Origin of the sequence: Dactylosporangium sp. NPDC051485 (assembly GCF_040682015.1) — a bacterium.
Lineage (GTDB): Bacteria > Actinomycetota > Actinomycetes > Mycobacteriales > Micromonosporaceae > Dactylosporangium.
Genome location: NZ_JBFAZW010000003.1, coordinates 114557 through 172227, shown reverse-complemented (window position 1 = coordinate 172227; position 57671 = coordinate 114557). Strand labels below are relative to the sequence as shown.

The window sequence follows — 57671 nt, the reverse complement described above, 5'->3', positions numbered from 1 at the left end:
GATGGTCGTGAGCGTTCGTGACGCCGAGCTGATCGGAGCTGACATCGCCGAGCACCGTGCGTGCCGATGCCGGATGGTTCACGGCTGGTCCGGCTCGCTGACGTGCAACACGGTGAAGAGCGTGACGTCATGCGGCACCGTTGCCAGATCGGGTCCGGCGACCGTCGTGAACTCGATGGCCTGCCAGGTCGTCGGATCGATGCCGGCGAACGCGAGGTGCGTGCCCGGATGTTCGGCTCGGGCGCCCACTGCGGCCTGCAGCGCCTCCGCCGCCGCAACGAGATCGGCGTCCCGGTCGATCGGCGTGGTGCGCAACAATGCATGGGTGACGTCCGACTTTGCGCACCCGCCGGCACCGAGTGCGGCCGGCACCCAGGTGTGCACCTGCGGCCGGCCGAAGGAGCGCACGATGCCGTCGAAACCTTGGCCACCCCACAGGAACTCGGCGGCGGCGCCGCTGTCCGCCCACAGGTAGAAGGGTGCGTATTCGTTCACCCGCGACCCGTCGACGCCGGCCTCGCGGATGCAGTACGCCTTGCACCGAAGGCCTCGGCGATTGTCGAGCGCGCTGCCTCTCGTTCGCACCCGGGTCCGAATGATCCCCATGTCGTAGTCGGCTGGCAGCGCGATCGGGTACTGCATCAGCAGCTGTCCGTGCTTCACCGCTGCACCGCCAACGGGTAGCCGTCGACGGGCTCCAGCCAGCGCACGGAGTCGCGGCCGGGCGCCTCGGTCTGGACGGCGACGTGGGTCATCGTGGACTGTGCGGCGGCCCCGTGCCAGTGCTCCTCGCCCGGGTCCGTCCACGCCGACACGCCGGGACGCAGCTCGATGACGTGGCCGTCGCGGGTGCCGACGTAGCCGGAGCCGTCGGTGCAGATCAGCAGCTGGCCACGCTCGTGCGCGTGCCATGCGGTGCGCCCGCCGGCGTCGAAGCGCACGACGTAGGCGTGCAACTGCGGGTCCTCCGGGGGCGCGAGGTGCAGCCCGGAGACCGAGCCGGTGAAGCGTTGGTCGTTCGCAAGCTCGGTCAGCGCGGCGTCGATCCGCCTCATGGGGTTCCTTTCTCGGGGCGGCCGAATGCGTCGTCGTGCACCGTCGCCGATGACGGCCAGTGCGTGTACATACTAGTAGGTACAACAACGCGCGGGCAAACCTCGTTTCCCCTGCGATCGTCATGAGGACGAAGCCGGGGCGGCTCGGCTGGTAAACGATTCGGCCGCGGTGGCAACAGAAGTGTGTGATCCCATCCAACCCGTGGTCCGCGCGGATGAGCCGGCGCCGGTTCGTCGGTGGCGCGGCAGTCGCTGGCATGGCGCTCGCCGCCGGCTGCGCGCATGAAGATGACGACGCATTCGGCGCCGGTGTGCTCGCGGGCGGACCGGCGGAGCAGTTCACGCCGCCGACGGCCAAGCTGTCCGGGGCGCTGCGGATCCTCGCCTGGAGTCATTTCGTGCCGACGTACGACCGCTGGTTCGACGGCTTCGCCGGCCGCTGGGCCGATCGGGTCGGCGTCGACGTCGCCGTGGACCATGTCGATCTGGGACAGATCACGACCCGGGTGGCGGCCGAGATCTACGCCGGCCGCGGGCATGACCTCATCCAGGCGGTGGCGCCGTTGCCGCAGTTCGAGCCGGCGGTGCTGGACCTGACCGACCTCGTCCACGAGGCCAACCGGCGGTGGGGTTCGCAGCTGGAGCTGTGCCGGCGCTCGAGCTTCAACCCGGCGACGAACCGGTACTTCGCCTACGCGCCGGGCTGGGTTCCGGATCCCGGGAACTTCCGGCGTTCGATGTGGTCGAAGATCGGCCTGCCCGGCGGCCCGTCGAGCTGGGACGAGCTGTTGCACGGCGGGACCGAGATCCGCCGCGCCACCGGTGTCCAGCTCGGGCTCGGCATGTCGCAGGAGCTCGACTCGAACATGGTCGGCCGATCCCTGCTGTGGTCGTTCGGATCATCCATTCAGGACGGCGAGGGCCGGGTCACGCTCGACGCGCCCGAGGCCGTCGACGCGGTGGAGTTCATGACCCGGCTGTACCGCCAGGCCATGACCGACGAGGTCTTCTCGTGGATCCCCAGCTCCAACAATCAGGGGCTGGTCGCCGGGCGGCTCTCCTACATCAGCAACTCGATCTCCGCCTGGCGTACCGCGCAACGCTCCACCCCCGCGGTCGCGGCGGACATCGAGTTCGTGCCGGCGTTGGCCGGACCGGCGGGTGCCATGGCCGCGCACCACCTCGTGCACAACTGGGTCATCCCGAAGTACGCCACCGGGGCCGCCGCCGGACAGGAGTTCCTGTTGCACTACACCGCGAACTTCGCAGCCGCCACCTACTCGTCGATGCTGTACGACCTTTGCGCCTGGCCGGGTCGTACCCCGGAGCTCACGGCCTGGCTGCGGCGCGACCCGTTTCGCGCCGACCCGCCCGCCAAACTGGCACTGCTCGTCGACGCGGCCCGGTGGAGTGCGGACCTCGGCCACCCCGGCACGGCCAACGCCGCCATCGGGGAGGTGGCCGGCAGCTTCATCATCCCCGACATGTTCGCCCGCGCGGCACGCGGCGAGGTCAGCGCCGCGGTCGCGGTTGCCGACGCCGCGGCGCGGGTCCGGTCCATCTACGCCAAATGGCAGGCCCGCGGGCTGGTGGCCTGATGGGACAGCACGCATTGGCGCCGCGTGGGCGCCGCGTCCGGGATCGTGATCGCGCGCTGGCATTACTGTTCGTCGTGCCGACCGTGGGTTACATCGCCGTCCTGATCGTCGGGCCGGTCGTGCTGGCCGTCGCGTACGCCGTGTCGGACGTGACCGTCGCCGACCCGGCCTTCGACTGGGCCGGACTGGCCAACATCGAGGCTGTGCTGGCCGATCCCGTGTTCTGGCGCTCGCTGCTCAATACCTGCGTCATCACCGTGGCGACCACGTCGCTGGCCGTGGCCGGTGGCAACGTGGTGGCCCGGCTGATGCTGGCCCCGGTGCACGGCCGCTGGCTGGTGCGGCTGTGCGTGCTCATGCCGTGGGTCACCCCGGTCACGATGTCCTCCGTCGCGTGGCTGTGGATGCTCGATTCGATCTACTCGCCGCTGGACTGGGCCGGTCGGCAGTTCGGCCTGCTCGGCGACGGGCAGAGCGTCAACTGGCTCGGCCGGCCCTCGACGGCCATGGCCTCGGTGGTGGCCGTGCAGGCGTGGCGGCTCACCCCGCTCACTGCCGTCATCATCATGGCCGGGCTCGTGGCGATACCCCGCAACATCTACGAGGCCGCCCGCATCGACGGCGCCGGGCGCTGGCTGCGGACCCGCTTCATGACGGTGCCGCTGACCGCCCCGATCGTCGCGGTCGCGGCGCTGTTCTGCGCGGTCTTCACGTTCGGCGACATGGCGGTGGTGCGGGTGCTGACCAACGGCGGCCCGACCCATGCCACGGAGGTGCTGGCCACGCTGGCGTTCCGCAGGGGCATCGACGGCGGCGACGTCGGCCAGGGTGCCGCCGTGGCCCTGTTCCTGCTGCCCGTACTGCTGGCCGCGACGCTGACGATCCTCGGCCTGGTGCGCCGGATGGTGCTGCGGTGATGCCCCCACGGCCCGCCGGGCGCGCGCGGCGGAGGCAACGACTGGGCGGTGTGGCCGTGCACGCGGCGGCCTATGCGGTCGCGTTGCTGGGCGCGGGGCCGTTCCTGTGGAGCGTGATCACCGCGGTCAAGCTCAACCGGGACCTGTACGACCCGGCGCACAACCCGTTGTGGTTCAACGCCCCGCCGACCGCCGACCACCTCGTGTACCTGTGGCGGCATACGGCCTTCGCGACGTTCGCGTGGAACACGCTCTGGATCGGTGCGGCGGTGGTCGCGGTGACCCTGCTGCTCGCCACACCGACCGGCTACGCGCTGGCGCGGCTGCGGCGGCCGTGGGCCGGCCATCTCGGCATGGCGATCTTCCTGTGCTACCTCGTCCCGCCGAGCGTGCTGTTCCTGCCGCTGTCGCGGCTCGTCGCCGCCGCCGGTCTGCAGGACTCGGACTGGGCCCTGGTGCTGGTCTATCCGACGCTGACCGTCCCGGTGTCGGTCTGGCTGATGATGGGGTTCTTCGGCGCGATCCCGGCGCAGGTCGAAGAGCAGGCGTTGGTCGACGGCTGCACCCGGTTCGCCGCCTTCCGCCGGGTCGCGCTGCCGCTGGCGGTGCCCGGGCTGGCCGCGGTCGTCGTGCTGAGCTTCGTCCTGTGCGCGAGCGAGTACCTCTACGCGATCGCGTTCATTTCCCCCACCGCCGGGAAGGTCGTCTCGACCGGGATCCCCACCGAGCTGATCAGCGGGGACCTGTTCTACTGGCAGTCCCTGCAGGGTGCCGTCGTGCTCGTCGCGGTGCCGATCGCGGTGGTCTTCAACCTGCTGCTCAAGCGGTTTATCGCGGGGTTCACCGCGGGCGCGGTGACCGTGGGCTGACGCACGGCGCAGCGCCGGCTACGGCGGCGGCCCGATGCCGCCCCTCGGCGCATCGGTGCTGCTGCCCGGCCGGTCATCGAAGATGATGTGGATATTGACGTCGGCGCGGCTGAGTGCCCACAGGCCGATGATGTCGGCGACCGCGAAGATCACCGCGGCGAGGATCGCCAGCACGATCCGCCGCCGGCGTTCCCGGCGCCTCCAGTCGGCCAGGGCGGCCGGGTAGCGGTCCGACGCGCCGTGGATCGAGGTCGCGAGCGCGTCGAACACGTCGCGGAGCTGCTCCTCGGCGACCCCTGGGCCCGCGGCCGAACCGGTCGCGGGTGCCTGACGCGGTCCCGGGCCGGATGGAACGTCACTCATCTCCGCTCCTCCAGTAACCGCGTGAGCGTGGCCATGCCCCGCGACGTGTGTGACTTGACCGCGCCGGCGGAGATGCCCATTGCTGCGGCTATTTCCGATTCTCGCAGATCCAGCCAGTACCGCAGCACCAGCGCTTCGCGCTGCCGGGCCGGCAGCCGCTTGATCGCCTCCACCAGGGCCCGCTGGTCGTCGCGCAGCAGCACCTCGGCCTCGGCCGACCCGACCGACTCGATCACCTGCTCCGCATGCCTGCGTGCCACCTGCAGCCGGCGCACCCGCATCCGCACGAGGTTGCACACGACGGCGCGCACGTAGCTCAGCGCGGCGTCGTGACTGCGTAACCGGTGCCAGCGCCGGTACAGCTCGTAGAACGCCTCCGAGACGATGTCCTCGGCCTCGCCTTCCGCACCGAGCAGCACCGCCAGGCGCAGCAGCGAGGTGTGGTTGGCGTCGAAGAGCCTGGCCAGAGCGGCCTCGCGCGCCAGGCCGGCGAGGTGCTCCCCAGCGGGGCCGAGCTCGGCCGGCGCCGGGTCGGCGGCCGGTGCGAGCGGGCGTGACGACACCTGTTGCGTCACGGGGTCACCGCCCCCGTGGCGGTACCGCTGCCGACTTCCCGGGCCACGCCGAGCCGGTCCAGCGCCGGGGTCAGCGCGGCGGCGACCGCGAGGTTGAGCACCAGCGCGGCGAGCGCGACGTACACGTGCACGCCGGCGAACGAGACGACCGAGGAGAAGCCGCCGGAGGCCACCAGCACGGTCCCCGCGACCATGCCGACGAGCCAGCCGGCGAGCAGCGCGCCGCGGTGCGGCCAACGGGTGAACAGCCCGAGCGCCACCGTGGGAAATGTCTGCAGGATCCACACCCCGCCGAGCAGCTGCAGGTTGATCGCGTCCTGGTCCGGCAGGCCGAAGGCGAACGCCAGCGCCCCGAACTTCGCCACCAGCGACACCGCGCGGGCGACCTGAGCCTGGTGCTTCGGCGTCGCCGACGGGTGGAAGTACTCGACGTAGACGTTGCGCACGAACAGCGTCGCAGCGCCGACCGACATCACCGCGGCGGGCACCAGCGCCCCCACCGCGAGCGCACCGAACACGAGCCCGGCGGCGGCCGGCGAGGCCAGCTCCCGCACCATCAGCGGCACGGCCGCCTCGGCGTTGCCGGGCCGGGCATGCACGCCCGCGGCGAGCGCCGCGACGCCGAGCAGCGCGAAGAGGCCCAGCACCGCGGTCCACGCCGGTAGCCCGATGATCGCCTTGCGGAGCCGGTCGCCGCTGGACGCGGCGAAGGACGCGGTCAGCACGTGCGGATACATGAGCAGCGCGAGCGCGGAGCCGAGTGCCAGCGTGGCGTAGGCGGCGTAGAGCGAGGGGGAGAGGGTCAAGGAGGTCTCCGGTCCGCCGCGCGCGGTGATGGCGTCCTCGGCCTTGCGGAACACCGCCTGCGGCCCGCCGAGCCGGTCGAGCACGAGCACGACGATGCCGACGACCGTGGTGGCGACCAGGATTCCCTTGGCCAGCGAAATGACGGCCGGCGCGCGCAGCCCGCTGCGGTACGTGGCGCCGGCCAGCACCGCGAACACCGCGACCAGCGTGAGGTCGCCCGCGATGCCGTCGGGGTAGAGGCCGCCGGCGAGCAGGACCGCGCGGATGCCGAGGAGTTGCAGGGCGATGTACGGCATGGTGGCGAGGATCCCGGTGAGCGCCACCGCGAGCGCGAGCAGCGGTGAGTCGTAGCGGGTTCGCACGTAGTCGGCCACCGTGGTGTGGCCGTTGTCCTTCGCCACCCGCCACAGCCTCGGCAGGAGCACGAAGGCCAGCGGGTAGACGATCACCGTGTACGCGAGCGCGAAGAACCCCAACGCCCCGACGCCGTACACCAGACCCGGTACCGCGGCGTACGTGTAGGCCGTGTAGATCGTGCCGCCGAGCAGGAACCAGGTGAGCACGGTGCCGAACTGCCGCCCCGCCAGCGCCCAGCCGTCGAGTGTGGGCAGCTCGTCGCGTACCCGGAAGCGCCGCGCGGCGAGCGCGAGCAGCGACGTGCCGGCGACGACCAGCGTGAAGGCGGCGGTGCTGGCGGAATCGACCATGGGCACCCTCTCAGTCCTCCGTATGTTGCGCAGGCTCCCGGATCGGTTGACACGAAACAAGAGGCAATCGGGCAGTAAACCGCGCGACCTGGGTGCGCAACATTCAGGCATCGTCGACGACTGTTCAGGAGGCTGGGATGGCGAGATTCCGCAAGGCAATCAGGGTCGCCGCCTACACCGGCCTGGCACTGCCGCTCGTGGCCATCCTCTGGGTCCCGTTGTACGCGCGGACCACGCCTCGGCTGGCAGGGCTGCCCTTCTTCTACTGGTTCCAGTTCGCCTGGATCTTCCTCAGCGTGGCGCTGATGGCGGCCAGCCATCTGCTGCTCAAGCGCACGGACCCCGGGGTCCGCGCGCCGGGGAGGGATCCGGGCGGACGCCCCCACCCTGGAGAACATGCATGAGCATCTTCACCCCGACGACCCGGGCCCGCCCGGGCGTGCGGTCCATCGCGACCTGGACGGCCGTGTCGCTTGTCGGCGCGGTCGCCTGGGGAGTCGTCGCCCTGGTCCGCGGCGAGCACATCTCGGCGATCTGGCTGGTGTTCGCGGCGCTGTGCTCGTACGCGATCGCGTACCGGTTCTATTCGCGGTTCATCGCCCGGCGCGTGCTCAAGGTCGACGACCGGCGAGCCACGCCCGCGGAGCGACTGGACAACGGCATCGATTACCACGTCACCGACCGCCGGGTACTGCTGGGCCACCACTTCGCCGCGATCGCCGGCGCAGGGCCGCTGGTCGGGCCGATCCTGGCCGCGCAGCTGGGTTACCTGCCCGGGACCATCTGGATCATCGTCGGCGTCGTCTTCGCCGGAGCCGTGCAGGACATGGTGGTCATGTTCCTGTCCATGCGCCGCGACGGGAAGAGCCTGGGCCAGATGGCTCGCGACGAGATCGGCCGGGTCGGCGGCACCGCGGCCCTCGTCGCGGTCTTCTCGATCATGATCATTCTGCTCGGCGTCCTCGCGCTCGTCGTGGTCAACGCGCTGGCGAAGTCGCCCTGGGGCACCTTCTCCATCGCCATGACCATCCCGATCGCCCTGTTCATGGGCTTCTACCTGCGGGTGCTGCGGCCGGGCCGCGTCGTGGAGACCAGCGTGATCGGCGTCGCCCTGCTGGTCCTCGCCATCGCCGCGGGCGGCTGGGTGCAGAACTCGAGCTGGGCGGGTGCGTTCACCCTCAAGCCCGAAACGCTGGTGTTCTGCCTCATCGGCTACGGCTTCATCGCCTCGATCCTGCCGGTGTGGATGCTGCTGACACCACGCGACTACCTGTCCACGTTCATGAAGATCGGCACGATCGCGCTGCTCGCGATCGGCGTGCTCGTGACCAACCCGTCCCTGCAGAACGAGGCGATCACCAAGTTCGCCTCGACCGGCGACGGCCCGGTCTTCGTCGGCGGGCTGTTCCCGTTCGCCTTCATCACGATCACCTGCGGGGCGCTGTCCGGCTTCCACGCGCTGATGTCCTCGGGCACCACGCCGAAGATGATCCAGAAGGAGTCCCAGGTCCGGCTCGTCGGCTACGGCGCCATGCTCATGGAGTCCTTCGTCGCGGTCATGGCCATCATCGCCGCGTCGCTGCTGGACCCGGGGCTGTACTACGCGATGAACTCGCCCGGTGGCGTGGTCGGCGCGACGTTCCAGAGCGCCGCGACCGCGGTGACCAACCTCGGGTTCACCATCACGCCCGACAGCCTGCAGGCCGCATCCGCGGCCGTCGGTGAACCGACGCTGGTGTCGCGTACCGGCGGCGCACCCACCCTCGCGGTGGGTATCTCCGAGATCTTCTCAGGATTCCTCGGCGGTACGGCGGTGAAGGCGTTCTGGTACCACTTCGCGATCATGTTCGAGGCGCTGTTCATCCTGACGACGGTCGACGCCGGAACCCGAGTCGGCCGGTTCATGCTCCAGGACACGCTGGGCAACATCTGGAAGCCGATCGGCCGGGTCAGCTGGCTGCCCGGCGTGTGGCTGAGCAGCGCGGCCGTGGTCGGCGCATGGGGCTACTTCCTCTACACCGGCGTCACCAACCCACTCGGCGGCATCAACCAGCTCTACCCGCTGTTCGGCATCGCCAACCAGCTGCTCGCCGCCGCGGCGCTGAGTGTTGTCACCGTCGTGCTGGTCAAGAGCGGCCGGCTCAAATGGGCCTGGGTCACCGCCATCCCGATGGCCTGGGTCGTGGCGGTGACGATGACCGCCAGCTACCAGAAGATCTTCTCCGCCGACCCGAAAATGGGCTTCTTCGCCCAGCGTCAGCGCTACGCCGACGCGATCGCACACGGCAAGGTCCTCGCACCCGCCAAGAACCTCGACCAGATGCGGCAGGTCGTCATCAACTCCACGGTGCAGGGCGTCCTGGCGGCGCTCCTCGCGGTCCTGATCATCGTCGTCATCGTGGACGGGGCCAGGGTGTGCCTGCAAGCGATCATCCGGGGCCGGGAACTGCCGACGACCGAGGTGCCGTACGTGGAATCGACGATCGTCGCGCCGTCCGGCCTCTTCGCCACGGCTGACGAGCGGCGGGAACTCGTCGGTGCGGCGACCGGCGACGGGATCGGCGAGCGATGAGTCTCCGGCACCTCCCGGCGCGACTGTGGTGGTATCTGCGCGAACTGGCCGGCGAGACCGGCTACGAGCACTACGTCGTGCACCACCGGGAACACCGCGTGGCGGGAGCCCCGCTGACCCGGCGGGAGTTCGAACGGCGCAAGAGCGGCACGGCCATGCGCTGCTGCTGAGTAGGTGACCGCGTCGCGGCCGGACCGGGTTTCCACCGCCCGGCCGGCCGCGACGGTGGCACCTTCAGCCTCCGCGCGGACGGCGCACAGCCGGCGGCGGTCGGATAGCCGACGTTCCTGGCATCCGCCGCCCGACCGCGCGGCCGCCCGTACACCGCCAGACTTGGCGACCATGACTGCGCCACACCAATCGCCCTACCAGGGCGCTCCATATACCACACCGCCGTACCCGCCGCCGGGTCCCGCGCGCAACCGCAGGAAGGTCCTCGGCCTCGTGCTCGGCCTCGTCGGCGGGATGTTCGCGCTCTGCCTCATCCTCGGCACGGTTCTCGTCCTCGCCGGCCGAAACGGCGACCGGCCGGGCGCCACCGACCCGGCCACCCAGGCGGCCACCCGTGCCGCGAACCCGGCCGCCGGCGGCTACAAGCAGCCCACTGACCCGTGCGCGCTCGCCGACCCGAGCCTGCTCGGCCCGCGCGTCGGCACCGGCGCGGGGGAGCCCGTCGAGGAGAAGACCAGGTTCACCCTCAACGGCTGCGAGTACTTCCTCGCCGCCGCCGACGGCGCCCAGGGGCTCAAGGCGTTCGCCAACGTCGACGGCGACACCGCGGCCCGCTACAACGAGTCCGCCGAGGTGTACCCGAAGATCTCCGGCTTCGACGACGAGAAGGTCACCGGCTGCGGCTCGCTGGGCTTCTACACCAGGCGGCTCAGCGCCGGCGACAAGCGCATCGAGGCGATCCTCGTGTGCGTCGACCAGAACCTGTACGTCGAGGTCCGTTTCACCGCCGGCGGCACCGAGCCCTGGGACTCCGACGCCATGAAGACGAACATGGCCGCCCTCGTCAACGGCATGATGACGAAGGTCCCGAAGGCATGACGGCGTGGGCCGGGCCGTCGCGGCCCGGTCCCTCGCTCGAGCGCCGGCTCGCCGCGGGCCACCCGGTCAGAAGCGGGCCGTGGCGCCGGAGAGGCATGACCCCCTGGCCGCCGGCGATCAGCCCATCACGCGGGCGGGCTGAATTCGGTGCGCGAGGGGTTTGCGGGGCGGCACCGGGGAAGTGCGCTCATGCGCCGCGGCGGCCCCGTGGCGTGGGTGAGCAGGGCCAGGAGTCAGCGCCAGGAGATCCGGTCCGAGGTGGGTCATGAGAGTGCGCACCGCCGTCACGGGTATGTCGCTCATCGTCGTCGTGGGGGTCTCGATCATCCTCGTGGGGCGACTGCACCATTGGCACGGGGCAGCACGGCACCACGGTGCGCCACGACCGAGCGGCGCAGCGCAACAGTCCGGGTTCCACGTGGCCAACGGGCGCCTCTACGACGCCAACAACCACGAGTTCGTCATGCGTGGCGTGGGTCAGAACCACGCCGTGTTTCCGGAGAAGACGCCCCGGATGTTCAGCGACGTCAAGGCGATGGGCGCCAACACCGTACGGGTCGAGTTGTCCACCGGCGTGGTCGGGAAACGCAACGACGCCGCCGACGTCGCGCACGTGATCGCCCTGTGCCGGCAGAACCGCCTCATCTGCGTCCTGGTGGTGAACGACACCACGGGCTGGGGTTACCGCCCGGAGGCCATCCCGCAGGCACGGGCGGTGGACTACTGGATCAGCATCCGCAAGGCGCTCATCGGCCAGGAGAAGTACGCCATCCTCGACGTCGCGAACGAGCCGTACGTCCTGGACAACTTCCGCACCTGGCCCGGCGACACGACGGACTCGATCCGCCGCCTGCGCCGGGCGGGCATCCGGCACACCCTCATGGTCGATGCGCCCGACTGGGGCCAGGACCTGTCGTTCACCATGCGCGACCACGCCGCCGAGGTCTTCGCCGGCGACCCGGAGCACAACACCGTCTTCTCCATCCACATCTACGGCGCTTTCAGCCGGGCCACGAACATCCACGACTACGTCGGGCGGTACCTGAAGGCGAAGCTCCCCATCGCGGTGACCGAGTTCGCGTACACCCACCAGGACGGCGACGTCGACGAGGACGCGATCATGTCCGAGGCGCAGGCGCAGGGCATCGGCTACCTCGCCTGGTCCTGGAGCGGCAACAGCGGCGACGTCAGCAACCTCGACATGGCGAACCAGTTCAACGCCAAGTCGCTCACCTGGTGGGGCCGGCGAGTGTTCGACGGCCCCAACGGCATCCGGCAGACCTCCCGTGAGGCGACCGTCTTCACGCCGTAGTGAACAAACCTTGACATTCGGGTGGGGAACTATTCTCATCGATGTATGCGTAGGTGGAGAGGTCTGGCGATCGGCGCCGGGTGCGTGGCGGCCACCGTGGTGGCGATCTCCGCGATGGTGCCGCCGGCCAGCGCCGGCGCGAACCCTGTCGGCGATCCGGGGTTCGAGTCCGGCCTGTCCGGGTGGTCGTGCAGCGGCACGGCGAGCGCCGCGACGGGCACCGTCCATTCCGGGGCGTACGCGCTGAAGGCGACGCCCAGCGCCAGTGACACGGCCCAGTGCACCCAATCCGTGCCGGTCTCGCCGAACACGACGTACACGCTGACGGCGTGGGTGAACGGCAGTTACGTGTACGTCGGGGCCTCCGGCGCGAGCATCTGGACCCCGTCCACCGGTGGGGCGTTCCAGCAGCTCACGACGTCCTTCACGACCTCGTCCACGACCACGAGCGTGACGGTGTTCGTGCACGGGTGGTACGGGCAGCCGACGTACTACGCCGACGACTTCGTCCTGGCGGCCGGCTCGGGCGGCGGCGGCACGACGGCGCCGCCCACTCCCACTCCCACGACGCCGCCGCCGACCTCCGCTTCGGCCAGCCCGACGCCGGCCAAGAGTCCGTCGCCGTCGCCGACCGGTGGCACGGGTCCCGGTGCGAGCCTCGCGGCCTGCCCGTTCTGGTCGACCGTCACCCCACCGGCCCGGGTCGTCGGGCCGAGCCACAACGCGACGAGCCAGGGACCGCTGATCAGCCTGAGCGGCCGGCTTCCCGCGCCGTCCACGGTGACCGGTGCGCTCAGCGGCTCGAGCGTGACGATCACGTTCAGCCGGGTGCCGGGCGCCGCGGCGTACCGGGTGTGGCGCAACAGCCAGTCGATCGGCTGGGTCGACGACTGGGGCCAGGCGACGCTGTCCGTGACCGACAGCGCACCGTGCCGCAGCGCGCACTACACGTTCGCGGCGCTGCGCTCCGACGGCAGCGACGCCTCCACCGGCGCGCTGTCCGAGCCGTACATCCTCGCCGACAGCGGGGCCGTCCAGCCGTACGCCATTGCCGCCGGGACCCAGTTCGAGTACGAGATCACGTCGTACAACGACCTCGGCCAGACGGCGAGCGGCATCAACACCGCGCTGGGTATCTGCGCGGTCGACACGCGGTACATCCCGTGGGGAACCCGCTTCAAGGTGGACGGGTACGGGTACTGCTACGCGGCCGACATCGGCACCTGGATCCAGGGGCAGATCGTGGACGTGTGGCTCCCCGGCGCCGAGGCCGACAACTGGGGCGTGCAGCGGCGAACGATCACCATCCAGTGAAGTGCCCGGTGTGGTTTCGCCGCCTGGACCTTCCGGCGGTGGCCGGCCGGGCCGGCACCGCGGCCGGAGTCACCCGGCCGGCAGCGCAGGGTCACGGCTGCCGACCGGTTGCGTAACACCGGAACGGCAGGCCCATGGGCTGATCGCGGGAGGGGTCATCGGCCGATGGGACGGAAGCGGGGGCCGCTAATACGCGACTCGAAAAAAGGCCTTACCATCGGCTGATGAAGAACACGGCGAGCAGCGCGCCGACGGCGCCGCGGCGGGCGGCGCCGCGTGGACCCGGTCGGGCAGGCGGTGGCGCGGTGCTTGCCGTCGCCGATCAGGCCGTCCACATAGGAGGCTCCGGCGCCTCGAGCCTGGGTGACGGTGATGATGTGCGGGGTGGTGCTGATGGTGCGATTACCGGCCGCGGTTGAGCTGTGCCCACACGTGGTTGCCCGGCCACACGTCAGGTGATCAGGTTGGGACCTACCTGCTCCAGCTTCGTGGACGTGATCAACCAGTGACCGCGTTCGTCGCGGCGGTAGGTCTCGTAGCAGTAGCCTCGCTGGACGAACGGGTCGCCCTGCTTGACCTGGATCACATTCTCCGCCGACCAGACGGCCGATGCGGTCCCGGGGCCAGTAAACTCGATCTCTGAAGTGTGGCAGTAGTGGGCCGAGCGGCCCCCGTCGAGCAGGGCCTTGATCCGCCCCACAAAGTCGTCGGGCGAACGGACGTCACGCATGCTGGTCGAGCCGAACTGGCAGTCGTCGGCGAACAAGGCCCGAAACGCCGCCCAGTCCTGCTGGTCGGCGTAACGGCAGTACCTCGCCCGCACCTGACGCACACGCTCAAGTTCCACAAGGTCATCGTGTTGCACGATACTCCCAGGCGTCGATGAAATAATTCCCGGATACTGTATGCCATGATAAGCTAAGACGAGATAGAGATGGAGTGCGTGAACGTGATCCCCGCTACCGCAAGAAGCGGCCTGGCCGTAGGCCGGAGCGAGGCCGTGCCACGAGTCACCAACGTTCGCCTTGGCACGCAGATCGCCGAACTCGTCCGTGACGACATCCTCTTCGGTCGTTTACCGGCCGGCGCCGCAATCAGTCAGACAATCCTGTGTGAACGTTACGGGACCAGTCGAATGCCGGTGCGTGACGCGCTGCGTCAGCTCAGTCACGAAGGCTTCGTCTACGACGACGGCAAGGGTCACTCGATCGTCGCGGCAATCAGCCGCGAGGACATCCAGGACACCTATGTCATCGAGGGGATCCTGTGCGGGCTGGCCGCCCGACGGGTTGCTGACAACCATGATCCGGAGCAGATCCTGGAGCTCCGGGACTTCCACCGGCGCATGGTCGCCGCGATGGAAGGCGATGACGTCGACCTCATGACGGAACTCAACTGGCATTTCCACCGCCGGGTCAACCAGATGGCGGGCTCGCCGAAACTGCTTGCCGTGTTGCGTTCGCACACGTTGCGGCTGCCCCGTGCTTTCCTGCGCGAGAGCCCGACGTGGATGAAGCGCGCCAATCGGGAGCACGCGAGCATCGTCGCCGCCATTGCCAAGGGCGACAGTGCCAAGGCCGACATGCTGATGAGTGCCCACGTGGCGTCGGTCGGCACCCACATTGCCGATCATCTCAACAGCAGCCCCAGCTGATGCGGCACACCGTGAGCCGGTGCACGACGGCCGGCTCACCGTCATAGCAGTATGGTGTTGCGCGGCAGCATGCCGTGCATGTGTCCACCGTGGATGGTTGCTGGCTCCGGGGCGTAGAGCGGATCGAGCGGATGCGCCCCCCGGTGAGAGCTCGGCGTTGAACATGGCGTGCCGGTGTCCGGTTGATCTTCCCGGAAGGTCCGCCGTCATGTAGGCATGGTGATGGCCCGGCGCATGGCCGGGCTTCTTCCGGGTGCTGGCGCCGGTAGCGCAGCTGGCGCGCTCGCCGTCCCGGGAATCGTCGCTGATCTCGCGGCACGGCCGGATCCGAGATCGCTTCGCCGCCGCCGTCGGGCGAGCATCACCGCCTCGGCAGGCCGCCGAGCGGACCGAGGAACGCTGCCGGCGGATGGACGCGAGGTTCACTGCGAGACCTGCGGGGGCCGGAGAGTGAGACCCTCCGGCCGCCCGACACGACACTCGTTCCCTATTGACGCACCATGTGGGCGGCCCGAAATGCGGGGCCCAGGCCGGTCAGCGAAGCAGCCCGAGGGCGTCCTTGCCGCGAGCGGAGGACTCGAACCAGTCGACGGGTGGCAACGAGGCGTTGTACACCTGCGCGGCATTGCCCACGCAGATGTTGAAGACGTCCTCGACCGGCAGGTGCGCCAGCTGCGACTCGAGCACCTTCTGGGTGTCCGGCCAGGTGCTGTCGCCGTGCGGGTAGTCGCACTCGACGAGCACGTTCTGCGAGCCGATCGTGTCCAGGTTGCGGAACGCCGACGGGTCCTCGAGCGAGGCGAACCAGAAGTTGCGCAGCAGTACCTCCGCGGGGCTCGGCTCGCCCGCCTTCCACACCTCCGAGATCTCCAGCTGCCGGTGTGTGCGCGCCAGCCGCTCCAAGGACATCGGCACCCACGAGGCGCCACCCTCGGAAAGGACGATCTTGATGTTCGGGAACCGCACCGGAATCCTCGAATACACCCAGTCGACGCTGGCGACGATCGCATTCACCGGGAACAGTGCGATCAGCACCTCGACCGGGCTCTTGGGATCCGGAAGGGTCACCATGCCCGACGATCCGACGTGCAGGTTGATCGCCGTGCCGGTCTCCTCACACGCGGCGAAGAACGGGTCCCAACTTCTGTCGTGCAGGGAAGGGAACCCGGCCGTCAGCGGATTCTCCGAGAAGCTGACGGCCTTGAAGCCGCGCTCGGCGTTTCGCCGAATCTCCTGCGCGGCCACCTGCGGGTCGTTGAGCCACGGCAGCTGGCAGGGGATCAGCCGATCCGGGTCGGCGGCACACCACTCCTCGATCATCCAGTCGTTGTATGCCTTGATGCTGGCGAGGCCCACTTCCCGGTCGCGGATCTGGCTGAGCCTGCGGCCGGCGAAGCCCCAGATCACCGAGGGAAAGCAGACGGATCCCCACGCGCCGACGAGGTCCATCTCCTTCAGCCGCAGCCTCGAGTCGGAGACGCCCGCCCGGAAGTCGTCGAGGGTCTGCGCCGCGCCGTTCCACTCGGTCACCGGACGACCCACCGCGCCGTTGACCGTGCCGATCGGCAGCTGCTCGTCCTCGACCAACCAGTACGGGATCTCCGGATCGCCGTTGTAGCCGTATTCGACCCGCGGCGCGGCGTCCCGGAGGTGGCTCGGGAAGCGGTCGCGGAAGGTCGTCACCGGCTCCAGTACGTGGTCGTCCACCGAGATGAACGGGAACCAGACCTCCCTGGGTTCGGGGTCCGGTAGCAGCGTCACCGTGTCCCTGCGCGCGCTGCGACTGCGGGAGCGCGCCGACGTCGCCATGTCCGTCATACCGTTCACTCTGGACTCCATTCTCCACCGTGCCTCGTGTCGGCTGGATCACTAGACAGAGTATCCTGTATCCAGTTACTGTCAACCGATGTTTCAGTCCATCGATAGAACGACCTTGAGGCGGCCGGGCGCCGGCCGGGCGGCCAGGTCGAACGCCGACTGCGGGCCTTGGTCGTGACACGGCACGACCGCCGAGACGTAGGTGTCCAGCAGCCCGGAATGACGCTGGAGGTAGGCGCCCGCGTCGCGCAGCACCCGCTGCCGGTCCCGGGTCACGCCCGCGTCCAGGCGAAGGTTCTTGCGCAGGAAGGCCAGCATCGGGAACGGGTAGAAGGCGTCGTCCGGCATGCCGAAGTAGAAGACCGATCCGCCGAAACGAACGGCCTCCACCGCGTCCACGAGCGTCGAAACCTGATGGCCGATGGCCTCCACCACGATGTCCGGCCGCGCGTCGCCCAAGGACCGTCGCCACTGCGTCGTCGAGGCGTTGACCACCTCGTCGATGCCGTAGTGCCGGCCGAGCTGCGCCCGGTCCACCAGGTCCACCCCGACGACCCGGCGGGCGCCGCGCTGCTTGAGGACGTGACTGAACAGCAGACCAATCGGCCCGAGCCCGAGGACCGCGACGTCTGCTCCCGCCGGGTCCCGCATCCGCTCCACGGCGTAGAGCACGCAGGCCAGCGGCTGCAGCACCACCGCCTCGGCGGGCCGCAGGCCGGCGTCGAATCCCGCCACGCTGTCGCCGGCCGTCACGCAGTACTCGGCCAGGGCGTCGAAGCCGGTCGCCCAGCCCACCACCGTCGATCCCACTTCGTGATCCGGATGCCGCGAAGCCACCACCTCGCCGACCACCTCGTGCATCGGAAACCCGGCATCCGGCGTTGCATCGGCCTCGGTGCGGCCCATCGGCCATCCGTTGCGGAAGTGCGGCAGGTCGCTGCCGCAGACGCCGCCCGCCAGCATGCGCAGCAGCACGCTGCCCTCGGGCATGGCTTCGGCGTCCGGATCGGCGACCTCGACGCGTCGCAGCGTGGCCGGCGCGCACAACTGGTAAGCCCACATGTGTTTCCTCCGGAGGTTGTGAAATGAAGGCCTATGAAGCCCTGGCGGAGTCGTTGTTCCGGTGTGGCGTGCGGACGATGTTCGGCGTCCTCGGCGACGCGAACATGCAGTACGTGTCGGCCTTCACGGACCAGCAGTCCGCCCGGTTCGTGGGGGCCGTCGTGGAAGGCAGCGCGGTCGGGATGGCCGACGGCTTCCACCGGGCCACGCAGGAGCTCGGCGTGGTCAGCGTGACCCACGGGCCCGGGTTCACCAACGCGCTCACGGCGCTCACCGAGGCGGTCCGTGCGCGCAGCTCGCTGCTGCTGCTGACCGGCGCACCGGCGGTGCGGCGCCACCATCCGCAACAGCTCGACCTTCAGGCCGGGGCCAGGCTGGCCGGAGCCGACTACTGGCGGGTCCTCAAGGCCGAGCACCTGGCAGACGACCTCCACAACCTGGCCGGACGCGCGGTGCGCGACGGGCAGGCCATCGTGGTCGACGTCCCGTTCGAGTTGCTCGATGCCCAGGTGCCGGCGCCGACGCGCACCGCGCCGCGCGCCCGCCGGCCGGTGATTCCCGCCGACGAGGAGGCGTTGGACCAGGCGCTGGGCATCGCCTTCAGCGCGCGCAAGCCGGTGATCCTCGCCGGCCACGGCGCCGTGCTCGCCGATGCCGGCGACGAGCTGCGGGAGCTGGCGGCCGTGCTGCGTGCCCCGCTGTGCACCACCCTGCTGGCCCGTGATCTGTTCCGCGATGCCGAGTTCAACCTCGGCATCATGGGCACGCTGTCGACCGACGTGGCCAGTCAGGTGCTGGCCGACGCGGACTGTCTGCTCGTCTTCGGGGCCGGCCTCAACGGGTACACGACGCTCGAGGGCGAGCTGCTGGGGGACCGGGCCGTCGTGCGCTGCGATGCCGACCCACGGGCGCAGTTCCGCCGCGGCGACCACGGACACTTCGTGCTGGGCGACGCCAAGCTGGTCGCCCGATCCATGGTGGACGCGCTGTCCGGTGTGGACCGGCCGGCGACGGCGTCGCTGTGCACCGAGGCCCTCGCGAAGCAGCTCGCCTCGGCACACCCCCGCGACGACTTCGAAGACTCCTCGACGCCACGTCACCTCGACATGCGCACCGCCGTGATCGACCTCGACGAACTGCTGCCGCCGGACCGCTTCGTCGTCACGGACGCGGGCCGCTTCATCCAGGCGGCCTGGCGCTACCTGCACGTGGGGAAGCCGGGCCGCTTCACCCATGCCACGAACTTCGGGTCCATCGGCCTCTCGCTCGGCCTCGGTCTCGGCGTTGCGCTCGCCGACCCGTCCCGGCCCACCGTGGTCGTCGCCGGGGACGGCGGCACGATGATGAACCTGATCGAGTTCTCCACCGCGGCGCGGGAGCGACTGCCGCTGGTCCTCGTCGTGCTCAACGACGGCTCGTACGGTGCCGAGTACACCAAGCTGGAGCAGTTCGGGTTGGACCCGGCACTGTCCCTGATGCAATGGCCGGACCTGGCCCGCGTCGCCGAGGCGCTCGGTGGGCACGGCGTGACCGTCCGGACGCGCACGGAGCTTGCGGAGGCCGTCGGGACCGCCGGGGCCGGTCAGCTGCCGCTGCTGATCGACGTCCAGGTCGACCCCCGGGTCGACATCACCGCGCGGCGGCAGCGCCCCCGGTGACCTGCGTCCGAGACTCGTTGCCGTAGTCGTCGGGGAACTCGAGTGACTCGGGGGCGCGACCGCGCGGATCAGGCGGTGACCCACTGCGCCTGATGCGTGCCGAGCGCGACCGGCGCGCTGCGGTAGAACGGCGGGGTGAGGCCCATCTGGACGACCGGACCCACGTAGTCGAGCCTGCCGAGCTCGGTCTGCCAGGCCAGCATCGCCCCGCCGTCCAGCGGCGTGCCCGCCGGCGGCGCCTCCGGCAGCACGCCCACCCGGAACAGCCACTCGAGCGTCTGACACAGGGAGGCCCGGACATGCCAGGAGCCGCCTACGCTCGCCCGTAGGTTCAGCGCGACCAGGGCGCCGTAGGCGGCGAGATAGCCGGTGACGTAGTCGGCGAAGGGCGTCGGGAGCAGCCGGGGGTCACCGTCCGGCCCCTGCTCCACCATCACGCCGGTCGCCGCCTCGGCCGTCTGCTCCCAGCCGGCCCGGTCGCGCCAGGGACCGCCCGGGCCGTAGCAGTTGACCGAGACGTAGACGATCCCCGGCCGGCGGGCGACCGCGTCGGCCAGGCCCACGCCACGCCGCTGCAGGGATCCCCATCGGTAGCCGTCGCAGATCACGTCGGCCTGTTCGACCAGCCCGTGCAACCGGTCGCGTCCCTCGGGCCGGTCCAGGGAGATCCAGCAGGTTCGCTTGCCATGACCGGTGTCGGTGGAGGACGGCACGCTGAAGGGCAGTCCCGGCCCGCTGACGAGCAGGACCTCGGCGCCGTGCTCGCCGAGGGTGCGTGCACAGGTCGGGCCGGCCAGTACCCGGGACAGGTCGAGCACCCGCACCCCGTCCAGCGGGGCGGTCCCCGGCGGCAGCGGTTCCGGGTCGCTGTCGCCCACCCGCACGATCTCCACCGCCGGCAGGCCGCTCACGTACTGACCCTGCGGATGGTCCAGCCACTCCTGCCGGGTGCGCACGCGGGCGGCCGAGACCCGGCGCTGCGCCAGCGCGTCTTCCAGCGCCTGCGCCGGCCAGGTCGCCGTGGCGGCGGCCACCGACGCCCGGTCGTCAGGGCAGCCGAGCACCTCCAGGATGCCGTCGCGCAGCCCCGGAAAGAGGCCCTGCAGGAAGATCCAGCCTCCGTCGGCGCAGCGGTAGCGCCCCACCGTCGCCTCATCGGAGAGCGGCAGTGGGGCACCGTCCAACCGGGCCAGGTACAGCGAGGACAGCATCCGCGCCGCCGCGAGCACGTCCACTGTCACCACCTGTCCCTGCCCGGTGCGCAGCTCGTGCAGCCGAGCCGCCTGCTGGCCGCACAGCGCCAGCGCCACCGCACCGACTTCGGCCAGCGGAAGGCGGCTGGGGTAGACCGGGTCCGCGCCGGTGATCGTCAACGCAGACGATTCCGCCAGGGGCGTCTGCATCGCGGCGAGGATCGACCCGAGACGTGCAGCATCCACAGGAACAACCTTTCTTTCGCGCCTTCGCGCTGTCGCGGGACCGCGGTTGGGTGGGCCGTCAGTCGCCGTCGGCGTCCCGGCCCGCCGACGCGTGCGTCAGGGGCGCAGAGGCCGGCCGAGGGGGAGCCTGCTCGGCGGTGTCCCCGCGCATTCGGTACCGGCGCAGCAACTTGTTCGTCCACAGTGAGGCGGTCCCGACCAGACCCCGCGGCGCCATCAGCATCACCAGCACGATGATGACCCCGTTGATGATGCCGGGAGCCGACCGCGAGATCCCGCCGCCGATGTCCGGCAGGATGACGGTGAACAGACCGCCGACGAGCGCACCGCTGATCGTGCCCAGGCCGCCCAGGACGATGCCCGTGAGCATCGTGATCGAGATCGTGAACGACACGCTCTCCGGACCGATGTAGCCCAGCAGCATGACCTGCAGGCCGCCGGCGTAGCCCGCGAAGACGGCGCTGGTCGCGAACACCGTTGCCTTCACCCGCGACAGCGACACCCCCATCGAGGCCGCCGCGATCGGGTTGTCCCGCACCGACATGATGGCCAGCCCCCAGCGTCCACGCACCAGGTTGGCGCCGAGCGCGAACACGACGATCGCGCAGAGCACGATCACCAGGTAGAGGAACTGGTCGGCGGTGAGCCCCAGCCAGGACGGCGAGGTCGGCTGGTCGGCCGTCGGCACGATGATGCCCGGAGTGCCTCCGCTCAGCGACTTGAACTGCTGCAGGAGCTGCGGGAAGGCGAAGGCGAGCGCCACCGTGATCAACGACAGTGACATGCCCGAGAACCGCAGTGCCGGCACGCCGACGATGACCCCGGCGACGGCACAGAGCACGATCGCGAGGAGGATCGCCATGGGGTAGGACATGCCGTAACGGGTCACGCAGATGGCCGTGGTGTAGGCGCCGATGCCGAAGAACGCCCCGTGCCCCAGCGAGATCTGGCCGTTGTAGCCGGTGAGCAGGTTGAGCCCGAGCATGGCGATGGCCCACGTCGCGGCCGTCGCGAGCTGGAAGAGCCGGAAGTCGGGCAGGATCCACGTCAGTGCCACCGCCACGACGGCGAGCACCAGGAAGACGGTCCGCTTGTCTTTCATACCCGCACCACCGGCGGCCGGCCGAAGATCCCGTTGGGCCGCAGAAGCAGGACGACAGCGATCAGGCCGAACGCGATCACCAGGCTCAGGCTGTTGCCGTACGGGTGCCAGTACGTGCTGAGGAACGCCTGGAGCAGGCCGACCGTCAGCCCGCCGACCACTGCGCCGACCGGCGAGTCGAGCCCGCCCAGCACCGCGCCGGCGAAGGCGAACACGAGTACCGAACCCATGATGTTGGGTTGCAGCCCGAGGGTCTGCGCCGACATGGTGCCGGCGATTGCCCCCAGCGCGCAGGCCAGCCCCCATCCCACGCCGAGCATGGTGCCGACGGAGATGCCGACCAGCTTGGCCGACGGCGCGTTCATCGACGCCCCGCGCAGGCCCAGACCCAGCTTGGTGTACCGGAACAGGGCGAAGACCAGCCCCAGCGCGGCGCAGAGCACGGCGACCAGCACGATGGTGTCCCAGCTGATGATCGCGCCGCCCACCTGCAACGGACTGGTCGGCCAGGGCGTCTGCACGATCTTGGTGACGGTCCCGAACATCTGGCCCGCCCCGGAGTTCACCACGAAGAACAACCCCAGCGTGATGATGATCAGCGTCAGTGGCGGCGCCGCCTCGACCCATCTGATGATGGCGCGTTCGATGACGAAGCCGATGACGAACGAGATCAGGATGGCCATGATGAACGCCACCACCCAGGGCATGCTGTCGATGCCGAAGGGACGGAAGCCCCGGTTCTGCAGCTCCCAGGCGACGAACGCGGAGAGCATGGCCAGCTCCCCCTGGGCGAAGTTGGGGATGTTGGTGGCGCGGTGCACCATGATCAGGGCCAGCGCGAGCGCGGCATAGATCGCCCCGCTTGCGAGCCCGTCGAATATTGCCTGCAGGAAAGGTCTCATCTCAAACACCTAGGTATGAGCGTTGGATGGCGGGGTCGTTGCGCATGCTCTCCGCGCTGCCGGACCGGATGATCCGGCCGACTTCCATGAGGTGGGCCCCGGTGGCGATCTCCAGGGCGACGTGGGCGTTCTGTTCGACGACGACGGCGGTCACGCCGAAATCCGCGACGACGGTGGCCAGGGCGGCGTACACCTGACGTACCACCAGTGGGGCCAGGCCCAGCGACGGCTCGTCGAGCAGCAGCAGCCGGGGCTCGGACATCAACGCCCGGCCGATCGCCAGCATCTGCTGCTCGCCACCGGACAGCGAGCCCGCCCGCTGGCTGCGCCGGGTGGCCAGCGCCGGGAACAACTCGTACATGCGGCTCATGTCGCGGCGGATCGCGGCCCGGTCGGAGCGGCGCCAGGCGCCGATCTCCAGGTTTTCCTCGACGGTCAGGCCGACGAAGGTGCCACGTCCCTCCGGCACGTGCGCCACGCCCAGCCGGGCGATCTTCTCCGGGGCCAGGCGGGTGATGTCCTTGCCCGCGATGCGGATCGACCCCTTCACCGTCGGCAGCATTCCGCTGATCGCGCGCAGCAGCGTGGTCTTCCCGGCGCCGTTGGACCCCAGCACGGAGACCACGGCCCCGTCGTCGACCGTCATGCTGACGTCGCGCAGGACGCGGACCAGACCGTAGCCGCCGTTGAGCTCGGAGATCTCGAGCAGCGTCATTCCCCACCTCCGAGATACGCCGCGATGACGGCCGGAATCTCACTGACCTCCGCGGGGGTGCCGGCCGCGATGGTGCGGCCGAAGTTGAGCACCGTCACCCGGTCGCACAGCTTCATGACCAGGCCCATGTGGTGCTCCACGAGCAGGATCGTCAGCGACCGCGAGGAGCGCACCCGGCGGATGAGCTCCATGAACTCGTCGACCTCTTCGTGCGACAGCCCGCCGGCCGGCTCGTCCAGCAGCAGCAGCGAGGCTCCCGAGACCAGGGCGCGGGCGATCTCGATCCTCTTGAGGGTGCCGTAGGGCAGCTCGCTGATCCGCAGGTCCGCCACGGCGGAGAGGCCCAGCTCGGCCATCGCCGCGTCGGCCTGCTCCCTGACGGCCGTCTCCTCGCGCAGCACCTGCGGCAGCCGCAGGGCGTTGGAGACCCAGCCGGTCTGGCGTGTCCGGTGCAGCCCGACGATCACGTTCTCCCGCGCCGTCAGCTGCGGGAAGAGCGCCAGGTTCTGGAACGTGCGGCTGATGCCGTGGTTGGCGATGCGGTCCGGCCGCAGCCCACGCAACTGCTGGCCGCGATACTCGATGCTGCCGGCGTCGGCCTGGTACACCCCGGTCAAGCAGTTGAACAGCGTCGTCTTGCCCGCGCCGTTGGGCCCGATGAGCGCGGTGATCTCGTTCTCGTAGGCGGTGACGGACGCCTCCGAAAGCGCGACCAGACCGCCGAAGCGCACCGTCAGTCCAGAGACCTCCAGCGCGACCGGGTCCGCGTGGCCGCCCGCATTGGCGGCGGTGGCGGTGCTCACTGCGGCCTCAGGGTGGACATGACGTCGCGGTAGAAGCGGATCAGGATGGCCGAGTCGAACGGGAGGAAGAAGCCACGCACGCCCATCTGCTCGTACCGGGCCACCGCCTCCTGCACCCGGGCGGGACCGGTCCCCGCGCCCATGATGTTCACGAAGACGGCCACCGAGTGCTTCGAGGCCTGCTCGACCGCCCGCTGGACCATCTCGTCCATCTCCGGGTGGGTGTAGTCGTTGGGATGACCGAACTCGTTGGCCAGGTCGCTCATCCCGAGGAAGACCGCCTGCAGCCCGTCCACCGTCACGATGTCCTCGAGCTGTTCGGCCGCCAGCCTGCTCTCGATCAGCGGCAGCAGCCACGCGTGGGCGTGCTCGTTGGCCGTCTGCTCGTCCAGGCCCGCACGTTCCTCGGGTGTGCCGTGCGCCTCGAACTCGAACTTGGGCAGGTAGATGCGCCGGTGCGAGTTGGTGGTCGGATGCAGGGCGGACGCGACCTGTTCCGGCGTCTCCAGCGACGCCATCACCACGTCCGCGCCGATGGAGACCGCGCGCAGGACGTCCGTCGCGATGTGGTGGTCGACCATGTCCCGGCGGCCGGACCACGGGTAGGACGGTACCCGGATCATGGTGCTCATGCCGTACCGCTCGGCGGCCAGCGCCATCGCCGACGCGGTGCGCCAGTCGAGTGCGCCGAGCATCATGTCCATGCACATGAAGTCCAGTCCGAGCGAGCCCATGATCTCGACTACCTCGGGCTGGTTGATCAGGGTGAACGCCCCGTAGGTACTGCCCCCGCTGGCAAGTTGGGAGAACATCTTGGTTCGCATCAGAACCCCTTGTGGTCGGTCGACCGCGTCCGATGCGGGGACGCGGTCGACAAGCTCATGTGGAGTCACGCGGCGCTCAGCTGGGAGCGACCGCGGGGCCGAGGCGGTACGGCGGCAGCGGTCCGACATCCGGGTTGTGGCCCCGCAGCAGGTCGGCCTGCACGGCGGTGAGGGAGTCCAAGGTCCAGGGCCGGACGGTCGTCTGTGCCGAGACGACTTCCCAGCCCTGCAGCAGTTCCACCCGGCCTCCTTCCGCGACCAGGACCTGACCGTTGAGGGTGGCGGCCTCTTCGGTTGCCAGCCAGACGGTCGCCGCCGCGGCGTGCTCAGGGGCGAGCCGGTCGAGCTCGGCCGGCGGACCTTGACGACGGCTCTCCTCGGCGGCTACCGCGGTCGGGTTGAACTTGGCGTTCGCGGCGTGCCAGAGCCGGGTGCGGGCGACCGGAGCGACCGCGTTGACCCGGACGCCGACGTCGATGAGCTCGCGGGCCAGCGCCAGCGTCAGCCCGATGACGCCCATCTTTGTGGCGGCGTAGGCCGACTTGTTCGCCTCGCCGTACAGGCCGCCGCGGGAGGACGTGTTGATGATGACGGCGTTGACCGGCTGGCCGGACTTCTGGTACTGCGCGCGCCAGAACTCAACGGCGTGGCGGATCGGGGCGAAGGTGCCCTTGAGGTTGACGTCGACGACGACGTTCCAGTCCGCCTCGCTGGTGTCGCACAGGGGCGCGTGCCTGCTCACCCCGGCGTTGTTGATCAAAATGTCCAGGCCGCCGAACTGGTCGATGGCGGTCTGGATCATGTGCCGGGCGCCATCCCACGACCCGACATCGTCGTGGTTGGCCACCGCGATCCCGCCACCGGCCACGATCTCGGCGACGACGCTGTCGGCGACCCGACTGTCTGAACCGTCGCCGGCCGTGCTCGTGCCCAGGTCGTTGACGACCACCCGGGCGCCCTCAGCGGCGAGCAACATGGCCTCCGCGCGGCCGATGCCGGTTCCGGCACCGGTCACGATGGCGACCTTGGAATCGAACCTGCCCATCTGTGCCCCCTTCTGCGGGCGCCGGAGGACCTCGGCGCCCGCAGCTCGTCGGGTTACTTGTCCAGATCGAGTTGCAGCATGCGGATGGCGTTGCCGCGCGAGACCTTGTAGATCTGCTCATCCGTGAGGTACTTGAACATGTCCAGCGCCGTAGCCGCGGTGTTCGGCCACGTCGAGTCGGTGTGCGGGTAGTCGACCTCGAAGGTCGTGTTGTCCTCGCCGATCGCCTCGAGGTTCTTCATGCCGTAGTAGTCGCGGAAGAAGCACCCGTAGACCTGGCGCCGGTAGTAGTAGGACGGCGCCTCGGGCAGCGTGCTGCCCACGCCGTTCCACGTCCGGTGCTGCTCCCAGATCTCGTCGGCCCGCTCCAGCTGGTAGGGAATCCAGCCGACCTGGCTCTCGGAGTAGGCAAGTTTCAGGTTCGGGAACTTGACCAGCACCCCGGAGAACAGGTACTCCATCAGCGAGGTGATCGCGTTGTTGGAGGTCAGGCTCACGCCGACGGCGATCGGCGCCTCGGGCGCGATGAAGTGTGCCTCCATGCGCGAGGACGACCCGATGTGCATGCAGACGACCGTCCCGGTCTCGTGGCACGCCTGGAAGAACGGGTCCCAGTAGCCCGAGTGGATGGACGGGTAGCCCAGGAAGTACGGGCTCTCGCTGAAGGTCACCGCGCGCACGCCACGGGCGGCGTTGCGACGCACCTCGTCCGCGGCCAGCTGCGCGTCCCAGAGCGGGACCATGGCCAGCGGCGCGATGCGGCCACCCGACTGTCCGGCCCACTCCTCGACCTGCCAGTCGTTGTAGGCCTTGATGCAGAGCAGGCCGAGATCCTTGTCCTTGCCCTCGCTGAACTCCTGCCCGCAGAAGCGCGACATCTGCGGGAAGCAGAGCGAGACCTCGACGTGGTTCATGTCCATGTCCGCGATGCGGGCCTTCAGGTCGTAGCACCCGGGGCGCATCTCGTCGAAGTTCGTCTGCTCGGTGTTGCGCAGGTCCGGGGGCAGGCCCACGCCCGCGATGGTCCTCAGGATCGGCTTGACCACGTCGCCGTAGACCCAGACGTCCGTGATCTTGCCATCGGCGTCCTCGTCCGCGACGTACTGGCCGGACCCGACACGCCGGGCCTTGCCCATCTTGCGCCGCTCGTAGTGCGGCGCGGCATCCTTGTACTTCTTGGGCAGCCGGCTCGTCCACACGTCGCGTGGCTCGACAACGTGGTCGTCCACGCTGATGAACCATGGCAGGCTCTCGGCGGTCAAGTCGGTGCGTTCGGTCAGTTCGGGCATGGTGTGCGTCCCTTCCTCCGGGTTCCGGGCTGGGCGGGCGTGCTTGGTCTCATCTCGACAGCCGACCCATCAGGTCGGCGTAACGGTCCAGTCTTGGCATCACCACCTCGCGATCGGCCGACGGAAGCCAGTAGACCCATCGATCAACCCCGGCCTCCGCCTGCTCCCGCGCGTCGTCATAGTCGGGTCGGGCCGCGAACAGGGTGACCCGAGGGCGGGGCCGCCCGGCCGCCGCCGCGCGCTCCCGCAGATCGGCGATCTGCTTGCGCAGCAGCGCGTTGTCACGCGGGTCTGAGGGCATCCACTCGTCGCCGAGGCGCACTGTCCTGGCCCGGGCGGCCGCCCCGTTGCCGCCGACGAGGATCGGCGGGTGTGGTGCCTGGACGGGTTTGGGCAGCGAGATTATCCGGTCGAACGAGTGCAGCTGCCCGTGGTACGACGCCTCTTGCTGCGCCCAGATCGCCTGCATCGCGGCCAGGCCCTCGTCGAGGGCGAGCGCGCGGCGCGCCGGGTCCACGCCGTGGTTTCGCATCTCGCCCTGGTTCCACCCGGCACCCACGCCCAGCAGAACCCGTCCGCCGGAGAGCTGGTCCAGTGAGGCGACCGTCTTCGCCAGGGTGATCGGATGATGCTGCGGGACCAGGCAGACCCCGGTGCCGACCCGCAGCCGGCTGGTGACGGCCGCGGCCGCGGCCAGCGCCACGAACGGATCCAGCGTGCCGTAGTACTCCTCCGGCAGCTCGGTCTCCGAGTTGCGCGCGGCCGGGTAGTCGAGCGTGGTGCCGGCCGGGATGTGCGTGTGCTCGCAGACGAACAGCGACTCGAAGCCGCGGTGTTCGACCTCGCGGGCCAGGTCGGTCAGCGCGAGCCGCCCGTGGGCGCGGACGATGTAGACGCCGAAGTTCATCCCGCGACCGCCCCGGGTTGCGGTGCCGGACACCGGCGCCGGATCATCGCTGCCGCCGCGGGACGAAGACGGGGACCGCCCGGCGATGGAACGCGTCGACGCCGATGCGGACGTCATCGGACTGCATGTGCGCGACGCCGATGCGTCGCTCGACCGCCAGTCCGGCGGTGAGCGGCAGGTCCACCCCCGCGCTGACGGCCCGCTTGATGCGCGCGGTGGCCGCGGCGCTGCGGGTGGCCAGCAGCGCGGCGATCTCCCGTGCGCGGGTCAGCAGGCCGGCCGCGGGAACGACCTCGTTGACCAGACCCCACTCGCACGCCACCTCCGGCGTCACCCACTCGCCGGTGAGCAGCAGCCACTTGGCCCGGCGCGGACCGATCTGCCGGGGCAGTCGCTGGGTGCCGCCGCCGCCGGGGAACAGCCCCAGCTGCGCGTGGTGGTCGCCCATCTTGGCGTCGTCGGCGACGACGACGAGGTCGCAGGCCTGCATCAGCTCGAAGCCGCCGGCGAGGGCGAACCCGTGCACGGCCGCGACCGAGGGCAGATCCGACTGCGACAGGCGCGCGAAGACCTCGTGCCACCGGTCGAGGAACGGACCGAACACATCGGGATCGCTGAACTTGTCGCCCAGGAAGTCCAGGCTGGCGCCGGAACAGAAGCCGCGGCCGTTGCCCCGCACGATGAGGGCGCGTACCGCCCCGTCGGCCTCCAGCTCGGTGATCCGCTGGTCGAGGTGGTCGAGCATGTCCAGGTCGATGGCGTTGAGCCGGTGCGGGGCGTTGAGGACGATCTCACCCACTGCGTCGTGAACCTCGACGATGACCGGCGGCTGTCCGTTCTCCGACATGCTGCTCATCCTCGCTTTCGGAATTCCATATACTGTATCCGCTTTACCCGGGGCCTTCAATACCGTCACCGCCGCGGCCTTCAATTCTTCGCTTCGGCGGCGGCACTGCCCGCAGTCAATCCACCGTCGACGACCAGCTGGGTGCCCGTGACGTACCGCGACTCGTCACTGGCGAGGTACAGCGACGCGTAGGCGACGTCCCAGGCGCTGCCGACGTGACCCATGGGGCAGGCCGCATCCCTGGCGGCCCGCAGCGTGTCCGCCTCGCCCGGGCCGGCGGCCTGGGCGACGTACACCGTCGGGGTGTCGACGTAACCGACCACCACCACGTTGCACCGGATCCCCTCACGCGCGTGCTCCAGCGCGATCGCCTGGGTGAGCTGGTTCACCGCCGCCTTGCTCGAGGAGTAGGCGGCGTACGCCGTGCCCGTCCATCGCATCGAGGCGACCGAGGAGATGTTCACGATGGAGCCGCCGCGTCCGGACGCGCGCATCACCGGGATGACCCGTTGGCTGCCGAGGAAGACGCTCTTCACGTTCACCCGATAGACCAGGTCCCACTGCTTCTCGGTGACCTCGGTGAACGGTCCGATCGCGCCGACACCCACGTTGTTGTGCAGCACGTCCACCGTGCCGTAGCGGCGCACCGCGGCCTCGACGTACGCGTCGACCCCTTCGGCGGTCGACACGTCGGCCACGACGGGCGTCGCCTCGCCGCCCTCGGCCGTGATGATGCCGGCCGTCTCGGCCACGGCGGCCTCGACGCGGTCGACGAGGACAACCTTGGCGCCCTCGCGCGCATACAGCACCGCGCATGCCTTGCCGTTGCCCCAGCCCGGGCCGATCGACCCCGCGCCGGTGACAATGACGACCTTGCCGTCCAGCCGCCCACTCATCTCGCCGACTCGCCTCCGTCCACCACAATCACCTGTCCTGTCGCGTAGCTGCTGCGGTCCTCAGCGAGGAAGACGACCCAGGACGCGATCTCCTCGGGCCGCGCGAACCTGCGCAGCGGGACGCGGCCGAGCACCTTCGTGCGAACCGCGGGGTCCCGCAGGCGTTCGCTGTTGAGGTCGGTCTCGATGTAGCCCGGGCACAGGCAGTTCACGGTCACCCCGTAGCGGGCCCACTCGACGGCCAGCGCGCGGGTGAACTGGGCCAGCGCCCCCTTGCTCGCGCAGTAGTCGACCAGGTTGGGCACGCCCACCACCGCGTCCACCGAGCCGATGTTGATGACCCGGCCGCTGCGCTGGGCCACCATCGCCCGGCCGAGCGCTTGGGTGACCAGCATCGGGCCGAGGATGTTCACGCCGAAGGTGCGGGTGATGTCGTCCGCGGCAAGGTCGAGGAACGGTGACTCGTTGACGACCCCGGCGTTGTTGACCAGAATGTCGACCCGCCCGGTCTCCCGCAGCACGGCCTGCGCCATCCGCTCGACGGACGTCGCCGACGAGACGTCACACGCGACCGGCGTCACCGACCCGCCCAGCGGCTCGGCCAGCCGGAGCGTCTCCGCCATGTTGGCCTCGTCCCGGGCCACCGCGACCACGCGGGCGCCGGCCTCGACCAACGCCAGGGTGATCGCCTGACCGAGCCCGCGGCTGGCCCCGGTCACGACGGCGGTCGCGCCATCCAGCGTCGTGCCGCTCACCGCGCCGCCCGCCGGCGTGTCAACTGCCGCGCCATCACCAGCCGGTTGATGTCGTTGGTGCCGTCGTAGATCTGGGTGACCTTCGCGTCGCGCATGAAGCGCTCGAGCTCGTATTCGCGTAGGTAGCCGTAACCGCCCAGCACGTCCACCGCCCCGGTCGTCACCTCCACCGCGACGTCCGCGCAGTAGGACTTGGCCATCGCCGCCTCGACGCTGTACTCGTGGCGCGTCCGGGCGTCGATCATCCGGGCCAGCCGCGAGACCATCAGCTCGGCGGAGCAGAGCTTTGCGTACAACGTCATCAGCCGCAGCTGTACGGCCTGGAACTCGTAGATCGGACGGCCGAACTGCCGCCGCTGCTGCGCGTAGTCGTAGGCGCGCACCCACGCCCCGCGGGCCAGGCCGGCCGCCTGGGCGGCGGTGCTGATCCGCGCGTCGCCGAGCACGCCCATCGCGATCCGGAAGCCGCTGCCCTCCGGTCCCAGCAGGTTCTCCTCGGGGACGAACACGTCCTGGAAGAAGACCTCGGCGGTGTCCGAGCCGCGCATGCCCATCTTCTGCAGCGGCCGCCCGCGGCTGATGCCGGCCGATGACGTCTCGACCAGCAGAGCGCTGATCCCGCCGGCACCGGCATCCCCGGTACGGACAAAGACCGTCAACAGCTCGGCCTCGGTGCCGTTGGTGACGAAGATCTTGCTACCGCTGACCCGGTAGCCCCCGGCCACCCGGGTCGCCCTGGTTGCCAGGGATGCCAGGTCCGAGCCGGCGTCCGGCTCGGTGATCGCCATCCCGGCGACCAGCTCGCCGCGCGCCGCGGCCGGCAGCCATCGCGCCTTCTGCTCGTCGTTGCCGGTCGCCAGCAGCGGCAGCATGGCGTGCGCCAGGGCCATGTACGTCGTCGACGTGGCACCGCACGCCGAGGCGATCTCGGACAGCACGAGGCAGTACTGCAGCATCGTCCCGCCCGCGCCCCCGCAGTCCTCCGGAACGAGGATCCCGGTCAGGCCTGCCTTCGCGAGCGCGGCGATGGCGTCGGCCGGGAACGTCTCGGTCTCGTCCAGCTCGCGGGCGTGCGGCGCGATCCGGTCGCGGACGATCTCGCGGGCGAGGTCGCGGACCCCGCGGTCGTCGTCGGACAGGTCGAAGTCGAGGATCTCGAACATGTCACGGCCGCCCGGACTGCTCGTGCGCCGCCGCCGTGGCCAGGTCGCGCGCGGCCAGCAGGTCGCGCAGCTTCGCCTTCTGGATCTTGCCGGTGGCGGTGGTCGGCAACTCCTCGATGAACTCGATCTCCTCCGGCCACTTCTGCCTGGTGATGCCCTGCTGTTCCAGGAACTCGCACAGTTGCGACAGCGACAGGGACTGACCGTGCTTCGGTACGACGAACGCCAGCGCGTGCTCGCCGAGCCGGCTGTCCGGCACCGCCACGACCGCGGCCCGCTCCACGAGGGGGTGCTCCGCCATGAGGTTCTCGACCTCCAGCGCGCTGATCTTCACGCCGCCGCGGTTGATGATGTCCTTGATCCGGTCGACGTACCGGACGTAGCCGTCCTCGTCCAGGCAGCACAGATCCCCGCTGTAGTACCACCCGTCGCGGTCGCGTGACTCGTGCGTGCGCTCCGGGTCGCCGTAGTAGCCGAGGAAGACGTGCGGTCCGCGGGTGGCGTACTCGCCGACCTCGGACGGGCCCAGCGTGCTGCTCCGGTTGTCCTGGTCGACGATCTTGACCGAGCAGCCCGGCATGGGGCGGCCGTCGCGGGACACCAGCCGCTGCCAGCTGTCGCCGACGTAGCTCATGGTGTTCAGCGGTGCCTCTGAGACGCCGAACACCCGCAGCACGTTGATGCCCAGCTCGCTGCGGGCATCCCGGACGAGGTCCTCCGGCACGGGCGCGCCGCCGCAGCAGAAGTACCGCAGGCGGTGCGGCGGCACCCCGTTGCTGCGCCCCTCCTCGACCATCGCCGCGATGAACGGGGTGGCGCTGAGCGTGAAGGCCGCCCCCTCGGCGCTGATGAGATCCAGGGCGGCGCGCGGCTCCCAGATGTCCTGCAGGATCAGCTTGGCGCCGCAGAGCACCGAGGTGTACAGGCCGAACAGCAGGCCGGTGACGTGCGAGATCGGGCTCGGCATCCAGATCGGGGTGTCCGGGCTGAGCCCGAGGGTCATCCGCAGCCACTGCGGGGAGACCCGGTCGGTGTTGTGGGTGTGCGCGACCGCCTTGGGCAGGGCGGTGGTGCCCGAGGTGAAGGCCAGGCGGGACAGGCTGTCCGGGTCCGGGCGGCGGGCGTCGAGATCCGCGGTACGGGGGTCCGCGTCGAGGTCCTGCAGGCGGAGCTGCCCGGGGCCGGGATCGCCGGCGACGAGGACGTGCGCCAGGGATGGGACCGCACGCCGTACGTGCTCGGCCATGACGGTGAAGTCCGTGCTGCGGTACTTCGACGCGACAACGTATGCCCTGGCGTGACACTTGTTCAGCATGTAGCTGACGTCGTGCGCACGATAGATCGGCATGAGCGTCAGCGGCCGCAGGCCGGCCCGCTGGACGGCGAGATAGACCTCCACGAACTCGATCCAGTTGGGCAGCTGGATGGCCACGAACTCGCCCGGGGCGAGGCCCAGGTCGACCAGCGCGGTGGCCAGGCGCTCCACCCGGCGGTCCAGCTGCGCCCAGGTGACCCGCCGGAACCGGTCCACCACCGCGTCCGCGTCGGGACGGCTCCGGACGTTGACGCGCAGGTCGTCGATGAGCAGGGTGTCCTGCCACCAGCCGTCGGCCTTGAACCGGCGGATCTGTTCGTCGCTGTAGGCGTCCGTCGCGTGCTCCAGCAGGCCCTGGGACGATGAGGAGTCCTCACCAGGCATGTCACTCACCCTTCTCGTGCGGAGACCGGTGCCCGATCCCCGAGGAAGAGCCGGTGGGGGTCGTAGACCCGCAGCGCGGCGAGCTCCTCCGGCGTCGGCGGCTGCTCCCGGACGACATCCCGGTGCACCTCGAACGACCAGCCCATCGACCCGCGAATGCGTTCCACGGCCGCGCGGTCGTCCGCCCCGGCCGTGGGCAGGATGCGGGTGAGCACATACTCGGGCCCGTCCACCCGCTCGAAGACCCCGAGCGTGGTCACGATGCTGCGCACCCGGTCCCCTGGACAGGTCACGTAGGAGACCTTCGGCACCAGCCGCTCAGGGCTGTGCCCGACGGTGACGATCACCTCCTGGGAGGCGCTGAGCACGTCGTTGGCGCCGCCGGAACCCACCAGAAAGTCACCGGACTCCGTGTAGGTGGAGTTGAGGGCGCCGCTCCTGTCGATCTGACCGGCGCCGACCATGCCGATGGTCGCGGTCGCGGGCCCGCCGACGAAGGTCCCGAGGACCCCCATGACATCGGTCAACATCTTGGAGCTGGGCAGGTTGCGGCCCGCGAAGATGTACGGCTCGCCCGGCCTGGGGGAGTAGCCGAACATGCCGATCTCGGCCATCAGCTCGATGTCGATGCCCTGGCGGTGCAGGTGATCGACGCCGACCCAGGCGGCCAGGTTGGACAGGCCGACCCCCGACAGCACGGCCTGGTACCCGTCGTGGCGTACCCGCCGTTCCAGCTGCCGGGCGGTGGCGATCACCTGGGTCTCCGAGGTGGTGGCCGGACCGTCGAAGAGCCAGTCGGCGGTCACCTCCCGGCGCCAGGCGTCGGGGGCCGCGCGCTGCGTCAGGTCATCCAGCCGGGACCGGCCGATCTTGTCCAGGTACGCGGCGTGGTCGGGCACGCCGGTCACCCACTCCTCGATCCACGCCCGGAACGCCTCGGGAGTCCGCGACGCCCGCCGGACGTCGGCCATGAACTCGTCGTCGTCGGTGTAGCTGGACACGCCGGGGACACCCGAGTCGTACAGCCCGTACGGGTGGCTGCCGTACGGCAGCTCACAGACGGCCAGGACGGCGTGCGCGGGGATGCGCACCACGCCGTTCATCGCCCGGATGGTGGCGGTGTCGACGACCTTCTCCACGCAGGCGATGACGCCGCGGCGCGCGGCCAGCGCGCCCCAGTGCCCCTCCCCGTACGGTGCGGCCACGATGACGTTGCCTGCGGAGTCCGCGGCCACCGCCTGCATGATCACCACGTCCGGGCTCAGTGCGCTGACCAGGCCCGTGCCGGTGCCACCGTCGGGCGCGTCCGCGTCGAGTTCGCGGTACTCGCCGCGGGCCGCCGCCTCCAGGCCCATCGAGCTGCCGGCCATGGACCGGACCGGAAAGTGCGAGACGCCCAGGGCTCCGGCGGCCAGGCGGGCGACAACGCTCCACAGTGACCAGTTCTCGATGGTGACGTCCCCGGCGCGCAGGGCCCGCTGCAGCGCGGCGTTCGGCCGGGCGACCGGGTAGTTCTCGCCGGCGAAGGACGTGACGATCCGCTTCACCAGGCCCATCTCGACCAGGGCGTGCTGGAGGTTCACCAGCCCGACGGTCACCAGGGTGAGCTCGGGACGGGTGCCGGCGAAGACTCGGGCCAGCTCCAGCAGTGCCCCGTTGGGCCGGGCTTCGGAGTACGCCACGTGCAGCGTGCAGCCGTGGGTGACGTATCTGCGCAGCGCGGCCTGCAGCGGCATCACCTTGGACTTGCCCTCGTTGTCGGCGATGCGGAAGCGGTCGTCCAGCTCGGCCACGAACGCAGTCAGGTCGGGGGCGCTCATGACGACATGGTCAATCCGCCGCTGACACTGAGCGTCTGGCCGGTGATGTAGCTGGCCGCGTCGGAGGCGAGGAAGGCGATGGCCTGGGCCTGCTCGACCGGTTGGGAGATCCGCTTCATCGGTACGGCCCGGGTCATCCGCTCGATGATCTTCGCGGCGTCGGCCGGTTCGTTCAGCAGCGGCGTATCGGTCGGGCCGGGCGCGATCGCGTTGACCCGGATGCCGTCGCGGACCACCTCGCGGGCCACCGACTTCACGAAGCCGATGACCCCCGCCTTCGCCGCGGCGTAGGCGGTCTCGCCCATCGTGCCGACCTTGCCGGCATCGGAGCTGGTCAGCACGATCGAACCCGACTTCTGGGCCGCCATGTGGCCGATCGCCGCATGCGTGAGGTACAGGGATCCCATCAGGTTGATGTCGATGATCTTCCGCCAGTAGGCGGCGGTCTCCTGCGCGAAAAAGGTGATGTCGGTCCAGCCGACGGTGCTGACCAGAATGTCGAGGCGGCCGTGCTGGTCGACCACCTCGCGGACCAGGGCGTCGGCCTGGCCGGGGTCTGTGATGTCGCACTGGTGGTGTGAGGCGCCACGGCCGGCGGATACCAGCTCGCCGGCGACGGCCTTCGCGTTGCCCGCGTTCAGGTCCGCGACCGCGACGGTCCCGCCGCCATGGTGGAGAAGCCTGGCGGTGGCGGCGCCGATGCCGCTGCCGCCGCCGACCACGAGCGCGACCTTGCCCTCGAAGTCCATCTGACCGACCACTTCCTTCCTTATTCAGCCGAGGTGGCGCGAGAGTCCTGCGTAACCTCGAATACCGGCCCGATCCGGCTCGGGTCGTGGCGGACGGTGCCGAACCGCAAGAGCACGGGGTCACCGTTTCTGGGCGTGTAGCCGGGCTGCGCCGCCAGCCGGGCGAACACCCGGACGCCCTCGGGCAGGTCGACGTAGCCGATCAAGTACGGGGCCTGGAACCCCGCCGGTGCCAGGTGCACCTGGACGGCCTCGTAAATCCGGCCATGCCGGGACAACGGCACCGTCTGCGTCGCCGTCTGGTCGTTCGGGCAGTACGCCTGCGGCGGGTAGCGGTGCAGTCCGCAGCTCGAGCAGTGCGACGCGATCAGGGACAGCTCGCCCGCGGCGTCCCGGGCGATGGCCGGAATGGCCAGCGCGCCGTCGCCGGCCACCCGATCGGTCTGCGCTGCGGCGTCGGTGGCCGCAACCGGTGCCCGATCCCGGGCCGGCGTGCGGTCCGCGGCAGAGGTGCTCATCGTCCGCTCCCCTCGAGGATGGTGACGCCACTGCTGGCGAAGCTGCCCAGATGGAACCCGCCGGAGATCTGTGCCAGCGCGATGCTCGCCCCCTCCACCTGGCGCGGGCCGCAGCGGCCGCGCAGCTGATCGGCGAGCTCGACGAGCTGCGCCAACCCCGTTGCGCCCAGCGGGTGCCCTCGGGTCAGCAACCCGCCGCTGGTGCTGACGGGCAGCCTGCCGCCGAGCGAGGACTGACCGGACTCGACGAACTTGCCGCCCTGGCCACGCTCGCAGAAGCCGAGGTCCTCGTAGTGGATGATCTCCGCGATGGAGAATGAGTCGTGGACCTCGGCCACGTCCACGTCCTGCGGGCCGAGCGAGGCCATCTCGTAGGCGCGGCGCGCGGTGCGCACGTCGAGCTCGAACGAGGACAGGCTCGCCGCGGCCTGGGTGCTGTAGACACCGCTGCCCACCACCGAGGCGCGAACCCGCACCGTGGGCGTGATGCCCAGCCGCCGCGCTCCCGCGTCACTGACGATCACGGCGGCAGCGGCGCCGTCCCCGGTCGGGCAGCAGTCGAGCAGGTTCAGCGGACCGACGACCGGCTTGGAGGCGAGGACGTCCGCCACCGTGATCGGGGCGCGGTACTGGGCCACCGGGTTGTGCGCGGCGAAGGCGCGGTTCTTGACCGCGACAGAGGCGATCTGCTCGCGCGTCGTGCCGTACTCGGCCATGTGCCGCTGCGCCGCCAGGGCGTAGTACACCGCCGGCGAGAAGCCGATGTCACCCTCCAGCTCCATGCCGTCAGACGTCAGTGGTGCGCCCTTGCCGTTTCGCCGCGACATCTGCTCCACGCCCACCGCGAGGGCGACATCGAACTGGCCGGACAGCACCGCCGTGAACGCGACGTTGAACGCCACCGTGCCCGACGCGCAGTACGCCTTCTCGTTGAAGACCGGGACGCCCTCGATGCCCACCTCCCAGCCGATGAGCTGACCGACGCCGCTTTCCCGGCCCTGCAGCACGCCGCTGCGAGCCGAGCCGCACGACAGGACCTCGACGTCTTTCGGTGATATGCCGGCGTCCGCGAGCGCCCGCAGCGCGGCTGCGGCGCCCAGGGTGCCGAGCCGTTCATCCGGAAACTTTCCGAACGGTGTCATCCCGACACCGGCAATGTACGTCTGGCGCATGCTGTGCATCCGTCCCACTCGAAGCTCAACTGATGCTCGTCGGTAGCCGCGCACCAGCTCCGTTCCGGCTCGCGCGGACGACTCCGCGGCCGGTCCAAACGGCGGCGGAGCCGGAGGCTCGGGCCCATGTTTGGGGTTAGACGCCAAGAACGTATCCAGTATCCTGTGGGGTGTCAAGGATTGATCAATGCCGTGCCAGGGAGGCATGCAGATGGATGACCGAGCCGCACTGGAAGGCGCCTTGCGCGAGCTGGTGTCCGCCGCCGCGGTGCGCGACGTGCTGCTGACCTACGCCGCCGCGGTGGACGACCGCGACTACGACCGCCTCCGCGGCTGCTTCGATCCGGCCGTCGAGGCCGAGCACGGGGGAGTGCGGACCGTCGGAGTTGACGCGATTGTGGCGATTGTCCGCGGACTGGACTCGTTCGCCACGACCACGCACATCGTGCAGTCGGCCCAGGTCCGCGTCGAGGGGCGGGTCGCCCGCAGCGTCGCCCTGTGCACCGCCTGTCTCGTCTCGTCGACGGGCGCCGGCACCACCGCCACCGTCCGCGGCATCCGGTACGACGACGTGCTCGAGGACCGGGACGGTCGGTGGGTCATCGTGCGCCGGCGCCACCGGCCGCTGTGGCAGTACGACGTGCCCGCCATCGCCAGTCCCGGCCTGCCGCAGCCGCTGCTCGACAGCTTGGCCGCCTACCGCGGAGCCGGTCCCCGGGAGTAGCCGACCGCGCAACGAGCATCGAATGCACTGTTGACAGCGAATGGATACTGGATACGCTGATGCAACCTCGCGCCGGAACCGCCTACGCGTTGAGGGCACAACAAGTCCACAGTTGGTTCCGTATCCGCACCCCAAGAGCCGAACGCGCGACTCGGCGTCGTCCCGGACCGCCAACCCATGACAGCTCTGGTCAGCTGTTCCGCCAGGCGCCCGGCCGGGCTTCCCGTCGCGGACAACAAGGCGCGGCGTTGCCGGCGCGTGGTGCTTGCGCATTCGCATCATCGATCCGACACGTCCGCAGCGCCGGAAGATACGAGGAGGACAAGACACATGATGCTTTCGTTCCGTAGACCGGGCACCGCCGTAGTGCTGCTGGCGCTTGTCGCCGCGGGGCTCACCGCCTGTCGCGGGGGCTCCGTGGACAGCGACGCCGCCACGGGCGATTCGGTGTGCCCCGCAACCGTTCCGGGCCTGACGAGCAACTCCATCACCCTGGGCGGGACGTACCCACTGTCGGGCACCTACGGTGCGTACGGTCAGGAGGCGATCGGCGCCGAGGCCTGGTTCAAGCACCTCAACGACGCCCAGGGCGGCTTCAAGCTCGCCAACGGCCAGACGCTGAAGATCGTCTTCAAGTACAAGGACGACGCCTACGCGCCGCAGCAGTCGCTGGCGAACGTCAAGTCGCTGGTCGAGAATGACAATGTATTTATGATCTTCAACTCGTTCGGTACGAACACGTCGCTGGCCATTCGCGACTACCTCAACCAGCAGAAGGTGCCCCAGCTGTTCACGGCCACCGGTGCGTCGGCGATCGCGAAGTCGGACCCGAAGTACCCGTGGACGGGCGGCTTCACGCCCAGTTACTACGACGAGGGTCGAACCTGGGCGACGTACCTGCTGCAGGCGCACCCCGACGCGAAGATCGGTGTCGTGTACCAGAACAACGAGATCGGCACCGACACCCTCGGGGGCCTGAAGGACGGCCTGGGCTCGAAGGCCAGCGCGATCGTCTCGGCGGTGTCGTACGAGACCACCGACGCCACGCTCAACAACCAGGTCAGCCAGGTCAAGGCCAGCGGCGCGGACGTCTTCGTGGCGATCGCCTCCGGCTCGTTCGCCCCGCAGGCCATCAAGCAGGCGGCGGCGCTGGGCTGGAAGCCGAAGGAGTTCCTGATGCCCCGGGGCTCGTCGTCCGTGGCCGCGACCATCAACCCGGCCGGCCCGCAGAACGCCATCGGGCTCGCCGCGGTCTCGTACCAGAAGGACCCGAGCGACCCCGCGTACGGCTCGGACCCCGGCGTCACGGCCTTCAAGGAGGTGCAGCAGAAGTACGCGCCGAACTCGAACGTGAACGACGGCAACTTCGAGGGTGGGGTCCTGGTCGCGCAGCTGCTGCAGAACCTGGTCGAGGGCATGAAGCAGCCGCTGTGCCGGCAGACCATCACCGACGCGGCCAGGACGACGACGCTGTCGTCGCCGCTGTTCCTGCCCGGCATCGACAGCAAGATGCCGATCAGCAAGTTCAAGCTGCAGAAGTGGACCGGCACGAAGTTCGAGCTCTTCGGCGACGTGATCAACGTAGAGCACTGACACTGACATTGGCACGGCAGGCAGTGGCGCCCGCCGCGGAACCGCGATCCGGGCGCCACTGCCGCGTGACCCTGAGGAATGGGATTGAGTACGTGGAATACGCCGACTACCAACGCCTGATCTTCGAGCAGTTGCCGGACGGTGTGCTGCTGATCCGCATCAACCGACCGGACAAGTACAACGCCGCCGACCCGCGGATGCTCATGGAGTTCGAACAGGTCTGGCTGGACGTCGCGGCCGATCCGCAGGTGCGCGTCGTGGTCATCACCGGAGTCGGCAAGGCGTTCTCCGCCGGTGGCGACATCCGGGCCGAAATGGCCAGGATCGGCGACGCCACGCAGGTCGTGGATGCCATGGATCGGGCCCGCGGGCTGGTCCTCAACATGCTCAACTGCGACAAGCCCATCATCTCCGCGATCAACGGAGTGGCCGTGGGCGCCGGTCTGGCGATCGCGCTGCTCGCCGACATCAGCATCATCGGCGAGGACGTCCGACTCACCGACGGACACATGCGCATCGGGCTGGCGGCGGGCGACCACTCGGTGATGCTCTGGCCGCTGCTGTGCGGCATCGCGAAGGCGAAGTACTACCTGCTCACCGCGAAGTTCATCGACGGCCGGGAGGCCGACCGGATCGGGCTGGTGAGCGAGTGCGTGCCGACCGGCGAGGTGTTGGCGCAGGCTCTGGCCGTCGCCCAGGGACTGGCCACCGGACCGCAGTGGGCGCTGCAGTGGACGAAGCGGTCGATCAATCACTGGCTTCGAGCGGCCCAGCCGGCATTCGAGTCGTCCCTCGCCCTGGAGATGCTCTCGTTCTTCACCGATGACGCGCGCGAGGGGATGGCGGCGATGCTCGAGAAGCGCCCGGCGATCTTCCCCGGGGCGAGCGGCGCCGGCGTGACGGACGCGGCCACGTCCTGACGCGCCGCGCGGCGGCGCGATCAACCGAGGGCCCTCTCCGACAACCGGAGAAGGGCCCTCTGGCATGCCGGCTGTTGTCGCGGGGCCGGTGCGCGGTGCGGCGCCCCGCGCGGCTCACCTCGCCCGGATGGGGTGGCGGTTCCTGTCCACCAGGGTCATACCGGAGGGCGGGCCGCCGATCACGCTCGTCGGCGCGGAGGAACTCGAGCAGCGCCGTCCGCGCCAGGCCACCGCGGCGATGCCACGGCCACCGACGCTCGACGAGATGCCGCACGGCCACCGACAAAAAGACCTACGAGGCGGCTCCCTCGCCATCACCTGGCTCGGGCCACGGAATCGCCGGCGGACCTTTCGGTCGTTCAGCTCTCCCGCACGTCTCGTAGGTCTACGTCAGAAGCTACTCCCGCGGCCGGACGAGCAGGGGTGAGCCGCCGGGTGACAGTGCGCGATCAGGCGGCGGGCAGTCGTCGGCGCCGCGAAAAGGGTGAGGCGAGCTGAGGCCGCGATGCAGGACAGCGGGTATCCGCTGGTGCGACAACCCGCAGTCGGAGAGTCCCGTGGGCACCGAGGTGCTCGCCCACCGGTCCGAGAGACCGTTGGGTCATCGCCCACACCCCCGTTTGAACAGGTGATTCACGATGACGACGACCCTCCCGGTTGACCCGGTCCTGTGCATGGCACTGTTCGTCTCCGACACCCCCAAGTCCGGCGACCTGGACAACGCCACGATCCGTGCGGCGGTCGACCGCACGCTCGAGCGGCTGGGTCCCGACGAGTGCTATGCCCGCGCTGCCGAGGTGTTCGGCGACCGCCCCGAAACCGCCCTCGACCGCATCCAGTGGGCGCGCGAGCTGTGCACCCGCGCCATGCCGCCCGCGCTTGCCGCTCCGGCCGGTTGATGATCCGGCCCCATGAGGCGTTATGGCGTCAGCCGTGCAGGCGGTGCAGAACCTGCCGGCATGCCTCGGCGCAGTTGAGGGTCGCCTGCGAGCAGATCCGGCAGTGCTCGTGATGGTGGGCGTGCTTGGCGCAGAGTTCGGCGCTGTGCTCGCAGGCGATCACGCATGCTTCCAGTTGCGCGCTGAGCAGCGCCGCGTCGCTGCCGCGGCTGATCAGGCGGCGGGTCGTCGCAACCGTGTCCGAGCAGTTCAGGTCGCGGATGATCGCGTCTTGCAGCTCTCGGACGTCGTGCTCGCCGACCATCGCGGCCGCGCAGGCGGTGACGGCCTCCTCGCATTCCAGCATGGCGTCGATCGCCGCGGCCAGGCGGTCGCTGCTGACCTCGGGCCGGAAGTTCACCGCGATGGTGTCTAGGAGTTGCCGGGTCTGCGGCATGGTGATCCTCCCGATGCTGGGTGCTGGGACGGGAAGGCACCTACCAACGAAACGGTCACCTCAAACCTGCCGCCGCGCCACGTCGGCGCGTTCCGGTAGCCTGCACCCTTGCAGGTGCCTTCCGTCCGGGATGGATACGACCCTCAGCAAGTCTCCTATCCTCCCAGCCCAGAAGGCACCTGCTCGCTCCTGGTGACTACCCCTTCATCGCACCTGATGTGATCCCGTGGGCGAACGACCGCTGCAGCACGAGGTACACGGCAATGACGGGGATGGCGGTCAGGATGGCGGCGGCGGACAGGTAGGTGTAGTCGGTCGTGTACTGGCCCTGGAAGGTGGCCAACGTCATCGGTGCCGTCAGCTCGCGGCCGCCGGAGAGCATGACGAGCGGCACCAGAAGATCGTTCCAGGTCCAGACGAATGACAGGACGGTCAGCGCCAGCAGCTGCGGTACTGCCATCGGCAGCAGCAGGCGTACCAGGATGACGAAGCTGTTGGCCCCGTCGACCCGTCCGGCGTCGGTGATTTCGTATGGTGCGTCCTGGAAGAACGTCCGCATCCAGAAGCATCCGAAGGGGAGGCCGAGCGCCGTCTCCACCAGGATGACGCCGAGCAGGTTGTCGGCCAGCCCCACCTCGCGGAAGTCGAAGAAGAGCGGGATGATCAGCGACTCGTTCGGCAGCATCAGTCCGGCCAGGAGGATGAGGAACAGCATGTTCCGCATCGGGAGCCGGAACCGGGCGAGGGCGTAGCCGGCGGGCACCGAGAGCAGCAGCGTCAGCAGCGTCGCGGTGATGCTCACCTTGAAGCTTGTCGCCAGGGCTGTGCCCATGTCGGCGAGGTCCCAGACGGCCTTGAAGTTGCCGATGTGGAAGGAGTCGCTCAGCCTGATGGTGCTGTCCTGGGTGTCGGGCTCCCCCAATGCCATGATCACGACGCCGATGAGGGGGACCACCGCGATCGCGGCCGCACAGGTGACGATCACCTGGCCGGTGAGGGCGTGTGCCCGGGTCGTTCTCATCCTTTTCTCCAGGGACGGAGGATCAGCATGGTCAGCATGAGGATCACCAGGGTCAGCAGCACACCCATGGCCGAGGCGACGCCGAGGTCTCCGACGAAGAACGCCTTCTGATAGACGAGGAAGGATGGCACCTCGGTGGAACTTCCCGGTCCGCCCTGGGTGGTCACGTAGATCAGGTCGAAGTTGCGCAGCGCGGCGGTGACCGCGAGCACCATGACGACCGTGATCTCGTTGCGAATGCTGGGCAGCGTCACCGCGAAGAACTCGCGGACGGGGCCCGCACCGTCCATCCGGGCCGCTTCGTACAGTTCCACGGGGATGCGCTGCACACCGGAGATGAGCAGCACGAGGGCCAGGCCGAGCAGCATCCAGGTGCCGATCAGCCCGACCGAGGGCAGCGCCCAGGTGAAGTCGCCCAGCCAGCCGCGGGTCCAGCTGCCGAGGCCGACCGCCCGCAGCAGCGAATTGACCGGACCGTCCGGGGCCAGCAGCCAGCGCCAGGCGACACCGGTTACGACCGGGGCGATGACGTACGGCAGGAACAGCGCCGCCCGGAAAATGGTCAGCCCGCGGATCCGCGTGCTGCCGATGACGCCCACCAGCACCAGGGCCAAGGCCGTGGTGAGCAGCGCATAGAAGCCGATCAGCACGAACGCGTGCCCGAACGCCACGCGGTTCTGCGAGCTCTCCAGGATGGCTCGGTAGTTGTCCAGACCGACCCAGCGCGACGGGCTGATGCCGTCCCACGCGCAGAACGACAGGTAGATGCTGTGCAGGAAAGGCAGGATCAGGAACAGGCCGTAGAAAATCAACGCGGGTGCCAGGTAGCCGAGGCCGACAAGGGCGTTGGACCTGTGCTGCTTGCGAGCGGCGACACCCGCCCCGTTCGATTGAACGGGGCGGGACGCTACCGTCAAGACCCTGCCGCTTTCGCGAGCGGGTGGAACATGCCGGTCAGCCCTTCTCCAGCGATTCCACGAACGGGCCGTAGGACTTCTGCAGTTCCCCGAGCAGGCCCTCGGGGCTGAGGGCGCCGGACATGAGCTGGTCGAAGGTGCGGGAGATGGTCGGGTACAGCTCCGGCGCGCCCCAGTCGACGTACGGCACGGGGGTGCCCTCGCCCACCAGCTTGAGACCGTTGCGCAGCGCGTCCTGCGACGGGACCGGCAGGTTCGCCGCGGTGATCGCGGACTCGGCGTCCGCCGGCGGCTTCGACGGGATGGCGCCGCCGGCCAGGAACTGCTCGGCCGCCTTCTGGCTGGTGACGAAGTCGATGTACTTGGCCGAGAGGTCCTTCTTCTTCGCCTTCACCGGGATGGTCCACGGGATGTCGCCGGCACCGACGGCCGCGATTCCCTGCCCGGACACCGACGGGAAGAACACCATCCGGAGCTTCTTGGTCTGCTCCGGCGTGCCCTTGAGCGGAGTGAAGCGGGAGCTGGTCAGGGAGAACAGGCCCTTGCCGGAGATGAAGTTGGCGAGCACCTGGTCGGTCTTGTACGCCGTCCAGTTCGGCGCGTAGTAGCCCTTGTCGCCCCAGGACTTCATGGTCTTGGCGGCCCAGGCCGCGGTCTCGGACGTGAAGGTCGCGTTCGAGTGGTGGAAGACCAGGTCCTGCACGGCCTGCGGACCGCCCTTGGCCAGCAGCAGCTCGCTGAGCAGCCATGCGGCCAGTTCACCGTTGGCCGATCCGAACTGCATCGGAACCTCTCCGGCCGCCTTGGCGCGCTGCATCTGATCTTCGAGTTCCGCGATGGTCTTCGGCGGCTCGGTGATGCCCAGCTTCTCGGCGATCTCCGTGTTCATGAGCAGGCCGATCCATGCCGTGGTGGCCGACATGCCCCACAGCGGGCCCTCGCCCATCAGCTTGCCGTCGGTGCTGAACCGGTTGAGCTGCAGCTGGGAGGCCGTCTGGCGGGTGTCCCATCCGAGCTTCTTGGAGTAGTCGTCCATGTTGGTCAGCAGGCCGCCCTTGACGAAGGCGCCCATGGCCTGGTAGCCCCGGTTTACCTGCGTCACATCCGGCGGGTTGGTGCCGGAGAGCTGAAGCTTGGCGACGGAGGCCAGGTCGTCGAAGCTCTTCGCGACGAAGTCGATCTTTACGCCCGGGTTTTCGTCCTCGAACTGCTTGTTCAGCTTCTGGTAGACGGCCAGGATGCCCGGCGAATTGGCCAGGCCGCTCTGCACGACCAGGGTGCCGCCGCCGCCACCGCCATCGGCAGATCCCTTGTCATCGGGCGAGGACGAGCAGGCGGAGGCGGTTACAGCGACTGCGACAGCGGTGGCCAGTAAGGCGGTGAACCGGGTACGGCGCCCTTTGGGGTGTCTATTGGGCATTTGCGGGTTCCTTCTCTACTCAGCGCGGCCGGCTGGCCGTGCTCGCTGGTGCTGCACCCCGCGGAGCGGGGGCCGGAATCGCAGGGACGAGGTGGTCTGGGGCGGAACCTTCGGGCGGTGGACATCTACGGCGCGGTGCAGGCGTGAACTGAGCCCTCGCCGCCTCGGGTCCTCACTTCGATGCGGTAACTGGTCTGTCCAGGCGACCAGATTGGGGTTCCATGATCGGGCTGTCAAGACTCGCTTACCGTCCTGGCGGTCTTCGTTACCCACCCGTGATGCAGGTCATAGGGGTCGTCGCATCGCGCGCGCCGTGACGCAGGCAGATCGGCGTCCGCGGACGCCGGGAAGTCTCGAGCCGGTGGGCTGAGGAGTTGGTCGATCGCCTCGCCCGCGCGGTGCCGGGAGACCCTCGTGCGGCAACCGCGCCCGCGTCGCCCGCCACTACCAGCGCCACCGCAGCGACTGAGCCCGTGGACATGCCGTCCGGCCGCCGGGCGAACGACCGCCGGGGGCACCGCGCCGTGCGCTGACCGACTGCCGGCGCGACGCATCGGCATCGCGACGCGCGACGTCGCCGCATCTGGCGCAGTCGAACGACTCAAGCCACGACGGCCCTTGCCCGCTCTACTGGAGCGATGGAACTGGAGTTGCAGGACCGGGTTGCCGTGGTCACGGGGGCGAGCCGAGGCATCGGGCTGGCAGTCGCCCGGACACTGTTGCGCGCCGGCGCGCGCGTGTACGCGGGAGCCCGCCGCGGCGTGCCCGAACTCGCCGCGGACGGCCTGACCATGGTGCAGGTCGATCTCGCCCGCCCGGAGGGCCCGGCGGAGCTGATCGCCGCCGCCGGCAACCGCATTGACGTGCTGGTCAACAACGTCGGCGCCGCACGGGCCCGTACCGACGGGTTTCTGTCGGTGACCGACGACGACTGGCTGGAGACGCTGAACCTCAACCTCCTCACCGCGGTCCGCACCACCCGGGCCGCTCTGCCCGCGATGCTGGCCGCCGGTCGAGGATCGATCGTCAACGTGTGCTCGGTCAACGCGGCGCTCCCCGACCCGGCGGTCATCGACTACAGCGCCGCCAAGGCCGCTCTGGCCAGCTTCTCCAAGGCACTGTCCAAAGAGGTCGGTGGACGCGGGATTCGCGTGAACACGGTGAGTCCCGGACCGGTGGCAACCGCTCTGTGGCTGGGCGAGGGCGGGGTGGCGCAGACCGTCGCCGGCGCGACCGGGACCGACCCCGCCGCGGTGGCGCAGAAGGCGGCACACGAGATGATCACGGGGCGATTCAGCCGGCCGGACGAGGTGGCCGAGCTGGTCCTGCTGCTCGCGAGCGATCGCAGCACCAACGTGACCGGCAGTGATTTCCGCATCGACGGCGGCCTCGTCCCCGTTTGGTGAGCGTGACCGGCCGCGGGTGGACCGGTTTCCGCGGAACCGGTCCACCCGTAACCCTGGCCTCGGTCAATACAGGTGCGGGCCGAACGGCCCCGATGTCTGGTCGCCCGCGACAGCCGCCGCGTCGAGCTCACGCCGCAGCTCGCTCGTGCGTACGAGACTCCCGCCGGGAGTCAACGCATCGACCAGATGTGGCAGTAACGCCGAGAGCTGCCAGGTGACATCCACCGCGCTGCTCTGCGCGTACCGGGCCAGGTCGTCGATGACCTCGTCACCGAACGCGGCGCGCACCTGGTCGACGGTGATCGGACTGTTCTCGACGCTGTCGGACAACCAGCTACGACGCTGGCCGGCATCGCTGGCCTCCAGCAGGCGCGACAACATCGCCCGCAGCCGGGCAGGACCGGGTTCGCCGCCGAAGGACGCATGTCCGGTGTGCGCCAACCCGAAGACGACGACCCGGACCTCCGGGTCCACCAACAGCCAACTGAGCTTGTTGATATCCGCCATGTTCCGCCTCCACTTCCATCGCCGAGAATGCTAGGAGCGCTACCCATGCACCGTCTTGCGTCATGCGACTGACAGACGTACGGCGCAGCCGGAGCCGGAGCCCGCAGCAACCGGCGCGCTCGCCGACGCCGCCGACCTCCTCGCCGGCCGCGCCGGTACGACGATTACGCTTGCGCCGTGACGACCGGGAGGCCGGCCCGCGCACAGCTGGCGCCGACGACCTCATCGACGTCTCCACCCAGGGCTTCAGCGTGGTGGTCACCGGGTGGCCGCGTGGGCCGTGGTGACCGGCATCGCCGAGCTGTCGATGGCGCTCCATACGGGGGCCGCTGATGCCTCCTCGAAGCCGAGACCGCCTCTGGCACCGATGAAGGGTTGTGCGTCGTGACGGATCAGGCGAACTCGGCCACCGAGGCGGTGACGGCAACGCGACCCGGGCCGTCCGGGGCCGCCGCCGCGGATCGCGCCGCGCCCGCAGGGGCCGACTTTCTCCCGGTACACCAGGCGGCGGCCCTGGCCGCCGGGGAGGTGCTCGCCGCGCTCGGCAGCAGCGAGGCCGGGCTGCCCGAGGCGGAGGCGACCGCGCGCCGGGAACGCCTGGGCGGTAACGCGGTGCACACCAACCGGATATCGGCACTCGCCGTGCTGGTCCGGCAGCTGCGCTCGGCGCTGCTCGGCCTGCTCGTGGCGGCGGCGCTGGTCTCGTTCTTCGTCGGCGAGCGCACCGACGCGGCGGTCATCGGCGTGATCGTCGCCGTCAGCGTCGGCTTCGGGTTCGTCAACGAGTACCGCGCCGAACGGGCCGGTGCCGCACTGCACGACCGGATCCGGCACACCGCGGTGGTGACCCGGGCCGGCGTCGCGCGGCCGACCGACGTCGTGGACCTGGTCTCCGGCGACATCGTCCGGCTGGAACTGGGCATGGTGGTGCCCGCCGACATCCGGCTGCTGGCCGCGCAGGGACTGGAGTGCGACGAGTCGGTGCTGACCGGCGAGTCGGCGGCGGTGGCCAAGACGACCGAGCCCGTGGATCCCGGCGTACCGCTGGCGGAGCTGTCCTGCAGCGCGCTGATGGGCACGGTCGTGCGGGCGGGGGAGGGCGTCGGCGTGGTGGTCGCCACCGGTACCCGCACCGCATTCGGCGGCATCGCCACCGGACTCGCGCAGCGCCAGCCGGAGACCGAGTTCCAGGTGGGGCTGCGCCGCTTCTCCATGCTGCTGGCCCGGGTCGCCGGCGTGCTCACCACCATCATCCTGATCATCAACCTCCTGCTGCACCGGCCGCTGCTGGACGCCGTCCTGTTCAGCCTCGCCATCGCCGTGGGCATCACCCCGCAACTGCTGCCCGCCGTGGTCACGACCAGCCTCGCTGTCGGCAGCCGCGCGCTGGCCCGCCGCCGAGTGCTGGTGAAGCGGCTGGTGTGCGTGGAAGACATCGGCAACGTCCAGGTGCTCTTCACCGACAAGACCGGAACGCTGACTGACGGCCGGATCAGCCTGCGCGCCTGCCTCGGCGCCGACGGGCAGCCCGACGACACCCCACTGCTGCTCGGCCTGCTGGCCAACGAGGCCGTGGTCCACGACGGCGCGCCGGTCGGCGGCAATCCACTGGATGTGGCGTTGTGGCAGGCTCCAGCGGCCGGTGCGCAACCGGTCGGCCAATACCGCCGCGTCGCGGTGCTGCCCTTCGACCACGAGCGCCGCCGGGTCAGCGTGCTCGTCGACGGGCCCGACGGGCGGTTGCTCGTCGCCAAGGGCGCACCCGAACAGCTGCTGGACCTCTGCAACGGCACCACTCCCGAACTGGCCGCGGCGCTCGATCGTGAACTGGCCGCCGGCGGCCGGGTCATCGCCGTAGCCAGCCGGCCGGCCGAAGACCTCGCGACCCTGACCGCGGCGGACGAGCGGGACCTCACCCTGGCCGGGATCCTGGTCTTCCTCGACGCCCCGAAACCCGAGGTACACCAGGCCCTGCAACGGCTGGCCGATCTCGGCATCACCGTCAAGGTCATCACCGGCGACCACCCGACCGTCGCCCAGCGCATCAGTCGTGACCTCGGGCTGGGCGACGCGGCCGCGTTGACCGGCACCGACCTCGCCGCGCTCGACGACGACGCACTGCGCGCGGCGCTGCCCGGCACCACGGTCTTCGCCCGGGTCAGCCCGCAGGACAAGGCCCGCATCGTCCGGGTCGCGCGGCAAGCCGGTGCCGACGTCGCGTTCCTCGGCGACGGCGTCAACGACGCCCTGGCGCTGCACGCCGCCGACGTCGGCATCTCCGTCGACTCGGCCACGGACGTCGCCAAGGACGCCGCCGACGTCCTGCTGCTGGACAAGGACCTCAACGTGCTGGCCGACGGCGTCGTCGAGGGCCGGCGCATCTTCGCCAACACCATCAAGTACGTCCTGATGGCCACGTCCAGCAACTTCGGCAACATGTTCTCCGCCGCCGGCGCCTCCGCGTTCCTGGCCTTCCTGCCGATGCTGCCCTCGCAGCTGCTGCTCAACAACCTGGTCTACGACCTGACCCAGATAGCCATCCCCAGTGACCGCGTCGACAGGGACCAGCTCGCCCGCCCCGCGCACTGGGACCTGCACCAGATCCGCAGGTTCATGCTCACCTTCGGGCCGCTGTCCTCGCTGTTCGACTTCCTCACCTTCGCGATCCTGCTGCAGGTGCTGCACGCCGGGCCGGCCGAGTTCCGCTCCGGCTGGTTCGTCGAGTCGCTGGCCACCCAGATCCTCGTGGTGTTCGTCATCCGTACCAACAGCAGCCCGTTCTGGCGCAGCCGCCCGAGCCGGGTGCTGCTCGCCGCGGCCGCGGGCGGAGTCGCCCTGGCCTGCGCGCTGCCCTACCTGCCAGTGGCCGGCGCGCTCGGGTTCACCGCGCTGCCCCCGGCATACCTGCTCGTCGTCGCCGCGCTCGTCGTCGGCTATTTGGCCCTGGTCGAGGTGGCCAAACGAACCCTGCTGAGCACACCCGACCTCACGCACGCGGTACCGGTCCGGGCCGGTACCGCCCGGCACCGGGTACGGCGTCGGGCCGCCCGCTTCACGCAGTTCCGAGGACGCTGATTGCGGTGGCGAGCTCGGCGCCGGCAACCTGCCCGCCGCGGCGCGCCTCCTCGGCCAGCGCGCTGAGCACGCCGCCCGTTACCCCGTTCGCTGGGCGATGAGGACGCACGCGTCGTCGGCGGCCGTGCGGTAGTCGAGCCGGTTGACGATCTCGTCGCCGGCCGAGAGCGATGCCTGGATCCGGCTGGCGAGCTGGCGGATGCCTTCGTCGATCGAGCCGCGACCGACCATGCCGTCGGTGTACCCGATGATCCGCTCCCCGTGGCGCAGCCGAATGCTGTCGTGCTCGAAGGCGGCGTCCTCGGCCATGCCGAGCAGCGGCCCGTCCGGGTTCGGCAGCACGAGCACCCGCGTGCCGGTGGCGAGCAGCAAGGGGAGATGTCCGGCGCGCGCCCAGCGCAGTTCACCGGTGGCCGGACGGTACCGGGCGACCACCGCGCTCGCGGTCAGGTCGGTACCTTGGCCGCACAGCAGGGTGTTGAGCCGGCTGAGCACGACTCCGGGCGGGACGTCTTCGGCGACGTAGGCGGCGGTGGCGAAGCGCATCGTCATCATGGTGGCGGCCGCGGTCAGGCCGTGACCGACGACGTCGCCGACGACCAGCACGACGTCCCCGCAGGGCAGCACCGCGGTGAGGTACCAGTCCCCGCCGATGCGCGCGCCAGGATCGATGCTTTGGCACCGAGCCGTGATGCGCAACCCGCCCACCTCGCAGCCATTCGTGCCAGCCGGTTGGATCAGGTGCTGCAAGTCGTGCGTGAGCGCCCGTTGCTGGGCCAGTGCCTGCCGGTGCCACGCCGGTCGTGACCGACGCCGATCGACCGTGGCGGCCGCGACGGTGCGTACGGCGAGCCGGGGTAGGGCGCTGCGGCGTTCCAGGTGTCGGTGCGGAGATGACATGCTCAGTCCTTACGGCGGATTCGCTGACTGCTCGACGAACCTACGTCCGAGGCGCACGCCGTGCCTTGAGTCGCTCGACTGCCCGTCAGCCGTCACGACGGCTTGGTCGTGGTGCGCATCGCCCCGGACGCCGTGACGGCCACCGGCCGGCGTCGCCGGTTCAGTCGCCCGACTCAAGCGCCGGCCCGCCCGCCGGGCGCATCATCGGCCCTGCACATCCGACGCTTCTCGACGAGGCTGCCGCCGTGACCGACTCAAGCGCGCCGGGTCAATCGGAAGGCCGACTCACGAACACGTGTTCTCTACCACAGCCCCTCATGATCGGTGGTGGATAGTGTCCGTAGCCGTGGTAGAGAACTCCGTACGTCAGACCACGTCGCCTGGCACCGGGCTGCTCGGCCGGGAGGTCGAGTTGGCGCGGCTTCGCGCCCTGTTCGCGGGTGCGGCCGCTGACGAGCCGACCGGGGCCGCGGTGATCCTGTCGGGCGATCCCGGCATCGGCAAGTCGGCGCTGCTGGAAGCGGCCCGTGAGCTGGGCCAGGCGGCCGGCTTCCGGGCGCTGGCCACGGTCGGCGTCGAGGCCGAGGCGCAACTGCCCTACTCCGGCCTGCACCAGTTGCTGCGGCCGCTGATGACCTACGCCGATCGCCTGCCGCAGCGGCAGGTCGAGGCGCTGCGCACCGGCTTCGGCATCGAAGGCGACGCCAGCCCTGAGCCGTTCCTGGTCTCCCTGGCCGCGCTCAACCTGATCGTCGAGGCAGCGGTGGACCGGCCGGTCGCCATCCTCGCCGACGACGTGCAGTGGCTGGACCCGCAGACCCACGACGCGCTGGCGTTCCTTGCCCGCCGGATGGCCATGGACCCGGTCGTCATCGTCGGCACGGTCCGCGCCGGGTATCCGGGACCCCTGGTCGCCGCCGGTCTGCAGGAGATCGAGGTCGGGCGCCTCGCCGACCAGGCCGCCGAGATACTGCTCACCGTGCAGGACGCCACGATGAACGACCGGCGCCGGCAGCGCATTCTGCGGGAGGCGGACGGCAACCCGCTCGCGCTGATCGAGCTGCCCAAAGCCTGGCGTGACGCGTCCGAATCGGATGACCTGCCGAGGGACCTGCTGCCGGTCACCTCCCGGCTGGAACGCTCCTTTGCCGGTCGGATGACCGCGCTGCCGCCGGACGCCCGCGACGCGCTGCTGATCGCCGCCGTCGACGACGGCGACGAACTGCCCGAGATCCTGGCCGCGGCCGGCGTGCTGAGCGAGCATCCGGTGACGGTGGAGGTGTTGGACCCGGCCGTGCGGGCCGGGCTGCTACGCCTGGAACAGGCCCGGGTCCGGTTCCGTCACCCGCTGGTCCGCTCCGCCGTCCTGCAGGCCGAGGCCGCGCACCGCCGGCTGGCCGCCAACGCCGCCCTCGCCGAGGTGCTCATCGGCGAGCCGTACCGGCGCGCCTGGTACCGCGCCGAGTCGACCACCGGACTGGACGACGCGGTCGCCGACGACCTGGAGACCAGCGCGACCTTCTTCGTCTCCCGTGGCGCGGTGACCACCGCGATCCGCTGCCTCGAACGCGCCGCCCAGTTGACCACCGACCCCGGCCGGCGCGGCCACCGGCTGCTGCTGGCCGCCGAGCACGCGTTCGGGCTCGGCCACGCCGACCTGGTCAACCGCCTGCTCCACGCCGCCTCGGCCTACCCGCTGTCCACACTGGACAACGCCCGCATCCAGTGGCTGAGCGAGATCTTCTCCGACGGGGTCCCGGGCGACGCCGGCCGGGTCATCGAGCTGTGCCGCATCGCCGACGACGCGGTCCGCGCCGACGACCAGGACCTGGCGCTCAACCTGTTACTGGGGGCGGCGCTGCGCTGCTGGTGGGCCGACACCGGACCGCAGGCCCGCGCCGCCGTGGCGGGGGCGGCCCGCCGGCTGCCCGGCATGCGCGGCGACGCCCGCTACGTTGCCATCCTGGCGGTGTCCGAGCCGATCCTGGAAGCCGCGGCCGCCCAGGAGATCCTCACCGCCATCGCCATCGAGGAGGTGGCCGACCCCGACGCGCTGCGGCTGTACGGCATGGCGGCCCACGCGATCGGCAACTCCGCCCTCGCCAACGACTTCCTCGACCGCGCCGAGGCCAAGCTACGCAACCAGGGCCGCCTCGGACTGCTCACCCACGTGCTCGTGATGCAGGTGGGCATCCGGCTCACCCTCGGCGCCTGGCCCCGGGCCTTCGCCGCCGCCGAGGAGGGCCGCCGCCTGGGCCGGGACACCGGCCAGACCATCTGGGACAACCTCGTCGGCGAGTCCCGCTCCGCCGCACTGCGTGGCGAGCTGGAAGAGGCGCTGCGGATGGCCGCGATCGCCGAACACGACGCGGGCGGCAGGCAGCTCAACGACCTGCTCTGCTGTGTCCAGCTCACCCGCGGGTACGCGTGGGTGGCGGCGCGCCGCTACGAGGAGGCGTACCGCGAACTGCGCCGGCTGTTCGACCCGAGCGATCCGGCCTACCACCCGCGGGAAAGCTACCCCGGCCTGATGTTCTTCGTGGACGCCGCGGTACACACCGACCGGCGCGACGAGGCCCGTGCCGTGCTGGCCACCTTCGAGGAGCTGGCCCGCATCACGCCCGTGCCGGACCTGCGGCTCAACCTGCGCTATGCCCGCGCCGTGCTCGCCGATGACGCCGACGCCGAACCCCTGTACCAGGCGGCGCTGGCCGAGAGCCTTACCCGCTGGCCCTGGTTCCGCGCCCGCTACGAACTGGCCTACGGCACCTGGCTGCGCCGCCAGCGCCGCATCACCGACTCCCGCATTCACCTGCGCGCCGCCCTGGTCAGCCTCGAACTCATCGGCGCGCAAAGCTGGGCCGAACAGGCCCGCGCCGAGCTGCGCGCCGCCGGCGAACGGATGGCGCAGGCCGCCACCAACGCCCACGACCTCCTGTCCCCGCAAGAGTTGCAGATCGCACGGCTGGCCGCGCAGGGCCTGTCCAACCGGGAAATCGGCGAGCAGCTCTATCTGTCCCCCCGCACCGTAGGATCCCACTTGTACCGAATCTTCCCCAAACTCAACATCACCTCCCGCGCCCAGCTCGCCACCCGCCTGGACCTGTCATGACCACGCCGTCCGCTGTGGATCTTCTTGGCCGCAAGCAGGAGCTGGCGCGGCTGGCCGAAGTGGTCGACGCCGCGGCGCACCGCTCCACGAGCCTGCTGCTCCTCGGCGGGCCCGGCATCGGCAAATCCAGTCTCCTGCGGGCCACCGTGCGCCTCGGCCAGGACGCCGGCCACCGGGTACTCGGCATCACCGGCGTGGAGGCCGAAGCCGAGCTGCCCTTCGCCGGGCTGCATCAACTGCTGCGACCCATCCAGCGGTCCATGCCACAGCTGCCGCCGGTGCAACGGGACGCGCTGCGCGCCGCCTTCGGTACCGCCGACGGACCGGCCCCCGAACCGTTCCTCATCGCCCTGGCCGCGTTCAACTTGCTGACGACCGTGGCCATCGAGAAGCCGATCGTGATCGTGCTCGACGACGCTCACTGGCTCGACGACCCGACCCACGACGCGCTCGCGTTCGTGGCGCGACGCCTGGGCGAGCAGCGGATCGCGTTCATCGCCGCGGCGCGCGACGGATACCCCGGGCCGCTGATGGACGCCGGCCTGCCCACGCTCACCGTGACCGGCCTCGCCGATGAGCCGGCCGCGCGGCTGCTGGACGCGCACGCCAGCGACCTGGACCCTGCCGTCCGTGCGGAGATCCTGGAGCAGTCGCTGGGCAACCCGCTCGCCCTCGTCGAGCTGCCCGCCGCCTGGCAGGCACGCAGCGGCACCACCCTGGAGCTGCCGCTGACCGCCCGGCTGGAACGCGCGTTCGCCGGCCGCGTCGCGCTGCTGCGCCCGCCGGCCCGCGACCTGTTGCTGGTGATGTCTGTGGCACATCGTGGCGACACCGCCGAACTGCTCGCCGCCACCGCTCGACTGACCGGCGCACCGATCGGCGACGACGTGCTCCAGGAGGCGATCGCGGCCCGGTTGGTCGACACCGACCCGCCTGCCGAGGGCCGCATCCGCTTGCACCACCCGTTGGTTCGCTCCGGCGTCACGCAGGCCGAAAGCCTGACCCGCCGGCAGGCCGCGCACGCCAGCCTGGCCGCCGTACTCCACAACGACCCGTACCGGCGTGCCTGGCACCGCGCGATGTCCATCGTCGGCCCCGACGACGAGGTGGCCGACGAACTCGCCGCCAACGTCGAGGTCTCGCTGGCGCGCGGCGCAGCCGGCCGCGCCGTGGCCGAACTGGAACGGGCCGCCCAGCTGACCACCGATCCGGCCCGGCGCAGTCACCGGCTCCTGCTCGCCGCGCAGCACGCGTTCGCCCTGGGCCAGGCCGAGACCGTCTCGCGGCTGGTCGACGAGGCGACCCGCAACCACCTGGACGAGCTGGGCTGGGCCCGGGTGGAATGGCTGCGCGAGATCTTCCACGACGGCACACCCGGGGACCCCGTTCGGGTTCAGGAACTGTGCCTGGTCGCCCACAAAGCGCACGCCGCCGGCGACCTCGACCTCGCCCTGAACCTTTTGCTGGGCGCCGGACTGCGCTGCTGGTGGGCGGACACCGGATCCGCGGCGCGAGCCCACTGCGCCACCGCGATCAGGCAGCTGCCCGACGCTGTCCACGACCCGCGGTGGGTCGCCGCGCTGGCCTGCGCCGAACCGGTGCTCGAAGCGGTTACCGTCACGCAGCTGCTCAGCGAGCCCCGGTGGGCGGACGAGACCGACGGTGACCGGCTGCGGCTGCTCGGCATCGCCGCGCACGCCATCGGCGACACCGAACGCGCCGCCGACCTCCTGGACCGGGCCCAGACGACCCTGCGCGACACCGGTCAACTCGGGCTGCTGCTGCACGTACAGGGCATCTACAACCACATATTGGTCGAACTGGGCCAGTTCGCGAAGGCCAGCGTCGTGGTGGCCGAGGCCGCCCGGCTCGCGGAACAGACCCGCCAGCCGGTGTGGACCGCCGGTGCCCTGTCCACGGGTGGCCGTCTGATCGCCTTCCAAGGCGACCCGGAGCGCGCCATGCAGATGGCCGAGCAGGCGACGAGGCTCGCCGGCCGGCTCAACGACCAACTCTGCGCGGCCGTCCTCGCCTCCGGTGCGGCCCACCTGGCCGCCGGACGGTACCAGGAGGGCTTCGACACCCACGCCCGCATCTTCGACCCCAACGACCCCGCCTACCACTGGCGGGAGCCCTTCGCGGGAGTCGGGACGATGGCCGAGTCCGCGGTCGGCGCCGGCCGGATCACCGAGGCCCGACGCATCCTCGCCGAGCTGGAGCAGACCGCCCGCATCACACCGGCGCCGCTCCTGCACACCCATCTCGGGTACGCGCGCGCGGTACTCGCCGAGGACGCCGACGCCGAACCGCTCTACCGGACCGCCCTGGCCATGAACCTCACCCGCTGGCCGTTCGTCCGCGCCCGGCTGCAACTGGCCTACGGGGAATGGCTGCTACGTCACGACCGCCCCGACGAGGCCCGCGACGAGCTGCGCTCATCCGCCGGCACGCTGCACGACATCGGCGCCGAACCCTGGGCACGACGTGCGAGCGAGGCACTCGACGCGACGGCCTGACCTCGGGACGACGCCCCGGGCGCGCAACAGCGAATCGGCCGCCTCGGTGCAGAGGCGGCCGATCTCGATTCGCGAAGGCCCGCGGTGACGAAGGGCCCGGGGTGCCCGGATACCGCGTCTCAGCCGGTCGGCCGCGGCCGGTCCGACCCGGGCCGCACCATCAGGACGGTCTTGCCCGGCTTGCGCGGCTGTGTTCCGCTGGCATACGCGGCCCGGCCGTCGGCGAGCGGGAAGGTGGCGCTGACGACC

At 70.2% G+C, this 57671-nt stretch carries 52 protein-coding genes (1 of these 52 cut by a window edge); 19 read left to right on the top strand and 33 right to left on the bottom strand.

Translation table 11 applies throughout. The annotated features are described in order from the left end of the window. Positions 1-78 precede the first annotated feature (78 nt). Both AB0M46_RS02730 and AB0M46_RS02725 read right to left on the bottom strand, forming a co-directional pair. Entirely contained in the window at positions 79-642 is a 564-nt protein-coding gene (locus tag AB0M46_RS02730; RefSeq protein ID WP_363332500.1) for a DUF4865 family protein, read from the bottom strand. A gap of 17 nt (positions 643-659) precedes the next feature. After that, the gene (locus AB0M46_RS02725; RefSeq protein WP_363332499.1) at positions 660-1055 is read right to left on the bottom strand and encodes a cupin domain-containing protein; all 396 of its coding nucleotides are present in this window, start codon (positions 1053-1055) and stop codon (positions 660-662) included. Between the two features lie 257 nt (positions 1056-1312). Here AB0M46_RS02725 and AB0M46_RS02720 point away from each other — a divergent pair, with 257 nt between their 5' ends. The 3 genes from AB0M46_RS02720 to AB0M46_RS02710 all read left to right on the top strand — a co-directional run bounded on the left by AB0M46_RS02720 (position 1313) and on the right by AB0M46_RS02710 (position 4439). Continuing rightward, positions 1313-2653, top strand: a complete 1341-nt coding sequence (locus tag AB0M46_RS02720) for an extracellular solute-binding protein (RefSeq protein WP_363332498.1) — start codon at positions 1313-1315, stop codon at positions 2651-2653. Between the two features lie 74 nt (positions 2654-2727). Further along, complete coding sequence (locus AB0M46_RS02715; protein ID WP_363332497.1) at positions 2728-3570, top strand: sugar ABC transporter permease; 843 nt, start codon at positions 2728-2730, stop codon at positions 3568-3570. Positions 3571-3620: 50 nt separating this feature from the next. Beyond that, on the top strand, positions 3621-4439 hold the full coding sequence (locus tag AB0M46_RS02710) for a carbohydrate ABC transporter permease (protein ID WP_363332496.1): 819 nt from the start codon (positions 3621-3623) through the stop codon (positions 4437-4439). Positions 4440-4457: 18 nt separating this feature from the next. Here the strand turns inward: AB0M46_RS02710 and AB0M46_RS02705 are convergent, their stop codons facing one another. Genes AB0M46_RS02705 through AB0M46_RS02695 form a run of 3 tightly spaced genes read right to left on the bottom strand, consistent with a single transcriptional unit; the run spans position 4458 to position 6897 of the window. Further along, complete coding sequence (locus AB0M46_RS02705; protein WP_363332495.1) at positions 4458-4802, bottom strand: hypothetical protein; 345 nt, start codon at positions 4800-4802, stop codon at positions 4458-4460. Then, positions 4799-5377: a sigma-70 family RNA polymerase sigma factor gene (locus AB0M46_RS02700; protein ID WP_363332493.1), complete on the bottom strand. Its 579-nt coding sequence runs from the start codon at positions 5375-5377 to the stop codon at positions 4799-4801. Before AB0M46_RS02700 ends, AB0M46_RS02705 begins: the two co-directional genes overlap by 4 nt. Next, on the bottom strand, positions 5374-6897 hold the full coding sequence (locus AB0M46_RS02695; RefSeq protein WP_363332492.1) for a sodium:solute symporter: 1524 nt from the start codon (positions 6895-6897) through the stop codon (positions 5374-5376). Before AB0M46_RS02695 ends, AB0M46_RS02700 begins: the two co-directional genes overlap by 4 nt. A gap of 131 nt (positions 6898-7028) precedes the next feature. Here AB0M46_RS02695 and AB0M46_RS02690 point away from each other — a divergent pair, with 131 nt between their 5' ends. From AB0M46_RS02690 to AB0M46_RS02665, 6 genes are all read left to right on the top strand, one after another. Continuing rightward, the gene (locus AB0M46_RS02690; protein WP_363332491.1) at positions 7029-7295 is read left to right on the top strand and encodes a DUF3311 domain-containing protein; all 267 of its coding nucleotides are present in this window, start codon (positions 7029-7031) and stop codon (positions 7293-7295) included. Further along, the gene (locus AB0M46_RS02685; RefSeq protein ID WP_363332490.1) at positions 7292-9463 is read left to right on the top strand and encodes a carbon starvation CstA family protein; all 2172 of its coding nucleotides are present in this window, start codon (positions 7292-7294) and stop codon (positions 9461-9463) included. Before AB0M46_RS02690 ends, AB0M46_RS02685 begins: the two co-directional genes overlap by 4 nt. Continuing rightward, on the top strand, positions 9460-9633 hold the full coding sequence (locus tag AB0M46_RS02680) for a YbdD/YjiX family protein (RefSeq protein WP_363332489.1): 174 nt from the start codon (positions 9460-9462) through the stop codon (positions 9631-9633). Before AB0M46_RS02685 ends, AB0M46_RS02680 begins: the two co-directional genes overlap by 4 nt. A 172-nt stretch (positions 9634-9805) precedes the next feature. Continuing rightward, entirely contained in the window at positions 9806-10513 is a 708-nt protein-coding gene (locus AB0M46_RS02675; protein WP_363332488.1) for a hypothetical protein, read from the top strand. A 265-nt stretch (positions 10514-10778) separates the two neighbouring features. After that, on the top strand, positions 10779-11825 hold the full coding sequence (locus AB0M46_RS02670; protein ID WP_363332487.1) for a cellulase family glycosylhydrolase: 1047 nt from the start codon (positions 10779-10781) through the stop codon (positions 11823-11825). A 45-nt stretch (positions 11826-11870) separates the two neighbouring features. Further along, complete coding sequence (locus AB0M46_RS02665; RefSeq protein WP_363332486.1) at positions 11871-13139, top strand: carbohydrate binding domain-containing protein; 1269 nt, start codon at positions 11871-11873, stop codon at positions 13137-13139. A gap of 451 nt (positions 13140-13590) precedes the next feature. On the opposite strand, the gene AB0M46_RS02660 is transcribed toward AB0M46_RS02665, so the two are convergent. Continuing rightward, positions 13591-13986 (bottom strand): nuclear transport factor 2 family protein, encoded by a 396-nt coding sequence (locus AB0M46_RS02660; RefSeq protein WP_363332485.1) that lies wholly within the window; start codon positions 13984-13986, stop codon positions 13591-13593. A gap of 96 nt (positions 13987-14082) precedes the next feature. Between AB0M46_RS02660 and AB0M46_RS02655 the strand changes: the two genes are divergently transcribed. Continuing rightward, positions 14083-14793 (top strand): GntR family transcriptional regulator, encoded by a 711-nt coding sequence (locus AB0M46_RS02655; RefSeq protein WP_363332484.1) that lies wholly within the window; start codon positions 14083-14085, stop codon positions 14791-14793. Between the two features lie 534 nt (positions 14794-15327). Here AB0M46_RS02655 and AB0M46_RS02650 read toward each other — a convergent pair. Both AB0M46_RS02650 and AB0M46_RS02645 read right to left on the bottom strand, forming a co-directional pair. Further along, positions 15328-16611, bottom strand: coding sequence for an amidohydrolase family protein (locus tag AB0M46_RS02650; protein WP_363332516.1), 1284 nt, complete (start codon positions 16609-16611; stop codon positions 15328-15330). A gap of 93 nt (positions 16612-16704) precedes the next feature. Next, positions 16705-17673 (bottom strand): zinc-binding dehydrogenase, encoded by a 969-nt coding sequence (locus AB0M46_RS02645; protein ID WP_363332483.1) that lies wholly within the window; start codon positions 17671-17673, stop codon positions 16705-16707. A gap of 23 nt (positions 17674-17696) precedes the next feature. Between AB0M46_RS02645 and AB0M46_RS02640 the strand changes: the two genes are divergently transcribed. Continuing rightward, positions 17697-19331, top strand: a complete 1635-nt coding sequence (locus AB0M46_RS02640; RefSeq protein WP_363332482.1) for a thiamine pyrophosphate-binding protein — start codon at positions 17697-17699, stop codon at positions 19329-19331. Positions 19332-19399: 68 nt separating this feature from the next. Here AB0M46_RS02640 and AB0M46_RS02635 read toward each other — a convergent pair whose 3' ends face one another. From AB0M46_RS02635 to AB0M46_RS02550, 18 genes are all read right to left on the bottom strand, one after another. Continuing rightward, positions 19400-20770: a CoA transferase gene (locus AB0M46_RS02635; RefSeq protein WP_363332481.1), complete on the bottom strand. Its 1371-nt coding sequence runs from the start codon at positions 20768-20770 to the stop codon at positions 19400-19402. 58 nt (positions 20771-20828) lie between these two features. Continuing rightward, a complete protein-coding gene (locus tag AB0M46_RS02630; protein ID WP_363332480.1) occupies positions 20829-21872 on the bottom strand; it encodes a branched-chain amino acid ABC transporter permease in 1044 nt (347 codons plus the stop codon). Beyond that, on the bottom strand, positions 21869-22774 hold the full coding sequence (locus AB0M46_RS02625; RefSeq protein WP_363332479.1) for a branched-chain amino acid ABC transporter permease: 906 nt from the start codon (positions 22772-22774) through the stop codon (positions 21869-21871). Before AB0M46_RS02625 ends, AB0M46_RS02630 begins: the two co-directional genes overlap by 4 nt. Before the next feature lies 1 nt (position 22775). Next, complete coding sequence (locus tag AB0M46_RS02620) at positions 22776-23489, bottom strand: ABC transporter ATP-binding protein (protein WP_363332478.1); 714 nt, start codon at positions 23487-23489, stop codon at positions 22776-22778. After that, positions 23486-24292 carry an ABC transporter ATP-binding protein gene (locus tag AB0M46_RS02615; protein ID WP_363332477.1) on the bottom strand — a complete coding sequence of 269 codons (807 nt, stop codon included), beginning with the start codon at positions 24290-24292 and terminating at the stop codon, positions 23486-23488. Before AB0M46_RS02615 ends, AB0M46_RS02620 begins: the two co-directional genes overlap by 4 nt. Further along, positions 24289-25116 (bottom strand): aldolase/citrate lyase family protein, encoded by an 828-nt coding sequence (locus AB0M46_RS02610; protein WP_363332476.1) that lies wholly within the window; start codon positions 25114-25116, stop codon positions 24289-24291. The genes AB0M46_RS02615 and AB0M46_RS02610 overlap by 4 nt, the downstream gene beginning before the upstream one ends. Positions 25117-25192: 76 nt before the next feature. Further along, the gene (locus AB0M46_RS02605) at positions 25193-26161 is read right to left on the bottom strand and encodes an SDR family NAD(P)-dependent oxidoreductase (protein WP_363332474.1); all 969 of its coding nucleotides are present in this window, start codon (positions 26159-26161) and stop codon (positions 25193-25195) included. 53 nt (positions 26162-26214) lie between these two features. Beyond that, positions 26215-27450, bottom strand: a complete 1236-nt coding sequence (locus AB0M46_RS02600; RefSeq protein ID WP_363332473.1) for an amidohydrolase family protein — start codon at positions 27448-27450, stop codon at positions 26215-26217. 49 nt (positions 27451-27499) lie between these two features. Beyond that, positions 27500-28390, bottom strand: coding sequence for an LLM class F420-dependent oxidoreductase (locus AB0M46_RS02595; protein ID WP_363332472.1), 891 nt, complete (start codon positions 28388-28390; stop codon positions 27500-27502). Positions 28391-28400: 10 nt separating this feature from the next. Further along, positions 28401-29204: an enoyl-CoA hydratase/isomerase family protein gene (locus tag AB0M46_RS02590; RefSeq protein WP_363332471.1), complete on the bottom strand. Its 804-nt coding sequence runs from the start codon at positions 29202-29204 to the stop codon at positions 28401-28403. Positions 29205-29284: 80 nt separating this feature from the next. Then, positions 29285-30100, bottom strand: a complete 816-nt coding sequence (locus AB0M46_RS02585) for an SDR family oxidoreductase (protein ID WP_363332470.1) — start codon at positions 30098-30100, stop codon at positions 29285-29287. Continuing rightward, complete coding sequence (locus AB0M46_RS02580) at positions 30097-30855, bottom strand: SDR family oxidoreductase (protein ID WP_363332469.1); 759 nt, start codon at positions 30853-30855, stop codon at positions 30097-30099. The genes AB0M46_RS02585 and AB0M46_RS02580 overlap by 4 nt, the downstream gene beginning before the upstream one ends. Continuing rightward, positions 30852-32018, bottom strand: a complete 1167-nt coding sequence (locus AB0M46_RS02575; protein WP_363332468.1) for an acyl-CoA dehydrogenase family protein — start codon at positions 32016-32018, stop codon at positions 30852-30854. The genes AB0M46_RS02580 and AB0M46_RS02575 overlap by 4 nt, the downstream gene beginning before the upstream one ends. 1 nt (position 32019) lies before the next feature. Then, positions 32020-33717: an AMP-binding protein gene (locus AB0M46_RS02570; RefSeq protein WP_363332467.1), complete on the bottom strand. Its 1698-nt coding sequence runs from the start codon at positions 33715-33717 to the stop codon at positions 32020-32022. Between the two features lie 5 nt (positions 33718-33722). Further along, on the bottom strand, positions 33723-35537 hold the full coding sequence (locus AB0M46_RS02565; protein WP_363332466.1) for a CoA-transferase: 1815 nt from the start codon (positions 35535-35537) through the stop codon (positions 33723-33725). Then, entirely contained in the window at positions 35534-36298 is a 765-nt protein-coding gene (locus tag AB0M46_RS02560) for an SDR family NAD(P)-dependent oxidoreductase (protein ID WP_363332465.1), read from the bottom strand. The genes AB0M46_RS02565 and AB0M46_RS02560 overlap by 4 nt, the downstream gene beginning before the upstream one ends. Before the next feature lie 8 nt (positions 36299-36306). Continuing rightward, positions 36307-36804 carry an OB-fold domain-containing protein gene (locus tag AB0M46_RS02555; protein ID WP_363332464.1) on the bottom strand — a complete coding sequence of 166 codons (498 nt, stop codon included), beginning with the start codon at positions 36802-36804 and terminating at the stop codon, positions 36307-36309. After that, positions 36801-37976: a thiolase family protein gene (locus AB0M46_RS02550; protein WP_363332462.1), complete on the bottom strand. Its 1176-nt coding sequence runs from the start codon at positions 37974-37976 to the stop codon at positions 36801-36803. Before AB0M46_RS02550 ends, AB0M46_RS02555 begins: the two co-directional genes overlap by 4 nt. 211 nt (positions 37977-38187) lie before the next feature. Between AB0M46_RS02550 and AB0M46_RS02545 the strand changes: the two genes are divergently transcribed. The 4 genes from AB0M46_RS02545 (at position 38188) to AB0M46_RS02530 (ending at position 42112) form a co-directional block, all read left to right on the top strand. After that, a complete protein-coding gene (locus AB0M46_RS02545) occupies positions 38188-38700 on the top strand; it encodes a nuclear transport factor 2 family protein (protein WP_363332460.1) in 513 nt (170 codons plus the stop codon). A gap of 330 nt (positions 38701-39030) precedes the next feature. Beyond that, a complete protein-coding gene (locus tag AB0M46_RS02540; RefSeq protein WP_363332459.1) occupies positions 39031-40293 on the top strand; it encodes an ABC transporter substrate-binding protein in 1263 nt (420 codons plus the stop codon). A 92-nt stretch (positions 40294-40385) separates the two neighbouring features. Next, entirely contained in the window at positions 40386-41213 is an 828-nt protein-coding gene (locus AB0M46_RS02535) for an enoyl-CoA hydratase/isomerase family protein (RefSeq protein WP_363332458.1), read from the top strand. Positions 41214-41851: 638 nt separating this feature from the next. Further along, the gene (locus tag AB0M46_RS02530; protein ID WP_363332457.1) at positions 41852-42112 is read left to right on the top strand and encodes a hypothetical protein; all 261 of its coding nucleotides are present in this window, start codon (positions 41852-41854) and stop codon (positions 42110-42112) included. 28 nt (positions 42113-42140) lie between these two features. On the opposite strand, the gene AB0M46_RS02525 is transcribed toward AB0M46_RS02530, so the two are convergent. From AB0M46_RS02525 to AB0M46_RS02510, 4 genes are all read right to left on the bottom strand, one after another. Continuing rightward, entirely contained in the window at positions 42141-42548 is a 408-nt protein-coding gene (locus AB0M46_RS02525; protein WP_363332456.1) for a four-helix bundle copper-binding protein, read from the bottom strand. A 196-nt stretch (positions 42549-42744) separates the two neighbouring features. Beyond that, complete coding sequence (locus AB0M46_RS02520; RefSeq protein WP_363332454.1) at positions 42745-43569, bottom strand: carbohydrate ABC transporter permease; 825 nt, start codon at positions 43567-43569, stop codon at positions 42745-42747. Then, the gene (locus AB0M46_RS02515; protein ID WP_363332453.1) at positions 43566-44381 is read right to left on the bottom strand and encodes a sugar ABC transporter permease; all 816 of its coding nucleotides are present in this window, start codon (positions 44379-44381) and stop codon (positions 43566-43568) included. Before AB0M46_RS02515 ends, AB0M46_RS02520 begins: the two co-directional genes overlap by 4 nt. A gap of 142 nt (positions 44382-44523) precedes the next feature. Continuing rightward, a complete protein-coding gene (locus AB0M46_RS02510) occupies positions 44524-45906 on the bottom strand; it encodes an extracellular solute-binding protein (RefSeq protein ID WP_363332452.1) in 1383 nt (460 codons plus the stop codon). A 638-nt stretch (positions 45907-46544) separates the two neighbouring features. Between AB0M46_RS02510 and AB0M46_RS02505 the strand changes: the two genes are divergently transcribed. After that, on the top strand, positions 46545-47312 hold the full coding sequence (locus AB0M46_RS02505; RefSeq protein ID WP_363332451.1) for an oxidoreductase: 768 nt from the start codon (positions 46545-46547) through the stop codon (positions 47310-47312). 63 nt (positions 47313-47375) lie between these two features. On the opposite strand, the gene AB0M46_RS02500 is transcribed toward AB0M46_RS02505, so the two are convergent. Then, positions 47376-47819, bottom strand: a complete 444-nt coding sequence (locus AB0M46_RS02500) for a YidB family protein (RefSeq protein ID WP_363332450.1) — start codon at positions 47817-47819, stop codon at positions 47376-47378. A gap of 384 nt (positions 47820-48203) precedes the next feature. On the opposite strand from AB0M46_RS02500, the gene mgtA reads away from it, so the two are divergent. Then, entirely contained in the window at positions 48204-50894 is a 2691-nt protein-coding gene (gene mgtA / locus AB0M46_RS02495) for a magnesium-translocating P-type ATPase (protein WP_363332449.1), read from the top strand. A gap of 78 nt (positions 50895-50972) precedes the next feature. Here the strand turns inward: mgtA and AB0M46_RS02490 are convergent, their stop codons facing one another. Then, positions 50973-51593, bottom strand: a complete 621-nt coding sequence (locus tag AB0M46_RS02490; RefSeq protein ID WP_363332448.1) for a PP2C family protein-serine/threonine phosphatase — start codon at positions 51591-51593, stop codon at positions 50973-50975. 547 nt (positions 51594-52140) lie between these two features. On the opposite strand from AB0M46_RS02490, the gene AB0M46_RS02485 reads away from it, so the two are divergent. Together AB0M46_RS02485 and AB0M46_RS02480 are read left to right on the top strand one after the other, a co-directional pair. Continuing rightward, positions 52141-54906 carry an AAA family ATPase gene (locus AB0M46_RS02485; protein ID WP_363332447.1) on the top strand — a complete coding sequence of 922 codons (2766 nt, stop codon included), beginning with the start codon at positions 52141-52143 and terminating at the stop codon, positions 54904-54906. Next, positions 54903-57422: an AAA family ATPase gene (locus AB0M46_RS02480; RefSeq protein ID WP_363332446.1), complete on the top strand. Its 2520-nt coding sequence runs from the start codon at positions 54903-54905 to the stop codon at positions 57420-57422. The genes AB0M46_RS02485 and AB0M46_RS02480 overlap by 4 nt, the downstream gene beginning before the upstream one ends. Before the next feature lie 119 nt (positions 57423-57541). Here the strand turns inward: AB0M46_RS02480 and AB0M46_RS02475 are convergent, their stop codons facing one another. Next, a protein-coding gene (locus AB0M46_RS02475; protein WP_363332445.1) for an NADP-dependent oxidoreductase crosses the window boundary here: on the bottom strand, positions 57542-57671 show its final stretch. The gene runs 839 nt beyond the window's last position; only the last 130 of its 969 coding nucleotides appear in the window; its start codon lies beyond the right edge, outside the window; its stop codon occupies positions 57542-57544.

Coding starts and splice junctions, on each gene's coding strand:
- AB0M46_RS02510 (WP_363332452.1), bottom strand. CDS start 45,906: ATGCCCAATAGACACCCCAAAGGGCGCCGTACCCGGTTCACCGCCTTA.
- AB0M46_RS02620 (WP_363332478.1), bottom strand. CDS start 23,489: ATGACGCTGCTCGAGATCTCCGAGCTCAACGGCGGCTACGGTCTGGTC.
- AB0M46_RS02525 (WP_363332456.1), bottom strand. CDS start 42,548: ATGCCGCAGACCCGGCAACTCCTAGACACCATCGCGGTGAACTTCCGG.
- AB0M46_RS02545 (WP_363332460.1), top strand. CDS start 38,188: ATGGATGACCGAGCCGCACTGGAAGGCGCCTTGCGCGAGCTGGTGTCC.
- AB0M46_RS02720 (WP_363332498.1), top strand. CDS start 1,313: ATGGCGCTCGCCGCCGGCTGCGCGCATGAAGATGACGACGCATTCGGC.
- AB0M46_RS02530 (WP_363332457.1), top strand. CDS start 41,852: ATGACGACGACCCTCCCGGTTGACCCGGTCCTGTGCATGGCACTGTTC.
- AB0M46_RS02570 (WP_363332467.1), bottom strand. CDS start 33,717: ATGCCTGGTGAGGACTCCTCATCGTCCCAGGGCCTGCTGGAGCACGCG.
- AB0M46_RS02665 (WP_363332486.1), top strand. CDS start 11,871: ATGCGTAGGTGGAGAGGTCTGGCGATCGGCGCCGGGTGCGTGGCGGCC.
- AB0M46_RS02685 (WP_363332490.1), top strand. CDS start 7,292: ATGAGCATCTTCACCCCGACGACCCGGGCCCGCCCGGGCGTGCGGTCC.
- AB0M46_RS02600 (WP_363332473.1), bottom strand. CDS start 27,450: ATGCCCGAACTGACCGAACGCACCGACTTGACCGCCGAGAGCCTGCCA.
- AB0M46_RS02555 (WP_363332464.1), bottom strand. CDS start 36,804: ATGAGCACCTCTGCCGCGGACCGCACGCCGGCCCGGGATCGGGCACCG.
- AB0M46_RS02500 (WP_363332450.1), bottom strand. CDS start 47,819: ATGGCGGATATCAACAAGCTCAGTTGGCTGTTGGTGGACCCGGAGGTC.
- AB0M46_RS02575 (WP_363332468.1), bottom strand. CDS start 32,018: ATGTTCGAGATCCTCGACTTCGACCTGTCCGACGACGACCGCGGGGTC.
- AB0M46_RS02690 (WP_363332491.1), top strand. CDS start 7,029: ATGGCGAGATTCCGCAAGGCAATCAGGGTCGCCGCCTACACCGGCCTG.
- AB0M46_RS02645 (WP_363332483.1), bottom strand. CDS start 17,673: ATGTGGGCTTACCAGTTGTGCGCGCCGGCCACGCTGCGACGCGTCGAG.
- AB0M46_RS02540 (WP_363332459.1), top strand. CDS start 39,031: ATGATGCTTTCGTTCCGTAGACCGGGCACCGCCGTAGTGCTGCTGGCG.
- AB0M46_RS02610 (WP_363332476.1), bottom strand. CDS start 25,116: ATGCGAACCAAGATGTTCTCCCAACTTGCCAGCGGGGGCAGTACCTAC.
- AB0M46_RS02650 (WP_363332516.1), bottom strand. CDS start 16,611: ATGACGGACATGGCGACGTCGGCGCGCTCCCGCAGTCGCAGCGCGCGC.
- AB0M46_RS02725 (WP_363332499.1), bottom strand. CDS start 1,055: ATGAGGCGGATCGACGCCGCGCTGACCGAGCTTGCGAACGACCAACGC.
- AB0M46_RS02565 (WP_363332466.1), bottom strand. CDS start 35,537: ATGAGCGCCCCCGACCTGACTGCGTTCGTGGCCGAGCTGGACGACCGC.
- AB0M46_RS02550 (WP_363332462.1), bottom strand. CDS start 37,976: ATGCGCCAGACGTACATTGCCGGTGTCGGGATGACACCGTTCGGAAAG.
- AB0M46_RS02730 (WP_363332500.1), bottom strand. CDS start 642: ATGCAGTACCCGATCGCGCTGCCAGCCGACTACGACATGGGGATCATT.
- AB0M46_RS02590 (WP_363332471.1), bottom strand. CDS start 29,204: ATGTCGGAGAACGGACAGCCGCCGGTCATCGTCGAGGTTCACGACGCA.
- AB0M46_RS02640 (WP_363332482.1), top strand. CDS start 17,697: ATGAAGGCCTATGAAGCCCTGGCGGAGTCGTTGTTCCGGTGTGGCGTG.
- AB0M46_RS02680 (WP_363332489.1), top strand. CDS start 9,460: ATGAGTCTCCGGCACCTCCCGGCGCGACTGTGGTGGTATCTGCGCGAA.
- AB0M46_RS02520 (WP_363332454.1), bottom strand. CDS start 43,569: ATGAGAACGACCCGGGCACACGCCCTCACCGGCCAGGTGATCGTCACC.
- AB0M46_RS02605 (WP_363332474.1), bottom strand. CDS start 26,161: ATGGGCAGGTTCGATTCCAAGGTCGCCATCGTGACCGGTGCCGGAACC.
- AB0M46_RS02480 (WP_363332446.1), top strand. CDS start 54,903: ATGACCACGCCGTCCGCTGTGGATCTTCTTGGCCGCAAGCAGGAGCTG.
- AB0M46_RS02585 (WP_363332470.1), bottom strand. CDS start 30,100: ATGAGTGGGCGGCTGGACGGCAAGGTCGTCATTGTCACCGGCGCGGGG.
- AB0M46_RS02670 (WP_363332487.1), top strand. CDS start 10,779: ATGAGAGTGCGCACCGCCGTCACGGGTATGTCGCTCATCGTCGTCGTG.
- AB0M46_RS02705 (WP_363332495.1), bottom strand. CDS start 4,802: ATGAGTGACGTTCCATCCGGCCCGGGACCGCGTCAGGCACCCGCGACC.
- AB0M46_RS02505 (WP_363332451.1), top strand. CDS start 46,545: ATGGAACTGGAGTTGCAGGACCGGGTTGCCGTGGTCACGGGGGCGAGC.
- AB0M46_RS02630 (WP_363332480.1), bottom strand. CDS start 21,872: ATGAAAGACAAGCGGACCGTCTTCCTGGTGCTCGCCGTCGTGGCGGTG.
- AB0M46_RS02625 (WP_363332479.1), bottom strand. CDS start 22,774: ATGAGACCTTTCCTGCAGGCAATATTCGACGGGCTCGCAAGCGGGGCG.
- AB0M46_RS02675 (WP_363332488.1), top strand. CDS start 9,806: ATGACTGCGCCACACCAATCGCCCTACCAGGGCGCTCCATATACCACA.